At 75.8% G+C, this 56,562-nt stretch carries 53 protein-coding genes and 2 tRNA genes (2 of these 55 running past the window's edge); 30 read left to right on the top strand and 25 right to left on the bottom strand.

The genetic code is table 11. From position 1 onward, the window contains the following. The 7 genes from nadA to ACI8AA_RS02505 all read right to left on the bottom strand — a co-directional run. Positions 1-370, bottom strand: partial view of a quinolinate synthase NadA gene (nadA, locus tag ACI8AA_RS02535; RefSeq protein ID WP_457042940.1) — the 5' end (the start) only. Its footprint begins 662 nt before the window's first position; 370 of the gene's 1,032 nt are visible here — the first part of the coding sequence; it begins with the start codon at positions 368-370; its stop codon lies off the left edge, out of view. Between the two features lie 122 nt (positions 371-492). Beyond that, positions 493-1,083, bottom strand: a complete 591-nt coding sequence (locus ACI8AA_RS02530; protein ID WP_457042939.1) for a dihydrofolate reductase family protein — start codon at positions 1,081-1,083, stop codon at positions 493-495. Positions 1,084-1,235: 152 nt separating this feature from the next. Continuing rightward, on the bottom strand, positions 1,236-2,330 hold the full coding sequence (locus ACI8AA_RS02525; RefSeq protein ID WP_457042938.1) for a bifunctional RNase H/acid phosphatase: 1,095 nt from the start codon (positions 2,328-2,330) through the stop codon (positions 1,236-1,238). Then, on the bottom strand, positions 2,327-3,067 hold the full coding sequence (locus tag ACI8AA_RS02520) for a zinc ribbon domain-containing protein (protein ID WP_457042937.1): 741 nt from the start codon (positions 3,065-3,067) through the stop codon (positions 2,327-2,329). Before ACI8AA_RS02520 ends, ACI8AA_RS02525 begins: the two co-directional genes overlap by 4 nt. An 89-nt stretch (positions 3,068-3,156) precedes the next feature. Continuing rightward, positions 3,157-4,812, bottom strand: a complete 1,656-nt coding sequence (gene mctP, locus ACI8AA_RS02515) for a monocarboxylate uptake permease MctP (protein WP_457042936.1) — start codon at positions 4,810-4,812, stop codon at positions 3,157-3,159. Between the two features lie 3 nt (positions 4,813-4,815). Beyond that, the gene (locus ACI8AA_RS02510) at positions 4,816-5,100 is read right to left on the bottom strand and encodes a DUF3311 domain-containing protein (protein WP_456929568.1); all 285 of its coding nucleotides are present in this window, start codon (positions 5,098-5,100) and stop codon (positions 4,816-4,818) included. 16 nt (positions 5,101-5,116) lie between these two features. Continuing rightward, the gene (locus ACI8AA_RS02505) at positions 5,117-5,965 is read right to left on the bottom strand and encodes a Nif3-like dinuclear metal center hexameric protein (RefSeq protein ID WP_457042935.1); all 849 of its coding nucleotides are present in this window, start codon (positions 5,963-5,965) and stop codon (positions 5,117-5,119) included. 63 nt (positions 5,966-6,028) lie between these two features. Here ACI8AA_RS02505 and ACI8AA_RS02500 point away from each other — a divergent pair, with 63 nt between their 5' ends. The 7 genes from ACI8AA_RS02500 to ACI8AA_RS02470 all read left to right on the top strand — a co-directional run bounded on the left by ACI8AA_RS02500 (position 6,029) and on the right by ACI8AA_RS02470 (position 18,554). Next, positions 6,029-7,981, top strand: a complete 1,953-nt coding sequence (locus ACI8AA_RS02500) for an FUSC family protein (RefSeq protein WP_457042934.1) — start codon at positions 6,029-6,031, stop codon at positions 7,979-7,981. 147 nt (positions 7,982-8,128) lie between these two features. Beyond that, on the top strand, positions 8,129-9,022 hold the full coding sequence (locus ACI8AA_RS02495) for an alpha/beta fold hydrolase (protein WP_457042933.1): 894 nt from the start codon (positions 8,129-8,131) through the stop codon (positions 9,020-9,022). Between the two features lie 105 nt (positions 9,023-9,127). Beyond that, positions 9,128-10,534: a WS/DGAT/MGAT family O-acyltransferase gene (locus ACI8AA_RS02490; RefSeq protein ID WP_457042932.1), complete on the top strand. Its 1,407-nt coding sequence runs from the start codon at positions 9,128-9,130 to the stop codon at positions 10,532-10,534. An 80-nt stretch (positions 10,535-10,614) separates the two neighbouring features. Beyond that, the gene (locus ACI8AA_RS02485; RefSeq protein ID WP_457042931.1) at positions 10,615-11,622 is read left to right on the top strand and encodes an NAD-dependent epimerase/dehydratase family protein; all 1,008 of its coding nucleotides are present in this window, start codon (positions 10,615-10,617) and stop codon (positions 11,620-11,622) included. A gap of 142 nt (positions 11,623-11,764) precedes the next feature. After that, positions 11,765-14,005 carry a glycerol-3-phosphate 1-O-acyltransferase gene (locus ACI8AA_RS02480; RefSeq protein WP_457042930.1) on the top strand — a complete coding sequence of 747 codons (2,241 nt, stop codon included), beginning with the start codon at positions 11,765-11,767 and terminating at the stop codon, positions 14,003-14,005. Beyond that, complete coding sequence (locus ACI8AA_RS02475) at positions 14,002-16,959, top strand: HAD-IB family hydrolase (protein WP_457042929.1); 2,958 nt, start codon at positions 14,002-14,004, stop codon at positions 16,957-16,959. Before ACI8AA_RS02480 ends, ACI8AA_RS02475 begins: the two co-directional genes overlap by 4 nt. A 59-nt stretch (positions 16,960-17,018) precedes the next feature. Continuing rightward, on the top strand, positions 17,019-18,554 hold the full coding sequence (locus ACI8AA_RS02470) for a long-chain-fatty-acid--CoA ligase (protein ID WP_457042928.1): 1,536 nt from the start codon (positions 17,019-17,021) through the stop codon (positions 18,552-18,554). Here ACI8AA_RS02470 and ACI8AA_RS02465 read toward each other — a convergent pair. Next, a complete protein-coding gene (locus ACI8AA_RS02465) occupies positions 18,529-19,437 on the bottom strand; it encodes an alpha/beta fold hydrolase (protein ID WP_457042927.1) in 909 nt (302 codons plus the stop codon). The two genes, ACI8AA_RS02470 and ACI8AA_RS02465, sit on opposite strands and share 26 nt — an antisense overlap. Before the next feature lie 226 nt (positions 19,438-19,663). Here ACI8AA_RS02465 and ACI8AA_RS02460 point away from each other — a divergent pair, with 226 nt between their 5' ends. Then, positions 19,664-20,464 carry an esterase/lipase family protein gene (locus ACI8AA_RS02460; protein WP_457042926.1) on the top strand — a complete coding sequence of 267 codons (801 nt, stop codon included), beginning with the start codon at positions 19,664-19,666 and terminating at the stop codon, positions 20,462-20,464. Between the two features lie 125 nt (positions 20,465-20,589). Here ACI8AA_RS02460 and ACI8AA_RS02455 read toward each other — a convergent pair. The 3 genes from ACI8AA_RS02455 to ACI8AA_RS02445 form a co-directional block, all read right to left on the bottom strand. Continuing rightward, positions 20,590-20,661 (bottom strand) — tRNA-Val (locus ACI8AA_RS02455). A gap of 49 nt (positions 20,662-20,710) precedes the next feature. Then, the gene (locus tag ACI8AA_RS02450) at positions 20,711-21,172 is read right to left on the bottom strand and encodes a peroxiredoxin (protein WP_457042925.1); all 462 of its coding nucleotides are present in this window, start codon (positions 21,170-21,172) and stop codon (positions 20,711-20,713) included. Positions 21,173-21,221: 49 nt separating this feature from the next. Next, a complete protein-coding gene (locus ACI8AA_RS02445; RefSeq protein WP_387984824.1) occupies positions 21,222-21,647 on the bottom strand; it encodes a DUF3052 domain-containing protein in 426 nt (141 codons plus the stop codon). A 316-nt stretch (positions 21,648-21,963) separates the two neighbouring features. On the opposite strand from ACI8AA_RS02445, the gene aceE reads away from it, so the two are divergent. Next, positions 21,964-24,762: a pyruvate dehydrogenase (acetyl-transferring), homodimeric type gene (aceE, locus tag ACI8AA_RS02440; RefSeq protein WP_457042924.1), complete on the top strand. Its 2,799-nt coding sequence runs from the start codon at positions 21,964-21,966 to the stop codon at positions 24,760-24,762. A gap of 12 nt (positions 24,763-24,774) precedes the next feature. Continuing rightward, positions 24,775-25,743, top strand: a complete 969-nt coding sequence (locus ACI8AA_RS02435; protein ID WP_457042923.1) for an FAD-dependent oxidoreductase — start codon at positions 24,775-24,777, stop codon at positions 25,741-25,743. Here ACI8AA_RS02435 and ACI8AA_RS02430 read toward each other — a convergent pair. Both ACI8AA_RS02430 and ACI8AA_RS02425 read right to left on the bottom strand, forming a co-directional pair. After that, positions 25,724-26,170: a hypothetical protein gene (locus ACI8AA_RS02430; protein WP_457042922.1), complete on the bottom strand. Its 447-nt coding sequence runs from the start codon at positions 26,168-26,170 to the stop codon at positions 25,724-25,726. The two genes, ACI8AA_RS02435 and ACI8AA_RS02430, sit on opposite strands and share 20 nt — an antisense overlap. Positions 26,171-26,409: 239 nt before the next feature. Continuing rightward, the gene (locus ACI8AA_RS02425; protein WP_457042921.1) at positions 26,410-27,810 is read right to left on the bottom strand and encodes a GH1 family beta-glucosidase; all 1,401 of its coding nucleotides are present in this window, start codon (positions 27,808-27,810) and stop codon (positions 26,410-26,412) included. 38 nt (positions 27,811-27,848) lie between these two features. Between ACI8AA_RS02425 and ACI8AA_RS02420 the strand changes: the two genes are divergently transcribed. After that, a complete protein-coding gene (locus ACI8AA_RS02420) occupies positions 27,849-28,040 on the top strand; it encodes a hypothetical protein (protein ID WP_457042920.1) in 192 nt (63 codons plus the stop codon). A 358-nt stretch (positions 28,041-28,398) separates the two neighbouring features. Continuing rightward, the gene (locus ACI8AA_RS02415) at positions 28,399-29,691 is read left to right on the top strand and encodes a right-handed parallel beta-helix repeat-containing protein (protein ID WP_457042919.1); all 1,293 of its coding nucleotides are present in this window, start codon (positions 28,399-28,401) and stop codon (positions 29,689-29,691) included. Between the two features lie 45 nt (positions 29,692-29,736). Here ACI8AA_RS02415 and ACI8AA_RS02410 read toward each other — a convergent pair whose 3' ends face one another. Both ACI8AA_RS02410 and ACI8AA_RS02405 read right to left on the bottom strand, forming a co-directional pair. After that, complete coding sequence (locus ACI8AA_RS02410; RefSeq protein WP_457042918.1) at positions 29,737-30,222, bottom strand: pirin family protein; 486 nt, start codon at positions 30,220-30,222, stop codon at positions 29,737-29,739. Then, complete coding sequence (locus ACI8AA_RS02405) at positions 30,219-30,908, bottom strand: phosphatase PAP2 family protein (protein WP_457042917.1); 690 nt, start codon at positions 30,906-30,908, stop codon at positions 30,219-30,221. The genes ACI8AA_RS02410 and ACI8AA_RS02405 overlap by 4 nt, the downstream gene beginning before the upstream one ends. Before the next feature lie 44 nt (positions 30,909-30,952). Here ACI8AA_RS02405 and ACI8AA_RS02400 point away from each other — a divergent pair, with 44 nt between their 5' ends. The 6 genes from ACI8AA_RS02400 (at position 30,953) to ACI8AA_RS02375 (ending at position 37,536) form a co-directional block, all read left to right on the top strand. After that, positions 30,953-32,131 carry a PucR family transcriptional regulator gene (locus tag ACI8AA_RS02400; RefSeq protein WP_457042916.1) on the top strand — a complete coding sequence of 393 codons (1,179 nt, stop codon included), beginning with the start codon at positions 30,953-30,955 and terminating at the stop codon, positions 32,129-32,131. 164 nt (positions 32,132-32,295) lie between these two features. Beyond that, a complete protein-coding gene (locus ACI8AA_RS02395; RefSeq protein ID WP_456902679.1) occupies positions 32,296-33,498 on the top strand; it encodes an acyltransferase domain-containing protein in 1,203 nt (400 codons plus the stop codon). Further along, a complete protein-coding gene (locus ACI8AA_RS02390; protein ID WP_457042915.1) occupies positions 33,495-34,460 on the top strand; it encodes a beta-ketoacyl-ACP synthase III in 966 nt (321 codons plus the stop codon). The genes ACI8AA_RS02395 and ACI8AA_RS02390 overlap by 4 nt, the downstream gene beginning before the upstream one ends. A 77-nt stretch (positions 34,461-34,537) precedes the next feature. Beyond that, entirely contained in the window at positions 34,538-34,777 is a 240-nt protein-coding gene (locus tag ACI8AA_RS02385) for an acyl carrier protein (RefSeq protein WP_387984847.1), read from the top strand. Positions 34,778-34,827: 50 nt separating this feature from the next. Further along, positions 34,828-36,066, top strand: coding sequence for a beta-ketoacyl-[acyl-carrier-protein] synthase family protein (locus ACI8AA_RS02380; RefSeq protein WP_457042914.1), 1,239 nt, complete (start codon positions 34,828-34,830; stop codon positions 36,064-36,066). Positions 36,067-36,123: 57 nt separating this feature from the next. After that, positions 36,124-37,536: an acyl-CoA carboxylase subunit beta gene (locus ACI8AA_RS02375; RefSeq protein ID WP_457042913.1), complete on the top strand. Its 1,413-nt coding sequence runs from the start codon at positions 36,124-36,126 to the stop codon at positions 37,534-37,536. Positions 37,537-37,721: 185 nt separating this feature from the next. Here the strand turns inward: ACI8AA_RS02375 and ACI8AA_RS02370 are convergent, their stop codons facing one another. Beyond that, a complete protein-coding gene (locus ACI8AA_RS02370) occupies positions 37,722-38,222 on the bottom strand; it encodes a DUF3145 domain-containing protein (RefSeq protein WP_456930409.1) in 501 nt (166 codons plus the stop codon). A 355-nt stretch (positions 38,223-38,577) separates the two neighbouring features. After that, positions 38,578-39,699 (bottom strand): diguanylate cyclase domain-containing protein, encoded by a 1,122-nt coding sequence (locus ACI8AA_RS02365; RefSeq protein ID WP_457042912.1) that lies wholly within the window; start codon positions 39,697-39,699, stop codon positions 38,578-38,580. A gap of 82 nt (positions 39,700-39,781) precedes the next feature. On the opposite strand from ACI8AA_RS02365, the gene ACI8AA_RS02360 reads away from it, so the two are divergent. Beyond that, the gene (locus tag ACI8AA_RS02360) at positions 39,782-40,684 is read left to right on the top strand and encodes a maleylpyruvate isomerase N-terminal domain-containing protein (protein WP_457042911.1); all 903 of its coding nucleotides are present in this window, start codon (positions 39,782-39,784) and stop codon (positions 40,682-40,684) included. On the opposite strand, the gene ACI8AA_RS02355 is transcribed toward ACI8AA_RS02360, so the two are convergent. After that, positions 40,681-41,898, bottom strand: a complete 1,218-nt coding sequence (locus ACI8AA_RS02355; protein ID WP_457042910.1) for a M23 family metallopeptidase — start codon at positions 41,896-41,898, stop codon at positions 40,681-40,683. The genes ACI8AA_RS02360 and ACI8AA_RS02355 overlap by 4 nt on opposite strands. A gap of 445 nt (positions 41,899-42,343) precedes the next feature. Between ACI8AA_RS02355 and ACI8AA_RS02350 the strand changes: the two genes are divergently transcribed. Then, positions 42,344-42,919: a DUF1707 SHOCT-like domain-containing protein gene (locus ACI8AA_RS02350; protein WP_457042909.1), complete on the top strand. Its 576-nt coding sequence runs from the start codon at positions 42,344-42,346 to the stop codon at positions 42,917-42,919. A gap of 29 nt (positions 42,920-42,948) precedes the next feature. Here ACI8AA_RS02350 and ACI8AA_RS02345 read toward each other — a convergent pair whose 3' ends face one another. Beyond that, positions 42,949-43,407: a hypothetical protein gene (locus ACI8AA_RS02345; protein WP_457042908.1), complete on the bottom strand. Its 459-nt coding sequence runs from the start codon at positions 43,405-43,407 to the stop codon at positions 42,949-42,951. Positions 43,408-43,528: 121 nt separating this feature from the next. Here ACI8AA_RS02345 and ACI8AA_RS02340 point away from each other — a divergent pair. Next, a tRNA-Ile gene (locus ACI8AA_RS02340) sits at positions 43,529-43,602 on the top strand. A gap of 36 nt (positions 43,603-43,638) precedes the next feature. Here ACI8AA_RS02340 and ACI8AA_RS02335 read toward each other — a convergent pair. Then, positions 43,639-43,848 carry a DUF4177 domain-containing protein gene (locus ACI8AA_RS02335; protein ID WP_457042907.1) on the bottom strand — a complete coding sequence of 70 codons (210 nt, stop codon included), beginning with the start codon at positions 43,846-43,848 and terminating at the stop codon, positions 43,639-43,641. Between the two features lie 171 nt (positions 43,849-44,019). Here ACI8AA_RS02335 and ACI8AA_RS02330 point away from each other — a divergent pair, with 171 nt between their 5' ends. Beyond that, entirely contained in the window at positions 44,020-44,259 is a 240-nt protein-coding gene (locus ACI8AA_RS02330; protein ID WP_456902659.1) for a hypothetical protein, read from the top strand. Between the two features lie 71 nt (positions 44,260-44,330). Here ACI8AA_RS02330 and ACI8AA_RS02325 read toward each other — a convergent pair whose 3' ends face one another. Then, on the bottom strand, positions 44,331-44,852 hold the full coding sequence (locus ACI8AA_RS02325) for a hypothetical protein (protein WP_457042906.1): 522 nt from the start codon (positions 44,850-44,852) through the stop codon (positions 44,331-44,333). 147 nt (positions 44,853-44,999) lie between these two features. After that, positions 45,000-45,575 carry a dihydrofolate reductase family protein gene (locus tag ACI8AA_RS02320; protein ID WP_457042905.1) on the bottom strand — a complete coding sequence of 192 codons (576 nt, stop codon included), beginning with the start codon at positions 45,573-45,575 and terminating at the stop codon, positions 45,000-45,002. 120 nt (positions 45,576-45,695) lie between these two features. Between ACI8AA_RS02320 and ACI8AA_RS02315 the strand changes: the two genes are divergently transcribed. From ACI8AA_RS02315 to helR, 6 genes are all read left to right on the top strand, one after another. After that, a complete protein-coding gene (locus ACI8AA_RS02315) occupies positions 45,696-45,926 on the top strand; it encodes a hypothetical protein (protein WP_457042904.1) in 231 nt (76 codons plus the stop codon). Positions 45,927-46,062: 136 nt separating this feature from the next. Further along, entirely contained in the window at positions 46,063-47,139 is a 1,077-nt protein-coding gene (locus ACI8AA_RS02310; RefSeq protein WP_457042903.1) for an ABC transporter substrate-binding protein, read from the top strand. Positions 47,140-47,146: 7 nt separating this feature from the next. Beyond that, positions 47,147-47,974: an ABC transporter ATP-binding protein gene (locus ACI8AA_RS02305; protein WP_457042902.1), complete on the top strand. Its 828-nt coding sequence runs from the start codon at positions 47,147-47,149 to the stop codon at positions 47,972-47,974. Then, positions 47,971-48,771 (top strand): ABC transporter permease, encoded by an 801-nt coding sequence (locus ACI8AA_RS02300; RefSeq protein ID WP_457042901.1) that lies wholly within the window; start codon positions 47,971-47,973, stop codon positions 48,769-48,771. Before ACI8AA_RS02305 ends, ACI8AA_RS02300 begins: the two co-directional genes overlap by 4 nt. Beyond that, positions 48,771-49,655 (top strand): ABC transporter permease, encoded by an 885-nt coding sequence (locus tag ACI8AA_RS02295; protein ID WP_457042900.1) that lies wholly within the window; start codon positions 48,771-48,773, stop codon positions 49,653-49,655. Before ACI8AA_RS02300 ends, ACI8AA_RS02295 begins: the two co-directional genes overlap by 1 nt. Positions 49,656-49,743: 88 nt before the next feature. Next, the gene (gene helR / locus ACI8AA_RS02290) at positions 49,744-51,894 is read left to right on the top strand and encodes an RNA polymerase recycling motor ATPase HelR (RefSeq protein WP_457042899.1); all 2,151 of its coding nucleotides are present in this window, start codon (positions 49,744-49,746) and stop codon (positions 51,892-51,894) included. Between the two features lie 39 nt (positions 51,895-51,933). On the opposite strand, the gene ACI8AA_RS02285 is transcribed toward helR, so the two are convergent. Then, entirely contained in the window at positions 51,934-52,974 is a 1,041-nt protein-coding gene (locus ACI8AA_RS02285; protein WP_457042898.1) for an NAD(P)-dependent alcohol dehydrogenase, read from the bottom strand. 94 nt (positions 52,975-53,068) lie between these two features. Next, positions 53,069-54,091 carry a zinc-dependent alcohol dehydrogenase family protein gene (locus ACI8AA_RS02280; RefSeq protein WP_457042897.1) on the bottom strand — a complete coding sequence of 341 codons (1,023 nt, stop codon included), beginning with the start codon at positions 54,089-54,091 and terminating at the stop codon, positions 53,069-53,071. Positions 54,092-54,219: 128 nt separating this feature from the next. On the opposite strand from ACI8AA_RS02280, the gene ACI8AA_RS02275 reads away from it, so the two are divergent. Together ACI8AA_RS02275 and ACI8AA_RS02270 are read left to right on the top strand one after the other, a co-directional pair. Continuing rightward, entirely contained in the window at positions 54,220-55,107 is an 888-nt protein-coding gene (locus tag ACI8AA_RS02275) for a helix-turn-helix transcriptional regulator (RefSeq protein WP_457042896.1), read from the top strand. 48 nt (positions 55,108-55,155) lie between these two features. Further along, on the top strand, positions 55,156-56,010 hold the full coding sequence (locus ACI8AA_RS02270) for an SDR family oxidoreductase (protein ID WP_457042895.1): 855 nt from the start codon (positions 55,156-55,158) through the stop codon (positions 56,008-56,010). Between the two features lie 6 nt (positions 56,011-56,016). Here ACI8AA_RS02270 and ACI8AA_RS02265 read toward each other — a convergent pair whose 3' ends face one another. Continuing rightward, positions 56,017-56,562: the 3' portion of a LysR family transcriptional regulator gene (locus ACI8AA_RS02265; RefSeq protein ID WP_457042894.1), read on the bottom strand. The gene runs 360 nt beyond the window's last position; only the last 546 of its 906 coding nucleotides appear in the window; its start codon lies off the right edge, out of view; it ends in the stop codon at positions 56,017-56,019.

The following is a 56,562-nucleotide window of genomic DNA, read 5'->3' as shown; positions in this document are numbered from 1 at the left end:
GCGCCTTCCACTCGCGCAGCTGCTCGGCGGTGATCGAGTCGGCCAGCGAGCAGCCGGCGGCGTGGTCGGGCAGCAGCACGGTCTTGTCCGGCGAGAGGATCTTCGCCGTCTCGGCCATGAAGTGGACGCCGCAGAAGACGATCTCGCGGGCGTCGGTCTGCGCCGCGACCCGCGACAGGTGGAGGGAGTCGCCGGTGAAGTGGGCGACGTCCTGGATCTCGGGCACCTGGTAGTTGTGCGCGAGCACCACCGCACCGCGCTCGTCGGCGAGCCGGCGGACCTCCGCCGCCCAGCTCTCGTACTCGGCGGGAGACAGGGTGCGCTCGTCGCCGGCGACGGTGGGGGTGGCGGGCGCGATGGTCGCGGTCACGGGGCTCCTCGGAGGGCGGGGTAGCTCATCGTCCCCGGGGCGCCGCGGCGGGCGGCGGCGGGGTGTCCCGTACAACACCGGGCCGCCCGGGCCGCTTCCCGTCTGGCGCCGTCCCGACGCCGTCAGCGGCGCACGTCGTAGACCAGGTGGGTCACCCGCCTGCCCTGGACCACCACCGGGTCCTCGAACTGGATCTCGGGCGGGCCGCCGGCCCCGAAGTACGGCCGGCCCGAGCCCAGGACCACCGGGACCAGCGCCAGCACGACCCGGTCGACCAGGCCCGCGCGCAGCGCCTGCCCGCCGACGTCCCCGGCGCTCACCGTGACGTCCCGGTCGTCGGCGAGCTCCCGCGCCCGCTCGATCGCGGTCGGCACGTCGGGCGCGAAGGTGAACGGCGCGGTGCCCCGGTGCGGCCAGTCGTCGGCCGGCCGGTGGGTGACCACGACGACGTGCTCGCCGTTCGGGGGGACGCCGCCCCAGCCGTCGGTGAGGTCGAACAGCCGACGCCCGCACACCATGACGCCCACCCGGGTGGCCAGGTCGGTCAGGAACTCCGCCGTCTCCGCCGTCACGCGGAAGGGCCGGTCCGGGTCGCTGAAGGTCATCTCGACGTCCCCGTTGCCGTACCAGTCGAACAGCGGCCCGGGCATGTCGTCGTCCCGCCCGACGTACCCGTCCAGCGACACCGCCGCGAACAGCAGCACCCGGCCCATGGCGCACCTCCTCGTCCCCGGCTCCCCGGCGGAGCCGTCCGCAGGAGGGACCGGCGGGCGCTAGTCAACTCATCGGTTGAGTACCGCGAGATCGGCGCTCTCGTGGCGATCAGCTCCCGATGGCCACGGGACCGCCGATCTCGCGGGGCGTCCTACCGCAGGTGGGCGGTGTCGTTCACCAGCCGGACCGAGGTGCGGCCGTCGGAGCTCCACGCGACCGTCGACAGCGACGCCGCCTCGAGGAACACCCGGTGCACCACCTCGTCGCCGGCGCCGAGGCCCGCGGCGAGCAGCAGCTTGATCGGCGTCACGTGGCTGACCACGAGCACCGACCTCCCGGCGTACCGCTCGAGCAGCCGCTTCCGGGCGCGGGCGACGCGGCGGCTCACGTCGGCCACCGACTCGCCGCCCGGCGCGGCCACGGTCACGTCGGCCGTGAAGCGGCGGGCGGCCAGCGGGTGCCGCTGCTGCGCCTCGGTGGCCGTGAGCCCCTCGAGGTCGCCGAAGTCGAGCTCGACCAGGTCGTCGTCGAGCTCCACCGGCAGGCCCAGCGCGGCCGCGACGGTCTCGGCGGTCTCTCGCGTGCGGCGCAGCGGCGAGGCGACGACGACCTCGATGCCCAGCTCCTTCGCCCGGACGGCGGCCGCCTCGGCCTCCGCCCGCCCGGTGGCCGACAGCGGCAGGTCGTTGCGGCCGCTGTACCGGCGCTCGGGGGTGTGCTCGGTGCGGCCGTGGCGCAGCAGGTGCGTGACCGTGGTGACGACCGGGGCGGGCTCGGCGGCCGGCTGGACGTCGTCCTCGGCCACCGACGGCTCGGCGGCGGCGTCGCGGTGCACCGGCCGGCCGTCCATCGCGCTGTTGGCCAGCGCGTCGGCGGCGCCGTTCTGCGCGCGCGGCACCCAGGTGTAGCGGACGCTGCCCAGCCGCCGGGCGATGTCGCGGGCCTGGACGGCGAGCTTCTGCATGTCCGGGTGCTTGATCTTCCAGCGCCCGGACATCTGCTCGACGACGAGCTTGGAGTCCATCCGCACCTCGACGTCGGCGCCCGCGTCGAGGTCGAGGGCGGCCTGCAGCCCGGCGACCAGGCCGCCGTACTCGGCGACGTTGTTCGTGGCCCGGCCGACCGAGGCGGCGCGCTCGGCGAGCACCCGCCCGGTGGCGGCGTCGCGGACGAGCGCGCCGTAGCCGGCGGGACCGGGGTTGCCCCGAGAGCCGCCGTCGGCCTCGACGACGAGCTTCCGGCTCACAGGCCCGACTCGGCGGTGCGGACGAGGATGCGGCCGCAGTTCTCGCAGCGGACCACCTCGTGCGGGTCGGCGTTGCGGACGGCGGCGAGTTCCTTGCCGAACAGCTCGATCCGGCAGCCCTGGCACTGGCGGGCCTTGAGCATCGCCGCGCCGGTGGTGCCGGTCTGGGTGCGGATGCGGTCGTAGAGCGCCAGCAGCGGGGCGGAGATCTCGCCGGCGACCTCCGCGCGCTTCGCCTCGTGCCGGGCGGTGGAGTCGGCGATGTCGGCGAGGGCGTCGTCGCGCAGCTGCTCGGCCCGCTCCCGGTCGGCGACGGCGGAGGCGCGGCCGGACTGCGCGTCGGCGAGCGCGGCGTCGGCGGTCTCCCGGCGCTCCATCAGCTCGAGCACCTGGTCCTCGAGGTCGGACTGCCGCCGCCCGAGCGACTGCAGTTCCGACTGCAGCGAGGTGATCTCCTTCGGCGTCGCCGCCCCGGAGTCGATCCGCGACCGGTCCCGGTCGGCCCGCTGCCGGACGGTGTCGACGTCGGCCTCGAGCCGCTTCTGCTCGCGGTCGAGGTCGCGCACCTCGGTCTCCGCCCGCACCTCCGCCTCGGCGAAGGTGCGCTCGGACTCCGCGGCGGCCTCGACCGCGGCGACCTCCGGCAGCGTGCGCTTCCGGTGGGCGAGCTGGGTGAGCGCGACGTCCTCGTCGGCCAGGGCCAGCAGCTTCTGCTGCTCGAAGTGGTCGGCCTTCACCCGCTCAACCTACCGGGGCCCCTCGCCTCGCCCCGGCCCCGTCCGGAGGGTCGTCCCGGGCCTGCGAGGGACGAGAGGGACGGGGTCCCTCACCTGCGACCCGTCGCCTCCCCCGTCGCGCCGCGGGCCGTGCCGGGCGGCGCGGACTCCAGCGGGTCGGGCAGGTCGCGGAAGGTGGGGTCCTCCCGCTCGGCGGTGTAGTCGCTCTCCGCCGTCCCGTCGACGCCGTCGTCCACCTTGGCCGCGCGCAGCGCCATCGTCACCAGCACCGTGACCAGGAGGTTCACCAGCAGCGCGAGGAAGCCCGCGTAGACGCTGGACTGCGAGTCAAGGCCGAGCTTGGACAGCGCGAACGCCGACCCGCCGAAGTGCTCGCGCAGCACCGTGCCGTCCGGCGCCAGCCGCGGGACGTTGTAGAGCATGAGCAGGCCCGCGGCCATGCCCGCGACCCACCCGGCGATGAGCGCGCCGCGGTGCAGCCACCGGGTGTAGAGACCGAGGGCGACCGCCGGCAGCGTCTGCAGGATGATCACGCCGCCGATGAGCTGCAGGTCGATGGAGAACTGCGGGTCGATGAACAGGATCGCCGCGACCGCGCCGACCTTGACCACCAGCGAGGTCACCTTGGCGACCTGCGCCTCCTGCCTCGGCGTGGCGTCCTTCCGCAGGAACTCCTTGTAGATGTTGCGGGTGAACAGGTTCGCCGCGGCGATCGACATGATCGCCGCCGGCACGAGCGCGCCGATGCCGATGGCCGCGAAGGCGATGCCGGCGAACCAGCTCGGGAACATCTCCTGGAACAGCACCGGGACGACCGTGTTGCCGTCCTCGCCGATCGGCGTCACCCCGGCCGCGATCGCCATGAAGCCCAGCAGCGCGATGAAGCCCAGCGCCAGGCTGTAGACCGGCAGCGCGCTCATGTTGCGCTTGAGCACGTCGCGGTTGCTGGCCGCCAGGACGCCGGTGATCGAGTGCGGGTAGAGGAACAGCGCGAGCGCCGACCCCAGCGCCAGCGTCGCGTACTGCCACTGCCCGGTGCCCGGCAGCAGCACGCCCGCGCCGGTGCCGGCGGAGAACTTCTCCTCGGCCGCGCCGAAGATCACGTCCCAGCCGCCGAGCTTCACCGGGATGACGATCACCGCGACGATGATCGTCAGGTAGATGAGGGTGTCCTTGACGAACGCGATGAGCGCCGGCGCGCGCAGCCCCGAGTTGTAGGTGTAGAGCGCCAGGATCACGAACGCGACGATCAGCGGGAGCTCGCCCTCCACGCCCATCGCCTTGAGGATCGCCTCGATGCCGACCAGCTGGAGGGCGATGTACGGCATCGTCGCGACGATGCCGGTGAGGGCCACCAGCAGCGCCATCGTCGGGGAGTCGAACCGGGCGCGCACGAAGTCCGCCGGCGTCACGAACCCGCGCACGTGGCTGACCGACCACAGCCGGATGACGACCAGGAACACCAGCGGGTAGATCACGACCGTGTACGGGACGGCGAAGAACCCGGCCGCGCCGGCGCCGAACATCAGCGCGGGGACGGCGACGAACGTGTAGGCGGTGTAGAGGTCACCGCCGAGCAGGAACCAGGTGATCCAGGTGCCGAAGCTGCGCCCGCCCAGCCCCCACTCGTCCAGGTGCATGAGGCTCTCCGCCCGCCGCCAGCGCGACGCGACGAACCCCATGACCGTGACGACCAGGAACAGGACGATCACGATGGTCAGCTCGACGACGTTGACCCCGTCCACGGCTCAGCGCTCCCGGTCCCGCTCGATGGCGGCGCGGGCGGCGGCCTGCTCCGCGGGGCTGCGCCGGGTGGCCCGGTAGACGACCACGGTGGTCAGCACGCCCAGCCCGACGAACAGCAACTGCACCCAGTAGAAGAACGGCCAGCCGAACAGGGTCGGCTCGACGCGGTTGTAGAACGGCACGATCAGCGGCACCACGATCGGCACCAGCAGCAGCCAGTTCCAGGGGCTGCGGTCGCTCCTCCGGGGGGCCGCACCTCCCGTCGGCGGTCGTTCGGCGGTGGCCACGGCGCCCTCCCCGGTCTCAGCCGGCCGCGCGGGCCGGGTCCCCTCCAGCCGACCGGCCCCGGTGCACCGTCCACGGGTCGGTGCGGCGCCGGGAGGCGACCGCCTCGACCCTGCCGGACAGGTCCGTGGCCAGCACGTCGGCGACCACGGGGACCCAGGGCCACTCGGACGCGAAGTGTGCCACGTCACACGAGGCCGGGCCCGCCCGCTCCCCGGACTCGGACACCGGGTGGTGCCGGAGGTCGCTGGTCAGCAGGACGTCGGCGCCGGCCGCCGTCGCCGCGGGCAGCAGCGAGCCGCCGCTGCCCCCGCAGACGGCGACGGTGCGCACCGGCCGGTCCGGGTCCCCGGCCGCGCGGACCCCGCCCGCGGTCTCCGGCAGGACCTCCGCGGCGAGCGCGGCGAAGCCGGCCAGCGTCGTCGGCCGCGGCAGCTCCCCCACCCGGCCGAGCCCGGCGCGGGAGCCGGGCGCCACCGGCTGCAGCGGGCGGGTGCCGGTCAGCCCGAGGGCGGCGGCCAGCGCGTCGTTGACGCCGGCGTCGGGGGCGCGGTCGGCGTTGGTGTGCGCGACGAACAGCCCGCAGCCGGCGCGGACAAGCCGGTGCACCAGCCGGCCCTTCGGGTCGTCGGCGGGGACGCCGTGCACCGGGGTGAGGAACAGCGGGTGGTGGGTGACCAGCAGCCCGGCGCCGAGCTCGAGCGCCTCGTCGACGACGGTGGCCACCGGGTCGACGGCGACCAGCACGCGCTCCACCGGCTCGGCGGGGTCCCCGCAGACCAGGCCGACGGCGTCCCAGTCCTCGGCGAGCGCCGGGTCGTAGCGGGCCTCCAGCGCGGCGACGACCTCGCCCAGGGTGGCGGTCACGGGCGCCGACGCTAACCGAGCGCCGTCCCGCCCGCCGCGGCCGCGGGTGGCAGGCTCCGGACCGTGGCGGAGAGATCGCTGCGCGCACCCGCGTGGCTCGAGGAGCTGCTCCGCACCACTCCCCCACCCGTGCCGTGGCGCGACGTCGTCCGGTTCGCCGTCGTCGTGCCCGCGCCGCTGGCCGTGGCCCTGGCCGTCGGCGGGCAGCCGGCGCTCGGCGCCGGCGTCTTCGCCACCACCGGCGCGCTCGCGGCCACCCTCGCCCCGCAGGGCGGCCCGCTGCGCGACCGGCTGCGCCGCACCGCCGCCGCGGTGGGCCTCGGCGCGGTCGGCCTGGTCGCCGGGCAGTTCGCCGGCGGCGGCGGCGTGTGGCCGGTCGTCGTCGTGGCGGTGCTGTCGGTGGCCGCGGCGGTGATCAGCGCGGTCAACTCGGCGATGTCGCTGGGCGCGCTGCAGCTGCTGGTCTACACCGCGCTGGCGTCGGGGCTGGTGACGCCGCTGCCCGCGGCGGCCGAGGTGGCGTTCTTCGCCGCCGGTGCGGCCTGGGCGACGCTGGCCACGCTGGTGCAGGCCGCCACCGAGCCCAGCGACCCCGACCGCAGCGCCGTCGCCGCGGTGTTCACACGGATCGCCGGGCTGCTCACCGCCGTGGGCACCGAGGGCACCGAGGACGCCCGCCGCGAGCTCACCACCGCGCTCAACGCCGCCTACGACCGGGTCATCCGCACCCGCAGCCTCGCCGCCGGGCGCAACCGGCAGCTGTCGGAGCTGGCCGGGGTCCTCAACGCCGCCGCCCCGCTGGTGGAGGCCGCGGTCGCCGCCGCCCGCACCGGGGTGCACGCCGACCCGCACGACGTGACCGCGGTGCACGCCCTCGCCGCCGCCGTCTCCGGCACCCGCGAGCTGCCCGCCGAGCGCCCGCCCGCCCTCGACGACGGGCCCGCCGTCCGCCGCGCGGTGCGCCACGGGGTGCGGCTGGCCTGGGCCGTCGTCGGCGACCCCGAGGAGCGCGCCGGAGCCGCGGTCACCCCGCCCCGGCCGTCCCGGCGGGAGCGGCTGCGCGACCTGGCCGACCGCACCCTCGGCAGCACCGACACCCGCGAGTTCGCCGTCCGGTTGACGCTGTGCATGACCCTCGCGGAGGTCGCCCGCCAGCTGCTGCCCATCGAGCGGCCCTACTGGGTGCTGCTCACCGTCGCGATCGTGCTCAAGCCCGACTACGGGTCGGTGTTCACCCGGGCGGTGCAGCGCGGCGCGGGCACGCTGCTCGGCGTCCTCATCGGCTCGCTGCTGCTGTCGGTGCTGCCCCGCGACGGCTGGGTGGTGGTCGCCATGGCCGTCGCCGCCGGGCTGCTGCCGTGGGCGCGCGGCGCCAACTTCGGCCTGTTCTCGGTGTTCCAGACCCCGGTGATCATCCTGCTGCTCGACCTCGCCGTCCCCGGCGGGCCGGAGCTGGTCGGCGCCCGGCTGGTGGACACCCTCATCGGCTGCGCGATCGTGCTGGTCGCGGGCTACCTGCTGTGGCCGCAGACCTGGCGGGCGCCGCTGGAGGACGCCCTCCGCACGGCCACGCTGGCGCTGGACGCCTTCGTCGGCGCCGCGTTCGGCGCGGACCCGGTCGCGCGCCGCCGCGCCCGCCGCGCGACCTACCGGGCGCTCACCGAGCTGCACACGCAGCTGCAGCGCCGGCTGGCCGAGCCGCCGCCGATCAGCACCCGCGCCGCGGCCTGGTGGCCGGTCATCGTGCAGCTGGAGCGGACCGCCGACGCCGTCACCGAGGCGGTCATCGCCGTCAGCGGCGGGGAGCCGGAGCCCGACCCGGCGCAGGTGGCGGTGCTCCGGCGGGCGCTGCGCGAGCTCGAGGACGACGTCCGGGCGCACCGGGTTCCCGACGACGCCGAGATCCACGCCGACGGCGTGCTCGCCCCGGTCGCCCGCGAGGTCGACGCCGCCCGCCGGCTGGTCCGCGACGCCGCCCCCGGCCGCCGTCCCGAGACGGCCGCGCCCGGCGGCTGAGTCGCCGGTCCGCGGCGGCTGCGCTGTCATGGACGGGTGCCGCTCCGCCGCCATCGCCCCGCCCCCGTCCCGCCCCGCCTCCCCGTCGTCCCGGGGATCGACGGACCCCCGCCGCCGGGCTCGCGCACCGTCCGCACCGACGACGGCGTGGACCTGCACGTGGAGTTCGACGGCCGCGAGGACGCCCCGGTCACCGTCGTCTTCTCGCACGGGTTCACCGCCCGGCTCGGCGAGTTCCAGCTGCAGGTCGAGGCGATCCGCGACCGCGCGCGGATCGTGCTGTGGGACCAGCGCGGCCACGGCCGGTCCCGCTGGGTAGACCCCCGGACGGCGACCATCGACCGCACCGCCCGCGACCTCGGCCAGGTGCTCGACGCCGTCGTCCCCGCGGGCCGGCCGGTGGTGCTCGCCGGGCACTCGATGGGCGGCATGACGATCATGGCGCTGGCCCGGCAGCGGCCCGAGCTGTTCGGCACCCGGGTCGTCGGCGCCTTCCTGCTGGCCACCTCGGCCGGCGGCCTGGTCGCCCGCGGGCTCGTCGGCCGGGCGGTCCAGCTGATGCGGAAGCTGCACCTGCTGGGCCTGTACCTGTGGTGGCTGCGGCTGCTGGCCCCCGGGCTGGAGCGGCTGCGGCGGCGCGGCACGTGGCTGGGCCACCGGTTCACCCGCCGCTACCTGTTCGGCCGCGACGACGCCACGCGCGAGGCGGTCCGCGTCGTGCAGGCGATGCTCGAGGAGACGCCGCTCACGGTGACCATGGCCTTCTACGGCACGTTCCTCGACCACGACGAGACCGCGTCGCTGCCGGTGCTGGGGCGGGTCCCGTGCACCGTCGTCGCCGCGGAGTACGACCGGCTCACCCCCGCCGCCCACGGCCGCGAGCTCGCCGCCGGGATCGGCGAGCAGGCCGAGCTGGTCGTCGTCCCGGGCGCCGGGCACAGCGTCAACCTCACCCGCACCGCCGTCGTCGACCGGGCGCTCACCGACCTGCTCGACCGGGTGGCAGCGGCTGGTCCCGGCACCGTCCGGCAGGCAGGCTGACGAGGGACCTGCCTACTGTGTCCGGCACCACACGACCGTGTTCCGACGGCCGGGGCGCCGGATACGGGACCGGCCGACACCGTCTCGACGAGTTGGGGAGCGACCGTGGACCGCCTGAGCGCGACCGATGCCGGCTTCTACTACGCGGAGACCGAGAACGCACCGCTGCACGTGGGCTCGGTGGCCGTCTTCGAGGGACCGGCGCCGTCCTACGGCGACCTGGTACGCCTGCTGCTGAGCAAGCTGCCGCTGGTGCCGCGCTACCGCCAGCGGGTGCGGGAGGTGCCCTTCAACCTGGGCCGCCCGCTGTGGGTCGACGACCCGCACTTCCAGATCCTCTACCACGTGCGGCACACCGCGGTGCCCAAGCCGGGTGGTGAGGAGCAGCTGCGCAACCTCGCCGGGCGGGTGCTCGGCCAGCGCCTGGACATGGCCAAGCCGCTGTGGGAGGTGTGGCTGGTCGAGGGCCTGGAGGACGACCGCTGGGCGATCATCTCCAAGGTCCACCACTGCATGGTCGACGGCATCGCCGGCACCGACCTGATGCAGGTCATGTTCGACCTCGACCCCAACGCCGAGCACAGGGCGCCGCGCGACTGGTCGCCGCAGCGCAGCCCCTCGGGCGTCGAGATGGTCGCCGGCGCGCTCACCGAGACCGTCACCGCCCCCCTGCGCCAGCTCGTGCACGGCCCGGAGGCCGTCAGCACCGGTGCGAGGGGGCTGCTCAACAGCGCGAAGGCGGCGGTGTCCTCGGTCCCGCAGCTGGCCCGCCAGGCGCTGACCCCGATGGCCCGCACGCTCACCGGCCCGATCGGCCCGCACCGGCGCTGGGCGTGGGCCGACGCCGAGTTCGAGGACCTGCGCACCGCCCGCACCGCGCTGGGCGGCACCGTCAACGACGTCGTCCTCACCGCCATCACCCGCGGCTTCCGCGACCTGCTCAAGGGCCGCGGGGCGCTCGGCGGCGACACCGTCGTCCGCACGATGGTGCCGATCTCGGTGCGCAAGGAGGGCGAGCGCGGCTCGCTGGACAACCGGGTCACCGCCGTCTTCGTCGACCTGCCGGTCGGCGAGGCCGACCCGCGGGCCCGGCTGGCCGCGATCAAGCAGCAGATGGACGAGTACAAGCGGACGATGCAGGCGGTCGACGCCCGCTCGATCATCGGCATGGGCGACTACGTCGCGCCGACGCTGCTGGCCCTCGGGGTCCGGTCGGCCATGCAGACCGGCCAGATGTGGTGCCAGGCGGTGACGACGAACGTGCCCGGCCCGCGGGTGCCGCTGTACGTCCTCGGCAAGCGCATGGTCTCCGCGCACCCCTACGTGCCGATCGCCGGCGGCACCCGGATCTCCATCGGGATCTTCAGCTACCTCAACTCGATGACCTTCGGCATCAACGCCGACTTCGACGCCTTCCCCGACGTCGACGTGCTCTCCGAGGGCATCTGCCGCGGCATCGCCGAGCTGGTCGGGCTCGCCGCGGAGCGGCAGCCGGCGGCGGCCACGCCGTGACCCGGCGGTCGCCGGGCGTGACCCGGCGGTCGCCGGGCGTGACCCGGTTCACGCCCGGCGACCCCGGGTAGCGCGCCGTCGTGACCGTTTCCGAGACCGATCTGACCGTCGCCGTCACGGGCCCCACCGGCACCTTCGGGGAGGGCCTCGTCCCCCTGCTGCAGGCCGACGACCGGGTCCGCCGGGTGGTCGGCATCGCCCGCCGGCCCTTCGACCCGGCCGCCCGCGGCTGGACGAAGATGGAGTACCGCCGGGGCGACGTGCGCGACCCCGACGCGCTGGAGGAGGCGTTCGCCGGCGCCGACGTCGTCGTGCACCTGGCGTTCCTCATCACCGGGAACGCCTCGCGGCAGACCACGCGGGCGATCAACGTCGACGGCACGCTCAACGCCTTCCGGGCCGCGGCCGCCGCCGGTGCGCGCCGGTTCGTCTACGCCTCCTCGCTCGCCGCGTACGGCTTCCACCGGGACAACCCGGTGGGCATGACCGAGGACTGGCCGGTGCGCCCGGCGTCCCGGTTGTTCTACGCGCAGGAGAAGGCCGAGCTCGAGCAGCTGCTGCAGCAGGAGGCACAGGGCCACCCCGGGCTCGGCCTGTACCTGCTGCGCCCGCCGGTGGTGCTCGGCCCGCACACCGTCGGCGCCAAGGACCTGCTGCCCGGCCCGCTCGCGCCGCTGGGACGGTGGCTGGCCGAGCAGAGCACCCGGCGGCTGCCGGTCCCGGTCCCGGTGGCGGTGCCGGCCCTGCCGCTGCAGTTCGTCCACGAGGACGACGTCGGCTCCGCGCTGCTGCAGTGCGTCGTCGCTGCGGGCCCGCCCGGGGCCTACAACATCGCCGGCGACGGCGTCCTGACGGCCGCCGACGTCGCCCGCGAGTACGGCGCCCTGCCGCTGCCGCTGCCCGCGGCGCCCGCCCAGCTGGCCGCCCGCGCGGTGTCCCGGCTGCCGTTCCTGCCGCCGGCCGCCGAGTGGGTGGAGGCGGCCAGCCACCCGGCGATCATGGACACCACCAAGGCCAAGCAGGAGCTGGGCTGGCGCCCCAACTACTCCGGCCTGGAGGCGCTGCGCGCCACCCTCGACCGCGGCTGAGACCGGCCCGCGCCGCGCCGGGCGGGGGCAGGATCGGCCCCCGCCCGGGGCGGTGCCCCGTGACCGGCGGGGCGCCCCGCCCGTTGTACCCGGTGAGCCGCTGAACCCGGTGAGCCGCGACGAGCCCGAGGAAGGAGTGCGCATGAGCCCCGCAGCGGACGACGACGTCCCCCGCATCGTGCTGGTCGACGCCGCGAGCGAGGTCGAGCGGCGGATGGTGACCGAGGCGCTGCCCCCGGGCGGGACGGTCCTGCCGCTGAGCGGCTCGGCGCTGGCCGGCCCGCTGGCCGACGCCGACCCCGCCACCGTGGTGACCGCGACCCGGGTGGCGTGGACGCCGCGCGGCGGCGCCGAGGTGACCCGCCGCGGGCCCGGCCGGCCCGGGCGGTGGTCGGCGGCCCGGCCCTCGCTGCTGCGCCGCCCGCCGGCCCCGCTGCAGGCGGCCGCGGTGCGCCGGGACCCGGACCGGGCGCGGGTCGTCGTCGCCGAGCCCGCCACCGTGGGCGAGCTGACCGGCCGGTGGGACGGCACCGGCAGCCTCGCCGCGTTCGTCGCCCACCAGGCCGCGCTGGCGCTGGACCGGGCCGAGCGGCAGGTGGTCGGCGACCGGGCCAAGGTGCCCCGGCACGTCGCCGAGGCGATCCGGCACAGCCCCGAGTGGCGCGCGGAGGTCGCCGCGCTGGCCGGGCGGCTGGAGCAGCCCGAGGAGGAGGTGGCCGCCGAGGCCGCCGCCGACCTCGACGAGCTCGTCGCGGCCATGGACCCGGCCGCCGTCGAGGTGTTCACCGGGCTGCTGCGGCCGGTGCACGCCCGCGCCTGGGACGTGCAGGCCGACACCGCGCGGCTCACCGACCTGCGCGAGCTCAACCGGACCCACCCGCTGGTGTTCCTGCCCAGCCACCGCTCCTACGTCGACCCGCTGGTCCTCGCCGACGTGCTGGCGCAGCACGACTTCCCGCGCAACCACGTGCTCGGCGGGGAGAACCTGCGGTTCTGGCCGGTCGGGTCGATCGCCAAGCGGGCCGGGCTGATCTTCATCCGGCGCAGCTTCGGCGACGACCAGGTCTACAAGACCGCCGTCCGCGAGTACCTGGCGTTCCTGCTGGCCAAGCGGTTCAACCTCGAGTGGTACATGGAGGGCGGCCGCTCGCGCACCGGCAAGCTGCGCCCGCCGCGGCACGGGCTGCTCGGCTTCGTCGCCGACGCCGTCGAGCGCAAGCGGGTGGAGGACGTCTACCTCGTCCCGGTGTCGATCACCTACGACCAGCTGCGCGAGGTGTCGGGGATGGCCGCCGAGCAGGGCGGCGCCGCCAAGCGCGGCGAGGGCCTGTCGTGGATGGCGTCCTACATCCGCGAGCAGGTGCGCACGCCGCTGGGCACGGTGCACGTGGGCTTCGCCGAGCCGCTGTCGCTGGCCGCGGCGCTGCGCGGCGCCGACCCGGCCGACCCCGGCTCCCGCCGGCTCGCCCTGCAGAAGGTGGCCTTCCAGGTCGCCGTCGGCATAAACGACGTCACCCCGGCGACGGCGACGGCGCTGGTCACCCTGGCCCTGCTCGGCGTGCGGGACCGGGCGCTGACGCTGGCGCAGGTGCAGCGGGTGCTCGAGCCGCTGCTGCGCTACCTCACCGAGCGGGACCTGCCGCACTCCGGCGCCGCCCTGCAGACGCCGCGCGGCGTGCGGCGGGTGCTCGGCGCGCTGGCCGGGCAGGGCGTGGTGACCGCCTACGAGGGCGGCGAGGAGCCGGTCTACGCGATCGGGCGCGGCCAGCACCTGGTGGCCGCCTTCTACCGCAACAACGCGATCCACCACTTCGTGGACCGGGCGATCGCCGAGCTGGTGATGCTGCACGACCCGGCCGACCGCTGGGACGAGGCCTACCGGCTGCGCGACCAGCTGAAGTTCGAGTTCTTCTTCCCCGAGCGCGACGCCTACCGCGACCGGCTGGCCGGCGAGCTCGAGCGGCTGGACCCCGGGTGGGAGACCGCCGACGGCCGCGACGTCCTCTGCCGCGCCGACCTGCTGGTGGCCCACCGGGTGCTGCGGTCCTTCGTCGACGCGCAGCTCGTCGTCGCCGAGCGGCTGGCCGCCCGCGACCCGCGGACGCCGGTCACCGAGCCGGAGTTCCTCGCCGAGTGCTCCGGCGTGGGTCAGCAGATGCTGCTGCAGGGCCGGCTGCACGGCCCCGAGTCGCTGTCCCGCGAGCTGTTCGCCGGGGCGCTGCGGCTGGCCGCCAACCTCGACCTGGTCGACCCCGGCCGGGACGACGTGGCCCGCCGGCGGCAGGAGTGGGCCGCTCAAGTCCGGGACGTCGTCGGCCGAGTAGTGGTGATCGACGAGTTGGACGCCGCGGCGCGGCGGGAGAACGTGGGGGTGGAACCGTGACGGCCGAGACGACGACCGGGGGCGGGCTGCGCGACCAGGCGGCCGCGATGGCCCGGACGAACGTCTGGACCGAGGAACAGCTGGTGGCCGACGTCGAGGCGGCGCCGCCCGGCCCGCGGGTCGGGGCGTTCTTCGACTTCGACGGGACGGTGATCGACGGCTACTCGCTGGCCGCCTTCGCCCGCCACCACCTGCGCTCGCTGCACGTCACCCCGACCGACCTCGGCCAGCTGCTGCTCACCGGCCTGCGCGGGGTCACCACCGAGGAGGACTTCGAGCGGTTCACCGTCGCCGGCATGCGCGCCTGGGCCGGCCGCAGCGAGGACGAGCTGGCCGAGCTCGGCGAGCGGCTGTTCGTCCAGGGCATCGCGGGCTCGCTGTACCCCGAGGCGTGGCGCCTGGTCAGCGCCCACCTGCAGGCCGGGCACACCGTGGTCCTGGCCTCGTCGGCGACCCGGTTCCAGGTGGAACCGGCCGCGCGGGCGATGGGCGTGGAGCACGTGCTGGTCTCCCCCGTCGAGATCGTCGACGGCGTCTGCACCGGCCGCCCCGGCGGCCCGCTGCTGTGGCGGGCGGGCAAGGCCGCGGCCGTGCGCGCGTTCGCCGGGGAGCACGGCATCGACCTCCTGCAGAGCTACGCCTACTCCAACGGCGACGAGGACGTCCCCTTCCTGCGCACCGTCGGCCGCGCCCGCGCGCTCAACCCGGGCAAGGGGCTGACCGCCGCGGCCCGGCACTACTCGTGGCCGGTGGCCCGCTTCAAGCGCCGCGGGAGCACCTCCCCGGCCGACGTCGCCCGCACGCTGGCCGGCGTCGGCGGCATGTTCGGCGGCTTCGCCACGGGCCTGGCGGTCGGCGCGCTGGGCGGCTCGCGGCGGGAGGCGGTCGACCTCGGCCTCACCCTCGCGGGTGAACTCGGCAGCGCGCTGGCCGGCGTCCGGCTCGACGTCCAGGGCGCGGAGCACCTGGCCACCCGGCCCGCGGTCTTCCTGTTCAACCACCAGAGCCAGCTCGACGTCCTCATCCTCGCCAAGCTGCTGCGCGGCGGGTTCACCGGCGTGGCCAAGAAGGAGCTGGCGCGGACGCCGGGCTTCGGGCTGGCGTTCCGGCTGGCCGACGTCGCGTTCGTCGACCGCGGCGACCCGGCCCAGGCCCGCAAGGCGCTGGAGCCGGCCGTGCAGCGGCTGAAGGAGGGCATCTCGCTGGTCGTGGCCCCCGAGGGCACGCGCTCGGCCACCCCCACCCTCGGCGCGTTCAGGAAGGGCGCCTTCCACGTCGCGATGCAGGCCGGCGTGCCGATCGTCCCGGTGGTCATCCGCAACGCCGGCGAGCTGATGTGGCGTGGCGCGACGACGGTCTCCCCCGGCACCGTGCAGGTGCGGGTGCTGCCGCCCGTGGACACCGGCGACTGGTCGGTCGAGGACCTCGACCGGCACGTGACCGAGGTGCGCGACTCCTTCCTCGCCACGCTGGCCAACTGGTCCGGGCGCGCGCGGCGGCCGGTGGTCGCCGAGTCCCCCACCGCCGACTCCGACGCCGCCCCCGCCCCCGCCGTCCCGGCCGCGCCGCTGGACTGGGGCACCTCGCCGGAGATGAACCCCATCGAGACGGCGATGTGGCGCGCCGAGGCCGCCGACCCGCGGCTGCGCGCCAACGTCACGCTGCTCGAGGTGCTCGAGACCGCGCCGGACTGGGACCGCTTCCTCGGCGCGCACGAGTGGGCCTCGCGCATGGTGCCGCGGATGCGCCAGAAGGTGGTCGAGCCGGCACTGGGCGTCGGCGCGCCCCGCTGGGCGACCGTGGACGACCTCGACCTCGGCCGGCACGTGCGCCGGGTGCGGCTGGAGGAGCCCGGCTCGACGCGGCAGCTGCTCGACGCCGTCGGGGAGTTCGCCTCGGCGCCGCTGGACCGCGACCGGCCGCTGTGGGAGGTGCTGCTCGTCGAGGGCCTGGCCGAGGGCCGCGCCGGCTACGTCGTGAAGACCCACCACAGCACCACCGACGGGCTGGGCGCCGTCCAGCTCATGGGCCTGCTGCACCGCCGCAGCCCGGACCGCGACCCGGCCCGCCCCGAGCCGCCGGCCCCGGTGCCCGGCGAGGTCTCCCGCGTCGGCGCGCTGACCGAGCAGCTGGTCGGGACGGCGCGGTCGGTGCCGCTGGCCGCGCTGCGCCGCGGCGTGGGGGCGCTGGGCACCCTGCGCCACCCGCGGGAGGTGGCGGCGCAGGCGCTCGACGCCGCCCGCGCGGCGACGAAGACCCTCGCGCCGCCGCGCGGCAGCTCCCCCGCGCTCGCCGCCCGTGGCGGCGACTGGCGGTTCGAGGTGCTCGAGGTGCCGCTGGCCGACCTCAAGCGGGGCGCGAAGGCGGCCGGCGGGAGCCTCAACGACGGCTTCCTCGCCGCGGTGGTCGGCGGCTTCCGCCGCTACCACGAGCGCACCGGCGCCCCGCTGGCCACGATGACCGTCGGGATCCCGATCAGCCTGCGCGCCCGCGACGACGCCCAGGGCGGCAACCGGTTCACCGGCGCCCGGTTCACCGCGTCGCTGGCCGAGGCCGACCCGGCCGCGCGGATCGCCGCCATCCGGCAGTTCGTCCTCTCGGCGCGGGAGACCAGCGCCAGCGGCGTCACCGACGACCTGCTCGGCCCGGCGCTGCACTGGCTCCCCGCACCGGTCGTCGGGGCGGTCTCCGGACGGCTCACCAGCGCCAACGACGTCCAGGTGAGCAACATGCCCGGCGTCGCGCACCCGGTGTACATCGCCGGCTCGCGGATCCTGCGGATGTACCCGTTCGGGCCGCTGCCGGGCTGCGCGGCCATGGTCACGCTGCTCTCGCACGAGGACCAGTGCTGCATCGGCGTCAACCTCGACTCCGCCGCGGTGACCGACCCGGCGGGCCTGGTGGCCGACCTGCAGGCGGGGCTGGACGAGGTGGTGGCGCTCGGTCAGGTGTGAGCCAGGTCTCCTGCGGTACAGCACCGGGCGGAAGCCGGTGTCCCAGCCCAGGAGAGGCCATGACCTTCAACCTCGCCACCATCCTGCGTGAGTCCGCCTCCGCGCAGCCGGACAAGCCGTTGCTGCGGCTCGGCCCGCTCACCCTGACCTACGGCCAGGTCGACCAGCTGTCGGCCCAGGTCGCGGCCGGGCTGCGCGACGCCGGGCTGCGGCGGGGCGACAGCGTGGCCCTGCAGCTGCCCAACGTGCCGCAGTTCGTGCTCGCCTACTTCGGCGTGCTCAGGGCCGGGATGACGGTGGTGCCGCTCAACCCGCTGCTCAAGGCCCCCGAGGTCAGCTACCACCTGTCCGACAGCGGCGCGAGGGTGCTGATCACCTTCGGCACCTTCGCCGAGGAGGCGGTCAAGGGCGCCGCCGGTGCCGGCCACGACGTCCGGGTGTACGTGGTGCCCGCGCCCGGCGGGCCGGAGGCGCCGCCGGACACCACGCCGTTCGACGCGCTGGTCGCCGCCGGTGAGGGCGCGGACCCCTCCGACGTCGAGCAGATGTCCCCCGACGACACCGCGGTGGTCATCTACACCAGCGGCACCACCGGCAAGCCCAAGGGCGCCGAGCTCACCCACTTCGGGACCTACATGGCGGCCAGCGTCGCCGCCGAGACCTTCGCCTACCGCGACGACGACGTCGCCATGGCCGTGCTGCCGCTGTTCCACGTCTTCGGCCTGTCCAGCGTCATGAACTGCGCGATCCGCTCCGGCGCGACGCTGTCCCTGGTCCCCCGCTTCGACGTCGGCGCCGTGCTCGACGCGATGGAGCAGCACCGGGTCACCGTGTTCTGCGGCGTCCCGACGATGTACGTGGCGCTCATGCACGCCGACCTCACCGGCCGCGACGTGTCCCGGCTGCGGGTCTGCGTCTCCGGCGGCGCGTCGATCCCCGGCGAGGTCATCAAGGGCTTCGAAGCGGCCTACGGCGGGGCGACCATCCTCGAGGGCTACGGGCTGTCGGAGACCTGCGCGCTGGCCACCTTCAACCGCAGCGCCGAGGAGCGGCGGGTCACCTCGATCGGCAAGCGCATGTGGGGCTGCGAGGTGCGCGTCGTCGACGGCGAGGACCGGCCGCTGCCGCCCGGGCCGGACAACGTCGGCGAGATCGTGCTGCGCGGGCACAACGTCATGAAGGGCTACCTCGGGCGCCCCGAGGCCACCGCCGAGGCCATGCGCGGCGGCTGGTTCCACACCGGCGACCTCGGCTACGCGGACGAGGACGGGTTCTTCTTCATCGTCGACCGCAAGAAGGACCTGGTCATCCGCGGCGGCTTCAACGTGTACCCGCGCGAGATCGAGGAGGTCCTGCACGCCCACCCGGCGGTGATGGAGGCCGCCGTCGTCGGCCGGCCCGACGAGCGGCTCGGCGAGGAGGTCGTGGCCTTCGTCAGCCTGCGCTCGGGCGCCTCGGCCGAGCCGGACGAGGTCATCGCGTTCTGCAGGGAGCGGCTGGCCGCCTACAAGTACCCGCGGGAGGTCGTCGTCATCGACGAGCTGCCCAAGGGACCGAGCGGCAAGGTCCTCAAGACCGAACTGCGGGGCCGCTGACGGTCTCGCCGATCCAGGACAGCACCAGGCCGGCCAGGCGGTCGGGCACCTGCAGCTGCGGCACGTGCCCGACCCCGGCCAGCTCCTCGTACCGCCAGCCGGGGTGGGCCCGCGCCACCTCGCGGGCGGCGTCGACCGGCACCAGCCGGTCGACGTCGCCGTGCACCAGCAGCACCGGCGCGGCCACCCGCGCCATGACCGACCGGTAGCGGCGCGGGTCGGCCAGGATCCACAGCAGCGAGCGGGCCGCGGTGAGGAAGGCGCGGTCCATCCCGGCGACGTCCTCGCGCTGCTCGAGCTGCCGGACCGCGCGGTCGACGACCGGGGTGGGCAGCGCGTCGGGGTCGACGCCGACCAGCTGCAGCATGGTCCGCACCCGGGTCCGCGGCGTCGAGCGGGCCCGCCGCCGCGCGAGGAACCGCTCCCCCAGGCCGGGCAGGGCGTAGAGGGCGAAGGTGCCCGCCACGAGCGGGTCCAGCCGGCGCCGGCCGCCGGGCAGCGCGGGGTCGAGCAGCACCAGGCCCCGCACCAGGTCCGGGGCGGCCGCCGCGGTGAACAGCGAGACCATCCCGCCCATCGAGTTGCCGACCAGCACCGCCGGCTCGCCGACGACCTCGCGCAGGAAGCGCTGCAGGACCGCGACGTTGGCCGGCACCGTGGCGCGGCGGTCCCCCGGCTCGCTGCGGCCGAAACCGGGCAGGTCCAGCGCCCACACCCGGGCCGACGGCGTCAGCGGCGGCGCGAGCAGGTCCCAGTTGCCGTGTGACCCGCCCAGCCCGTGCACCAGCACCACCGCCGGGCCGTCGTCGGCCCCGCCGTAGTCCACGACGTGCACCGGGCCGCCCAGGTCGACGGTCCTGCTGGTCCCCGGTGCCTCGTCCACCCCGGCGGTCCCCCTCTGATGTGTGTCGCCGACGGCACCCGATGGTCGCCGTCGGCGAGCGATTCCGGCACGGGAAAGTGCCCTGGTGGCGCGTCTGGGACCCCTGCGACAGGTGTGATCAGGGCCACACTGGACACCGCGAGTCGTCGCAGTCAGGTGTGACCGGTCCTCCAGGGTGGGTACCGGCCCGGGCGAGGCGGTGAGTGCCGCCGGCGAGGAGGACGACGTGTCGCGACAGCCCCATGACGGGCCCGGCCTGCCGCTGTACCTGACAGAGGTGAGCCGTGCGATGGCCGACTACGGCCTCTACCTGGCGGCCCGCCCGCTGATGCCGCGACTACCCACCGGTGACGGTCACCCCGTCCTCGTGCTGCCCGGCCTCATGGCCGACGACATGTCGACGGCGACGCTGCGCCGCACCCTGCGGCGGCTGGGCTACCGCGTCCACGGCTGGCGGCTCGGGCGCAACATCGGCCCGACGCAGGAGTGCGTGGAGGGCATGAGCCGCCGCATCGAGGACCTCAGCGACCGCTACGGCCGCCCGGTCAGCCTCATCGGGCAGAGCCTGGGCGGCATCTTCGCCCGCGACCTCGCCCGCAAGACCCCGGACGCGGTGCGCCAGGTGATCACCCTGGGCAGCCCGTTCGGCCTGCAGCGCGACAGCCAGACCCGCGCGCACAAGGTGTTCGAGCGCTACTCGCACCTGCACGTGGAGAAGCGGACGCTGCCGCTGGAGAGCGAGTCGGCGCCGCTGTCGGTGCCGTCGACGTCGATCTACTCGCACCAGGACGGCATCGTCGCCTGGAAGGCGTGCCTGGACCGGCTCTCGCCGCACGCCGAGAACGTCGCCGTGTACGCGAGCCACCTCGGCATGGGCCACAACCCCGCGGTCCTCTACGCCGTCGCCGACCGGCTGGCGCAGCGGGAGGGCACCTGGCGGCCGTTCCGCCCGCCGCTCACCCTGCGCCCGGCCTTCCCGCGCCCCGACGTCCCCGAGGTGACCCACCGCCCGGCCGCTGCGGCCTGAGGAGCCGACCGGCGCGTCTCGCCGCCCGGCGCCGAGATGCGCCGGGCGGCGGTCACGCGGGACGGGGTGACGACCCTGTGCCGCATCTCGACGTCGAGCGCTGATGCACGGCACGGGTGCGGAGGTGGGCGCGGCCGGGATCGAACCGGCGACCGCTCGCTTGTAAGGCGAGAGCTCTCCCGCTGAGCTACGCGCCCCGCCCGCCCAGGGTAGGTGCCCCCGGGCGGTGGGTCCGGGACCCGGGCCTCAGGCCGCGATCTCCGCGACCGCGTCCTTCCAGCCCGACTGCTCGCGCGCGTCGCCGGGCGCGTTCACCTCGGCGAAGGCGATCTTCCCCTCGGCGTCGACGAGGAAGGTGCCGCGCAGGGCCATGCCGGCCTTCTCGTTGAACACGCCGTAGGCCTGCGCGGTGGTGCCGTGCGGCCAGAAGTCCGACAGCAGCGGGAAGTCGAGGCCCTCCTGCGCCTTGAACGCCTTGAGGCTGAACACCGGGTCGGTGCTGATCGCCACGACCCGCACGCCGGCGTCGGTGTAGGTGGTCAGCTCGTCGCGGAGCTGGCACAGCTCGCCGGTGCAGATGCCGGAGAAGGCGAACGGGTAGAAGACGACGAGGACCGGGGTCCCGCGCAGCTCGGCGAGCGAGACGACCTGGCGGTCCTGGTCGGGGAGGCTGAACTCGGGCGCGACGTCACCGACGGAGAGGCTCATGCGCCCGATCGTGCCGCACGGGCGTGGGAGCCCCCGCAGCGGGACGGCGTCAGCGGCGGCTGCGCGCCGCCTTCGGGGTGACCAGCCGGATGCCGGACCAGTCCTTGGCCGCCGAGATGCTGCTGGTCTGCGCGAGCCCGGCGGTGGGCGCCACCTCGGTGACATCGCCCGGCTCGACGTGGCCCGGCCGCCCGGACTTGGGCACCAGCAGCCACACGACGCCCTCGTCGGCGAGCGAGGTGAGCGCGTCGGTGAGGGCGTCGAACAGGTCGCCGTCGTCCTCGCGCCACCACAGCACCACGACGTCGGCGACCTCGTCGGTGTCCTCGTCGACCATCTCGCTGCCGGAGACCTCGACGATGGAGTCGCGCAGGTCCTCGTCGGCGTCCTCGTCCCAGCCGAGCTCCTGCACGACCATGCCCGGCTTGATGCCCAGCCGGGCCGCCATGCCGGCGCTGCCCGAGTCGACGCTCATCCCTGCTGTTCCTCCGAGAGATCACGGACCGCCGGTGTCGCGGCGGCGGGCACGGGGCGCCGGCTGACGGGCGCGTGGGGTGGACGGGGGCCGACGGCGGACACGACCGGCGGGGAGGACACCCGCTGCCTGGTCATGTCACCCCTCTCGTGCCCGGACGCGCGGGTGCCGACGGCGTCGGTCCGCGTGGGCAGGAGCGTAGGGCATGCCTGGTCACGCGCAAGCCGTCGACGACGACGCGCCCGGGGCACACCGCGCACCGCTGGCCGGGAGCTCCTGCGTGACGCGGACCATCCCGGCGCGCGACGATGGGGGCATGAGCGCACCGCAGCAGGGTGGAGACCCCACCCGCGACGCCGGACAGCCCCGCGCGGTCATCACCGACGGGCTCCCGAGCCAGCTGGTCGACACCGACCCCGACGAGACCCAGGAGTGGGTCGAGTCGCTCGACAGCGTCGTCGAGCACGCAGGCCGCGGGCGAGCCCGCTACCTCATGCTCAAGTTGTTGCAGCGCAGCCGTGAGCAGCAGGTGGGCGTGCCGTCCCTCCGCAGCACCGACTACATCAACACGATCCCGCCCGAGCGGGAGCCCTACTTCCCCGGCGACGAGCACGTCGAGCGGCGCATCCGCGCCTACATCCGGTGGAACGCCGCGATCATGGTGCACCGCGCGCAGCGGCCGGGCATCGGCGTCGGCGGGCACATCTCCTCCTACGCGTCGTCGGCGTCGCTGTACGAGGTGGGCTTCAACCACTTCTTCCGCGGCAAGGACCACCCCGGCGGCGGCGACCAGATCTGGTTCCAGGGCCACGCCTCCCCCGGCATCTACGCCCGTGCCTTCCTCGAGGGCCGGCTCAGCGAGCAGCAGCTCGACGGGTTCCGGCAGGAGGTCAGCCACCCCGGCGGCGGGCTGTCGAGCTACCCGCACCCCCGGCTGATGCCGGACTTCTGGGAGTTCCCCAGCGTCTCCATGGGCCTGGGCCCGATGAACGCGATCTACCAGGCCCGGTTCAACCGGTACCTGCACGCCCGCGGCATCAAGGACACCTCCGACCAGCACGTGTGGGCGTTCCTCGGCGACGGCGAGATGGACGAGCCGGAGTCGCTGGGCCTGATCGGCCTGGCCGCCCGCGAGGAGCTGGACAACCTCACCTTCGTCGTCAACTGCAACCTGCAGCGGCTCGACGGCCCGGTGCGCGGCAACGGCAAGGTCATCCAGGAGCTGGAGTCCTTCTTCCGCGGCGCCGGCTGGAACGTGATCAAGGTGATCTGGGGCCGGGAGTGGGACCCGCTGCTGGCCGCCGACCGCGACGGCGCGCTGGTCAACCTCATGAACCAGACGCCCGACGGCGACTACCAGACCTACAAGGCCGAGGACGGCGCCTTCGTCCGCGAGCACTTCTTCGGGCGGGACCCGCGCACCCGCAGGCTCGTCGAGGACATGAGCGACAAGGAGGTCTGGGACCTCTCCCGCGGCGGGCACGACTACCGCAAGGTCTACGCGGCGTTCAAGGCGGCGGTGGAGCACAAGGGCCAGCCGACGGTCATCCTCGCCAAGACGATCAAGGGCTGGACGCTGGGCAGCCACTTCGAGGGCCGCAACTCCACCCACCAGATGAAGAAGCTGACCGCCGAGGACCTCGCCGCCTTCCGCGACCGGCTCTACCTGCCCATCCCCGACGAGGCGCTCGACAAGACGCTGCCGCCCTACTACAAGCCCGAGCCGGACTCCGACGAGATGCAGTACATGCTCGAGCGGCGCCGGGCCCTGGGCGGGGCGGTCCCGCGGCGGCGCTCGGAGTTCAAGCCGCTCAAGGCGCCCGACGACAAGGCGCTCGACGTGCTGCGCCGCGGCTCGGGCAAGCAGGAGGTGGCGACGACGATGGCGTTCGTCCGCCTGCTCAAGGAGCTGCTCAAGGACAAGGAGCTCGGCCCGCGGTTCGTGCCGATCATCCCGGACGAGGCCCGCACCTTCGGGATGGACAGCCTCTTCCCGTCGCAGAAGATCTACAACCCGGGCGGGCAGCGCTACACCTCGGTCGACCGCGAGCTGATGCTGGCCTACAAGGAGTCCGAGCAGGGCCAGATCCTGCACGAGGGCATCAACGAGGCCGGCTCCACGGCGTCGTTCACCGCCGTCGGCACCTCGTACGCCACGCACGGCGAGCCGATGATCCCGATCTACATCTTCTACTCGATGTTCGGGTTCCAGCGGACCGGCGACTCGTTCTGGGCCGCCGCCGACCAGATGACCCGCGGCTTCGTCCTCGGCGCCACCGCCGGCCGGACGACGCTCAACGGCGAGGGCCTGCAGCACGAGGACGGCCACTCGCTGCTGCTGGCGCACACCAACCCGGCGGTCGTCTCCTACGACCCGGCGTTCTCCTACGAGGTCGGGCACATCACCCGGGACGCGCTGCTGCGCATGTACGGCGAGGACCCGGGCGCGCCGCTGGGCGGGCACCGCAGCCCCGACGTCATGTACTACCTGACCGTCTACAACGAGCCCTACAACCAGCCGGCCGAGCCCGAGGGCCTCGACGTGCAGGGCCTGCTCGCGGGCATGTACCTGTACGCGCCGGGTGAGGGCGAGGGGCCGCGGGCCCAGGTGCTGGCCTCCGGCGTCGCGGTGCCGTGGGCGCTGCGGGCGCAGGAGCTGCTGCGCGAGGACTGGGGCGTGGCGGCCGACGTGTGGTCGGTGACCTCGTGGACCGAGTTGCGCCGGCAGGCCGACGCGTGCAGCGAGCACAACCTGCTGCACCCCGAGGACGAGCCGCAGGTGCCGTACGTGACGCAGCGGCTGCAGGAGACCAGCGGCCCGGTCGTGGCGGTGTCGGACTGGATGCGGGCGGTCCCCGACCTGGTCGCGCCCTACGTCCCGGGCGGCATGGCGACGCTGGGCACCGACGGGTTCGGCCTGTCCGACACCCGCCCGGCGCTGCGCCGGCACTTCCACGTCGACGCCGAGTCGATCGTCGTCCGCACGCTGGCGTCGCTGGCCGACCAGGGCCAGGTGGACCGGTCGAGGGTCCGCGAGGCGGTCGAGAAGTACCGCATCCGCGACGTCCAGGCCGCGCCCGCCGAGGAGCGGACCGACCCGAGCCCGGCGACCTGAGGTAGGGCGCCCGTGCCCCCTGCTGCCGACGGCGGCCCGCGCGACGTGGCCGTCGTCGGCGGCGGGGTGGTCGGGCTGACCTGCGCGCTCGAGCTCGCGCGGGCCGGGCACCGGGTCCGGCTGCTCACCGCCGACCCGTGGGAGGCGACCACCTCCGCGGTGGCCGCCGCCATCTGGTCCCCCTACCGGGTGGCGCCCGCCGACGCCGTCCTGCGGTGGGGCGCCACCTCGCTCGGGGTCCTCACCCGGCTCGCCGCCGACCCCACGACGGGGGTGGCGCTCCGCCCGGGCACGTACGTGCACCGCACCCCCGACCCCGACCCGTGGTGGGCGCCGGGGGTGCCCGGGGTGCGCCCGGCGACCCCGGAGGAGCTGCCGCCCGGCGCCCGCGCCGGCACCCGCTGCACGCTGCCGGTGGTCGACACCGGCCGGTACCTGCCCTGGCTGGCCGCCGCGTGCGCCGCGGCAGGGGTGGAGACCGCGCCGGGCCGGGTCCGGTCGCTCGCCGAGGTGCCCGGCGACGTCGTCGTGGTGGCCGCGGGGCTGGGGTCGGGACCCCTCCTCGACGACGGCACCTGCGTGCCCGTGCAGGGCCAGGTGGTCCGCCTCGCCGACCCGGGCCTGTCCGAGTGGGTGCTCGACGAGGACGGCCCGGCCGGGCTGACCTACGTCGTCCCCCGCGGTCGGGACGTCGTCGTCGGCGGGACGGCGGTGGAGGGCGCCACGGGCCTCGACCCCGACCCGCGGGTGGAGGCCGCGATCCTGGAGCGGGCGTGCGCGCTGGTGCCCGCGCTGCGCGGGCAGCCGGTGCTGTCGCGGGCGGTCGGGCTGCGGCCGGGCCGGTCCGCCGTCCGGCTGGAGCGGCTGGCGGTCGGCGGCCGGCCGGTCGTCGCCTGCTACGGCCACGGCGGCGCCGGGGTCACCCTCTCCTGGGGCTGCGCCGCCGACGTCGCCTCCCTGGTCACCGCCGCCCCGGCCTGAGCGTCGCCAGCAGCAGCCAGGCCTGCGCCTCGGGTGAGTGCCCGGGGCGGTCGAACCGGGGCGCGGCCGCGGCGCCGGTGACCCGCCCCGGCCCGTCCACGCGCGCGACGGCCGTGGCGAGCAGCGACCGCCCGGCCGCGGCGTACGACCCGGGCAGACGGCCCACCGTGCGGGCGAGGGCGGCGGCCACCCAGCCGTTGCCGGTGCCCCAGGCGCGGTCGTCGGAGGGCCGCCCGGCGTCCTCGTCCCACCGCGCCCGCCACAGCCCGTCGGGCCGGCGCAGCCGGGCCCGGTGCCCGTCCGGCTGGGCCAGCGCGACGTCGGCGAACCCGGCCGCGGCGAGCGGCGGCACCACCGTGAACACCGTGTCCGCCCAGATCTCGCGGGCGCCCACCGGGTGGAACAGCGGCCGCCGTTGACGCTGCACGCCGGGTCGAGCTCGGCCAGCCGGCCGTCGGGCAGCTGCCGGGCCACGGCGTCGTCGACCAGGGCGCGCAGCGCCGCCGCCTCGCCCGCGTCGTCGAGGACCGCCGCCGTCAGGCCCTGGTCCCAGGAGTGCCGCTGGCAGACCAGCAGCGCGGCCAGCACCCGGCGGCGGTCGTCGTCGCTCAGCACGGGTGCCGCGAGGGGCCCGTGCGCAACCCCCTCGCACGGGCCCCTCCGTCCTCAGGCCCCGTCGCGGTGCCGGCGCAGCAGCTCGGCGTAGGCCCGGCCGCTGTCCTTCACCGTGCGCCGCTGGGTGGCGTAGTCGACGTGCACCAGCCCGAACCGCTGCGCGTAGCCGCGGGCCCACTCGAAGTTGTCCAGCAGCGACCAGGCGAAGTAGCCGCGGACGTCGGCGCCGCGCTCCATCGCCGCCGCCATCGCGGCGAGGTGGCGGGCCAGGAAGTCCACCCGCTCGGGGTCGTGCACCGCGCCCTCGGCGTCGACCTCGTCGTCCCAGGCCGAGCCGTTCTCGGTGACCACCAGCGGCAGGCCCGGCGCGCGCTCGGTGAGCCACAGCAGCAGGTCGGTGAACGCCTGCGGGCTGATCCCCCACCCCATCGTCGTCGTCGGGCCCTCGGGGTCGAGCTCGACGACGTCCCCGCCGCCGATGAACGACGTCGGCGGCTCGCCCGCGGGGCGGGTCCCGGCCCGCACCGTCTGCTCGAAGTAGTAGTTGACGCCGAGCCAGTCCAGCGGCGCCGCGATGGTCTCCAGGTCGCCGTCGCGGACCGGCAGCGGGGCGCCGGCGGCCTCGAGGTCGGCGACGACGTCGGCCGGGTAGGCGCCGTGCACGGCCGGCTCGAGGAACATCCGGTTCTGCTGGCCGTCGAGGCGGCGGGCGGCGTCGACGTCGGCGGGGTCCTGGGTCGCCGGGTGCATCGGCGTGAAGTTCAGCGTGACGCCGAGGGAGGTCACGCCGGCCGCGCGGAGCCGGGCCGCGGCCAGGCCGTGCCCGAGCAGCAGGTGGTGGGTGGCGCGGGCGCCGGCGACCGGGTCCTGCAGGCCGGGGGCGTGCGCGCCGGACACGTGGCCGAGCAGCGCGCTGCACATCGGCTCGTTGAGCGTCGACCAGTGCCGCACCCGGTCGCCCAGGGCGTCGACGACGACCGCGGCGTAGTCGGCGAAGCGCTCGGCGGTGTCCCGGTCGGCCCAGCCGCCGCGGTCCTGCAGCGCCTGCGGCAGGTCCCAGTGGTAGAGGGTCAGCCACGGCTGCACCCCGACGGCGAGCAGCTCGTCGACCAGCCGCCGGTAGAAGTCCAGCCCGCGCTGCTCGACCCGGCCGCCGCCCTCGGGCAGCACCCGCGGCCAGGCCACCGAGAACCGGTAAGCCGACAGCCCCAGGCCCGCCATCAGCGCGACGTCGTCGCGGTACCGGTGGTAGTGGTCGACGGCGACGTCGCCGGTGTGGCCCTGGAACGTGCGGCCGGGCGTGTGGCTGTAGGTGTCCCAGATCGACGGTCCCCGCCCGTCCTCGGTCACGGCGCCCTCGATCTGGTACGAGGCGGTCGCGGCGCCGAGGACGAAGCCGGGCGGGAACGTCAGGCCGGCGAGGGCGTCGTCGGGGGTGGCGGTGGGGGTCACGGCAGGGTGCTCCTCAGGGCAGGGGTGAGCAGGCAGGGGTGAGCAGGCAGAGGCCAGGCGGCAGGGGGCAGGCGGGCGTCGACGCCGACGACGCCGGCGGTGACTGCACCACCACCGAGCACCTGCTCGCCGCCGGCCGCCGGCGGGTGGCCACCGTGGCTGGCCCGCGGGACCCTATCGCCGGTATCGACCGCCACGCCGGGGACCGCCGGCCGCCCGGTGCCCGGTGACGTCGCCGTCGTCGGGTCAGACCACGCCGCGGGACCGCGACCACCGAGCCGCCTGCTGCGCAGGGTCGAGGGCGACCCCGGGGTGGAGCCGCGGGTCCGCCCGACCCGGCCGTGCGGCGCGCCTCGGCCCGCCGAGAGCCCCCATCCCCCGCTCGTACGCTCGCAGCGGGTCTGAGGGGAAGGTCACGGGACTACCGGAGTCGTACCTCCGGACCGCGTCGCGGGTCGGAGACCGCCCCCCGTCGCTGGTATGAGGTCCCAGGTTCCTCTGTCGTGTCGCCGGACCCTTCCGTCACACCGTCCCCAGAGTTGCGGCACGCGCCGGGTTCCCGAGCGCGAGTCGCGACCAGGAGGACACATGCAGCACTCCAGACCAGCGGGGCGTCCCCGACCCTCGCGCCCGGCCCGCGGGCTCACCGTCACCGCGTCGGCCGTCCTCGTCCTCGCCGCCCTGCCGGCCGGCGCGGCGGCGGCCGACGGCGGCGGCTCGTCGGGAGGGGGCGACACCTGGGTGGTGCACCCGGGCGAGTCCATCCAGGCCGCCGTCGACGAGGCCGCGTCGGGCGACACCATCCGGATCGAGGCGGGGACCTACGAGGAGGCCGTCTGCGTCGACGGCAAGGGCCTGACGATCGTCGGGGCCGGCCGCGGCGACGACGGCACCCGGATCGTCTGGCCGGAGTGGACCACCCCGGACCAGCTGCCCGAGGTCGCGTCCACCCCCTGCTGGGAGGCGCAGAACTCCGCGGACCCCGAGAGCGACCCCGCCACGCTGCGGGACGACGTCTCCGGGCTGTTCTTCCTCGACCCCGACGGCCCGGTCCGGGTCAGCCACCTGTCCACCTCCGACCACCCGGCCAACGGCATCGCCGCCTGGGGCGCCGACGGCTTCCGGGTGGCCAAGACCCGGGCGCACGGGCACGAGCGCTACGGCATCCTCGCCGCGGACTCGACCCACACCCGGATCACCCGGAACATCCTGGAGGGCGTCGACCGCGGGACGCCCGCGGCGCCCAACAGCGGCACCGCCGGGATCGGGGTCACCGACTCCGACGAGTCCTACGCCGACGTCGTCGCCAACGACGTGCAGGGCTACAACATCGGCGTCTTCGCCCGGGAGTCGCGCGGCGGGGCCATCCGGCACAACTACGTGTCCGGCAACTGCGTCGGCGTGCTGGTGTTCGACGACGCGGCCACCGAGATCCCCGAGGCCGGCCGCCAGGTCGAGGGCGGGGACTGGCAGCTGCGGTGGAACGAGGTGACCGGCAACGACCGGTTCTGCCTCGCCGGCGTGGGCGAGGTGCAGGCGTCGCTGCGCGTGTCCGGCACCGGGATCGGGATCGTCAACGCCGACTCGGTGGGCGTGCGCCACAACCAGGTGCACGACAACGCGCCGTCGGTCGACCCCGCGTCGCTGCAGTTCCCCGCGGGCGGACTCGTGCTCGTGACGCTGCCGCCGTTCAACAACGCGGCCGGCGTCGACCCCGGCCCCGCGGAGCGGATCGTCGTCGAGGACAACGCCCTCACCGGCAACGTCCCCGTCGACGTGCTGCTGAGCTCCCCGGAGGTCAGCCCGTTCCTGCTCGACGTCGGGTCGGTCGACTTCGCGGGCAACACCTGCGGGTCCAGCCTCCCGCCGGGGATCTGCTAGCCACCCCGCAGCCGGGGGCCCTCTCCGCGCGGGGAGGGTCCCCGGTCAGGTCGCCCAGGCGGGGCGGGCCGGATCGACCCGCCACACGACGGCGACCCCGCCGCCGGGGCGCAGCACGACGCCGTCGGGGACGTCCCGGCCGTCGGTCCCCAGCCACAGCCGGGCGTCGGGGCGGCCGAGGTCGACCCAGCCCGCGGGGGCGCGCACGACCTCGTGCGCGGGGGCCGCGCCCGGGTCGGCCGCGCGCAGGTAGGCCTGCAGCACCCGGGCGCCGTCCGGGCCGGCGACCTCGTCGTGGTCCAGCCCGGTGCCCGCCCGCAGCACGCCGACGTCGCCGGCGGCCAGCGGGGCGTCCCCGCCCCACCGGTGGGTGAGCGAGCCGGCCAGCACCACCGCGACGACGTCGACGGCGCGGTGCGCGTGCACGCCGTAGCCGGCGCCGGGCGGCAGCCGGTCGTCGGTCACCCGCAGCAGCGGGCCGAGCGAGCCGTCGCCCGGCTCGAGCAGCGCGGCGCCCTCGACGCCGGTCACCGCGCGGCGTCCCGCCCGGGCAGCGCCGCCGGACCGCCGGGCAGCCCACCGGCGACCAGGGCGACCAGCAGCGACCACGCCGTCCCCAGGCACAGCCCGCCGACGACGTCGGACGGGTAGTGCACGCCCAGCCACACGCGGGTCAGCCCGACCAGCACCGCGAGCGCGACCCCCGCGGTGACGGCGGCGCGGCGGCCGGGCGCGGTCAGCCGCGGCCAGGCGAGCACCAGCGCGACGGTGACCAGCGTGGCGATGCCCGAGGAGTGCCCGCTCGGGTAGCTCAGCCCCTCGTACACCAGGCCGCCGTTCTCGAACGCCGGCCGGGCCCGGCCGACCAGCTCCTTCAGGCCGGTGGTGAGCGGCCCGACCGCGGTGACCGCGACGACGACCCACAGAACGGTGCGCCACGCGCGGCGGCGGACCAGCCAGACCAGCACCGGCAGGAACACCAGCACGCGGAACCAGGTGACGCCCGGGGTGGTGAGCGTCTCCAGCAGCGCGCTCACCGGCGCCGAGCGGTCGTCGCCGGCGTACAGCTCGCGGCTCACCGCGGCGTCGAGGCGCACCTGCGGGCCGAAGCGGGCCGCCACCCCGGTCCCGAGCAGGGCGAGGACGGCGAGGCCGCCCCCGATCGCGCGGAGCACCCGGCGGCGGGCCCGCGCGGGCGCGGTGGTCGGGGCGGTCACTCCCCCACTCTCCCCGACGCGACCGGCCGTGACACGCTGGCCGCGTGGCCCACCGGGTGATCGACCGCCCGCCGACGGCGGCGACGCTGCGGCGGCTGGAGCGCGCCTCCGGGGCCATCGCCACCCGCGCCGTCGCGCGCATGGACGAGGACCTGCCCTGGTTCCGCACCATGCCGGCCGACCAGCGCTCCTGGGTCATGCTCGTCGCACAGGCCGGCATCGCCTCGCTGGTCGAGTGGTGCCGCTCCCCCGACCGGCCGCCCCGGCTCACCGGCGAGGTGTTCGGCGCCGCGCCGCGCGACCTGGTCCGCGCCGTGCCGCTCAAGCAGACCGTCGACCTGGTGGAGCTCACCGTCCAGGTGATGGACGACCACGTCGAGTCGGTGGCCGAGCCCGGCGACGCCGACGCGCTGCGCATGGCCGTGCTGCTGTTCAGCCGCGAGGTCGCCTTCGCCACCGCGCACGTCTACGCGAGCTTCGCCGAGAACCGCGGCGCCTGGGACGCGCGGCTGGAGGCGCTGGTCGTCGACGCGCTGGTCCGCGGCGAGCGCTCCGAGGAGCTGCCCGGCCGCGCCTCCGCGCTCGGCTGGGACGGCACCGGCCCGGTGGCCGTGCTGGTCGGGGCCGCCCCCGCCGACGGCGACACGCACGCCGACGTCCGCCGCGCCGCCCGCTCGCACCGCTGCGAGGTGCTCGTCGGCGTGCACGCCGAGCAGCTGGTCGTGGTGCTGGGCGGCGCCGACGACCTGCGGTCGGCGGCCGAGCGGGTCGCCGAGGAGTTCGGGCCGGGCCCGGTGGTCCTCGGCCCGGTCGTCGACCGGCTCAGCGCGGCCGGCGGGTCGGCCGCGGCGGCGCTGGCCGGGCTCCGGGCCGCGCGGGCGTGGCCCGGGGCCCCGCGGCCGGTGACCGCCGACGCGCTGCTGCCCGAGCGGGCCCTCGACGGCGACCCGCTGGCCCGCGCGGCGCTCACCGAGCGGGTGGTGCTGCCGCTGCGCACCGCCGGCGGCGACCTGCTCGAGACGGTGCGCGCGGTGCTGGCCGGCGGCGGCAACCTGGAGGCCACCGCGCGGGCGCTGTTCGTGCACCCGAACACCGTCCGGTACCGGCTCAAGCGGGCCGCCGAGGTGAGCGGGCAGGTGGCCACCGACCCGCGCGGCGCCTGGACGCTGCAGGTCGCGCTGGCGCTGGCCGACCTGGCCGGCGAGCGCTCCCTCTGGCACTAGCGGGACCCGGGGCCGCAAGGGGGCCCTGCAGTGTTGTCCACCACGGATCGAGGTCGCGACGGCCCGTCCGCACTCTCCGGTTGTGGGAACCCTCCAAAGCGCAGCGGTGTCCTTTCGTGCCGGACGAGCGCGCGGGAGACCGTGACCAATGAGACGGTGAAGGAGTGCTGGCCGTCCTCGCACCCGGGCAGGGTGCGCAGAAGCCCGGGATGCTCACCCCCTGGTTGGAGCTCCCCGGCGCCGAGTCCTTCTTCCGCTGGGCCGGGGCGATCGCCGACGCCGACCTGCTGACGCTGGGCACCACCGGCGACGCCGAGGCGATCCGCGACACCGCGGTCACCCAGCCGCTCGTCGTCGCGATGAGCCTGTTCGTCGCCCGCGAGCTCGGCGGCCTGCCCGGCCCGGTCGCGCACTCGCCGCAGACCGGCCGCGACGTCGTCATCGCCGGGCACAGCGTCGGCGAGCTCACCGCGGCCGCTCTGGCCGGCGTGCTGTCGGTCGAGGCGGCGATCGCGCTCACCGCCGTCCGCGGCCGCGCGATGGCCCGCGCCTGCGGGCTCACCCCGACCGGCATGTCCGCCGTCCTCGGCGCCGACCCCGACGAGCTGGAGAAGGCGCTCGAGCGGCACGGGCTGGTCGCGGCCAACCTCAACGGCGGCGGCCAGGTCGTCGTCGCCGGGCCGCTGGACGGGCTGGCCGCGCTCAAGGCCGAGCCGCCGGCGAAGGCGCGGGTCGTGCCGCTGTCGGTGGCCGGCGCGTTCCACACCTCCTACATGGGCCCGGCCCGCGAGGAGCTCGAGGGCCTGGTCGGCGGCCTGCGCCCGGCCGACCCGAGCCGGCTGCTGCTGTCCAACGCCGACGGCGCCGCCGTCGACTCCGGCGCCGAGGCGCTGTCCCGCCTGGTCAGCCAGGTCACCAGCCCCGTGCGCTTCGACGCGTGCCTGGCCACCCTGCGCGAGCTCGGCGTCACCGCGGCCATCGAGCTGCCGCCGGCGGGCGCGCTGGCCGGCCTGGCCAAGCGCGAGTGGAAGGGCGCCGACGTCGAGGTGCTGGCGCTGGCCGGCCCCGGCGACCTGGACCGCGCCCGCGCCCTCATCGACGCCGCCCGCGGCCGGCCCGAGGCCGAGCACCAGCCCGACTGGCGGGTCGTCGTCTCCCCCGTCCGCGGCACGGTCAGCCCCGCCGACGTCCCCGAGGGCACCCACCTGCCCGCCGGCACCCCGCTCGGCTGCGTGCGCAGCCGCCGCGAGGAGGTCAAGGTCTCGGCCGGGTACGACGGCGTCCTCGCCGAGTGGCTCGTCCAGGACGGCGACCTCGTCGACGCCGGCGACCCGCTCGCCCGTCTCTACCCGGAGGTCCCCGCGTGAGCATCCGACTGCCGAAGGGCGCCCCGGGGGCGCGCATCCTGGGCCTCGGCGGCTACCGGCCCCGCCGGCGCGTCACCAACGACGAGCTCGCCCAGGTGATGGACACCAACGACGAGTGGATCCAGACCCGCGTCGGCATCGCCGAGCGCCGCTGGGCCTCGGAGGACGAGACCCTGCAGGAGATGGCCGTCGCCGCCGGCGGCAAGGCGCTGGCCGCCAGCGGCCTGGCGCCCGACGAGGTCGACCTGGTGATCCTCGCCAGCGCCAGCCTCAAGGAGCCGATCCCCGGCATCGGCCCGCAGGTCGCCCACCGCCTCGGCATCCCCCGCCCCGGCGCGTTCGACCTCAACGCCGGGTGCGCCGGCTTCTGCTACGCGCTCGAGATGGCCTCCGCGGCCATCCGCGCCGGCTCGGCGCGCAACGCGCTGGTGGTCGGCGTCGAGCGGCTCACCGACGTCGTCGACCAGACCGACCGCTCGACCGCGGTGATCTTCGCCGACGGCGCCGGCGCGGCCGTGGTCGGCGCCTCCGACGAGCCGGGCATCGGCCCGGTGGCGTGGGGCAGCGACGGCGACCAGTTCTCCGCGATCGAGATCGTCGCGGGCTCCAAGGGCATCTCCATGGCCGGCCAGGCGGTCTACCGCTGGGCCACCACCCGGCTCACCGACACCCTCATCCAGGCGATGGAGTCCGCCGGCGTCGGCCCCGAGGACATCGACGTGTTCGCCCCGCACCAGGCCAACCTGCGCATCGTCGAGTCGATGACCCGCAGGCTCGGGTTCGGCAAGGAGACCGTGGTCGCCCGCGACATCGTCCAGGCCGGCAACACCTCCGCGGCGTCGATCCCGCTGGCCCTCACCGCGCTGATGGAGTCCGGCGAGGCCAAGAGCGGTGACCTCGCGCTCGTCCTCGGGTACGGCGCCGGTCTCACCTTCGCCGGCCAGGTGCTCGTCCTGCCCTGAGCGGCATCCCAGACACCCGGGACGTCCGGGCCCGACGGCGGGCAGCGCCCGCCCCCACCGAGAGAGAGGACCCCCGCGTGAGCGAGGACATCCAGGCAGGTCTGGCCGAGATCCTGGAGGAGGTCGCCGGGGTCGCCCCCGCCGACGCCACCCCGGAGAAGTCGTTCACCGAGGACCTCGACGTCGACTCCCTGTCGATGGTCGAGATCGCCACCGCCGTCGAGGACAAGTTCGGCGTGGCCATCCCCGACGACGAGCTCGGCAACATCAAGACCGTCGGCGACGCCATCAGCTACATCCAGAAGAACCAGGGCTGAGCCGGGTCCCCGGCCGCCCGCGCCCGCACGCCCCCAGGAGAGGACCCGTCATGAGCACGCACGACGACGTCGTCGTCACCGGCCTCGGAGCCACCACGCCGCTCGGTGGCGACGTCGCCAGCACCTGGGACGCGCTGCTGGCCGGACGGTCGGGGGTCCGCCGCCTCGACGACGACTGGGTCAAGGAGTTCCCCGCCCAGCTCGCCGCGACCCTGGCCGCCGACCCCGTCTCGCAGCTCGACCGGGTCCGCGCGCGCCGGCTGGACCGCAGCCAGCAGGTCGCGGTCATCGCCGCCGAGGAGGCCTGGGCCGAGTCCGGCGCCGCCGACGCCGGGGTAGCCCCCGAGCGCATCGCGGTCGTCTTCGGCACCGGCATCGGCGGGGCGCTGACCCTGCTCGGCCAGGACGACGTCCTGGAGGAGAAGGGCCCCAAGCGGGTCTCACCCTTCACCATCCCGATGCTCATGCCCAACGGCCCGGCCGCGGCCGTCGGGCTGGCCGTCGGCGCCCGCGGCGGCGTGCACGCCCCGGTCAGCGCCTGCGCCTCCGGCGCCGAGGCGATCCGCTGGGGCCTGGACCTGCTGCGCTTCGACCGCGCCGACGTCGTCCTGGTCGGCGGCGCCGAGGCCGTGGTCCACCCGCTGCCGATGGCCGGCTTCGCCGCCATGCGGGCGATGAGCACCCGCAACGACGAGCCCGAGCGCGCCTCGCGGCCGTTCGACAAGGGCCGCGACGGGTTCGTGCTCGGCGAGGGCGCGGCCGCGCTGGTCCTCGAGCGCGCGGGCTCGGCGAAGGCGCGCGGCGCCCGGGTGCACGCCCGGCTGGCCGGCGCCGGCGCCACCGCCGACGGCTACGACCTGGTCGCCCCGCACCCGGAGGGCGAGGGCGCCGCCCGGGCGATCGGCGCCGCGCTGCGCGACGCCGGCATCGACCCCGCCGACGTCGGCCACGTCAACGCGCACGCCACCTCCACCCCGGTCGGCGACACGGCCGAGGCCGCCGCGATCCGCAGCGCCGTCGGTGACCACGCGCTGGTCACCGCGACCAAGAGCCAGACCGGCCACCTGCTCGGCGCCGCCGGCGCCCTGGAGTCGGTGTTCACCGTCCTCGCCCTGCGCGAGCAGGTCGTCCCCGCGACGGCGAACCTCGACGACCCCGACGACGACGCCGCCGTGCAGGCCCTCGACATCGTCCGCCGCGAGCCGCGCCAGGCGTCCCTCACCGCCGCGGTCAACGACTCGTTCGGCTTCGGCGGCCACAACATCGCGCTGGTCTTCACGACCGCGTAACCCTCCCCGCCCGGCCCCCGGGCCGGCCCCCCGCACAGGCCCGCCCCTGGAGGTCCGGTGACCACCGTCCACGCCGTCCCGACGCTGCCCAGCCCCGACCCGCGCGACCCCGAGGACCGCCTCGCCCGCTTCTTCGACGCCGGGTCGGTGGCCCTGCTCGCCCCCCGCGACACCTCGGGCGTCATGGCCGCACGCGGGACGGTGGCCGGCAGCCCCGCCGTCGCCTTCTGCACCGACGCCACGGTGATGGGCGGCGCGATGGGGATCGACGGCTGCCGGCACATCGTCGACGCCATCGACACGGCCCTGCGCGAGCGCGTGCCGGTGGTCGGCATCTGGCACTCCGGCGGCGCCCGGCTGGCCGAGGGCGTGACCGCGCTGCACGCCGTCGGCGAGGTGTTCGCCGCGATGGTGCGCGCCTCGGGCCGGGTGCCGCAGGTCTCGGTGGTGCTCGGCCCGGCCGCCGGCGGCGCCGCGTACGGGCCGGCGCTGACCGACCTGGTGATCATGGGGCCGGCAGGGCGGGTGTTCGTCACCGGTCCCGACGTCGTCCGCTCGGTGACCGGCGAGGACGTCGACATGGAGCGCCTCGGCGGCCCGGACACCCACGGCCGGCGCAGCGGCGTCGTGCACGTGGTCACCGAGTCCGAGGCGGCAGCGCTGGAGACCGCCCGGCAGGCGGTGGACCTGTTCGCCGCGCAGGGCTCCTTCGCGCCGGCGGCGGACGCCCCCGACGTCGACCTGCGCTCCCTGCTGCCCGAGCAGCCGCAGCGGGCCTACGACGTCAAGCCGCTCGTGGCCGCCGTGCTCGACGGGCCGGGCCTGGAGCTGCACCCGCGCTGGGCGCCGAACATCGTCACCACTCTCGGCCGGCTCAACGGGCGGACGGTCGGCGTGATCGCCAACAACCCGCTGCGCCTGGGCGGCTGCCTGGACTCGGCGTCGGCGGAGAAGGCCGCCCGCTTCGTGCGGATGTGCGACGCCTTCGGCGTGCCGCTGGTGGTGCTGGTCGACGTCCCCGGCTACCTGCCCGGCGTGGGCCAGGAGTGGGACGGCGTGGTGCGGCGCGGCGCGAAGCTGCTGCACGCCTTCGCCGAGGCGGTCGTGCCGCGGGTGACGCTGGTGACCCGCAAGTCCTACGGCGGGGCCTACATCGCGATGAACTCCCGCTCGCTGGGCGCCACCGCCGTCTTCGCCTGGCCCGGCGCCGAGGTGGCGGTCATGGGCGCCAAGGCCGCGGTCGGCATCCTGCACCGCAAGAAGCTGGCCGCGGTGCCGCCGGCGGAGCGGGAGGCGCTGCACGCCCAGCTGGCCGCCGAGCACGAGCGGATCGCCGGCGGGGTGAACCGGGCGCTGGAGATCGGCGTCGTCGACGAGGTGGTGGAGCCCGCCCGCACCCGCCGCCGCCTGGTGGAGGCCCTCGCCTCGGCCCCGGCCGGCCGCGGGGCGCACGGCAACATCCCGCTCTAGAGACCGGCACGGACGAGGGGCCCGTCACCGCTGCCGCGGTGGCGGGCCCCTTCGTGCGGATGAAGGTCGCCCGGACGCCGCTTCCCCGACGGCGTCCGGACGACCTGGTCTGCAGCCTACGACGAGGGAGCGGGGTGCCTCACGTCGTGTGCCCTGATCGTGACCTGCGACTTCGCCCGGGACCGTCAGACGACCTGGTGCAGCCAGGTGGTCTGGCTGCCGTCGCCGGCGTAGCGGTAGACCTCGAGGTCGGCGTCCCAGGCCGCGCCGAGGAGCTGGTCGACGCCGTGGCGGAACGCCTCCGCCGAGGTGGCGGTCGCCGCGAGCGTGCGCAACTGCTGCTCGGTCACCACGATGTCACCGTTGGCGCTGGTGGGGGCACGGAAGACGCCGTGCCCGGGCACGTAGGACATCCGCTCGCCGTCGTTGCCGTGGCTGGCCTCCTCGGTCACCTCGAAGCGCAGCATCGGCCACGCGCGCAGCGCGGCGACCAGCTTGGCGCCCGTCCCGGGAGAACCGGTCCAGGCGACCTCGGCACGGTAGGCACCGTGCGCCGCGGGCTGGTCGGCCCACGACAGGGAGACCGGCGCGCCGATGACGCGTTCGAGCGCCCACTCGACGTGCTGGCAGAGCGCCTTCGGGCAGGAGTGCACGAAGACGACACCCTGGGTAGACCGTCGCTGCACGAGGCACCTCCATCGACTCGATCGGTCTCGTCTTCCCCAACGGACGATCGATTCGGTGACAGGCTGTGGTCAACGGCGGCGGACCAGGGCTTCCGGTGACAGTGTGCACGATGAGGTGCCGGTCGCGCCAGTGCGGATGCAGCGACTGTTCCGGATGTGACCACACCCGCCCCGCGCGTCACGGAAGTGCAGGTCAGCGCCATACCACGACCACCGGCGCGGCGTCCAACCCGGGGCCGGACCGCCCTGACGGTACACCGTGGCTCCTGTCACGCGCCGCTGCGGGGCCCCGTGTCGCATACGGAACTCCGTCGACCGTCGGTCACGCTCGGTGAGTAGCCCGCGGGAGTGTCGGTCACCCAGCGAGATCGGCGACCCGGTCCCCGCCGGCCGCCTTGGCCCGGTACATGGCCTCGTCGGCGCGGTGCAGCACCCCCGCGACGTCGTCGTCGGGGTGGACGAGGGCGCAGCCCACGCTGGCGGTCACCGCGCAGCCGGCCCCGACCTCCGCGACGGCGGCCCGCAGGCGGTCGGCGAGCAGGACGTCGTCGGCGGGCAGGAGGGACCCGGCGAGGACGGCGAACTCGTCGCCGCCGAGCCGGGCGACGGTGTCGGTCTCGCGGACCGCCCGGCCCAGCGCGGCGGCGACCGAGCGGAGGACCTCGTCGCCGGCGGCGTGGCCGCGCAGGTCGTTGACCGCCTTGAAGCCGTCGAGGTCGACGATGCAGACCACCGCCCGCTCACCCCGCCCGGCGAGGCGCAGGGCGCGGCCGACGCGGTCGAGGAAGACCCGGCGGTTGGGGACGCCGGTGAGCGGGTCGGTGGTGGCCAGCGCCTCCTGGGTGCGCAGCAGCAGCACCTGCCGGTCGTGGGCGGCCCACTGGTTGGCCGAGGACAGCGTGCAGATCAGCGTGACCGTGCCGAGCACGGTGGCCACCAGCAGCGAGTGGGCGTCCGGCGGGCCGGCGACCAGGCTCGCGTACGCGGCGGTCATGAGCGCGCCGGTGAGCACCACGCCGGCCGGCGGGTAGGCCACCGCCATGTAGACGAGGACCAGGAAGAAGATGGCCGACAGGGGGCTGTCGGTGCCGCCGTCCAGGCGCGCGGCGGTGGCGACGATGGCCGTCACCGCCGCCGTCCAGGCGTAGAACAGCAGCGGGCCGCGCAGGTCGCGGACGATCCGGTGCAGCGGCAGCAGGAGCAGCAGCGGCGTCAGGACGACGACCGAGCCGGCCAGCGCCAGCAGCACGGGGTGCCGGTGACCGGGCGTCGGCGTGGTCCAGGTGTAGACGAGGCAGGCCCAGCCGGCGATCTCGCTGAGCAGCACGCCGGTGTGCACGTGCCGGACCCAGAAGCGGGCGCGCTCGGCGTCCTCGGCCAGCGGCCGGTAGAGCCCCGCGCCGAGCCAGGCGGGCGCGGCACGCCGCGGCCGGCGCGGGGTCCCCGCCCCGGCGCGTCGCACTCCTGCCCCGTCCACGGTCGGGTTCTCGGCCGTTCCCGTTCCGTCCTCCACCCGGACGCACGTGCCGCTCCCCCGACGGGGTGGGTAGGGCCGGGGCATGGGACGGGACGACGCGACGCACGGGATGGCCGACGCCGGCCGGGACGTGGTGGGGCCGATGGTGCTCGGCGCCTGGGACGCCTTCCTCGAGCAGGCGGCCGCGGTGGACCTGGAGCGGCCGACGCGGCTGCCGGGCTGGCGGGCGCACGAGGTGTGCGTGCACCTGGGCTGCTGGCCCGACCACGCCGCCCTGGCCGACCTGGTGGCCTCCGCCCGGGCCGGCGGCGCCGGGACGCCGGCCGACGTCGACGCGACGAACGCCCGGGTGACGGCCGCCCACCGCGACGCCTCGCGGGAGGAGGTCCTCGCCGCGCTGCGCCGCAACCGGGAGGCGACCGAGCGCTACCTGACCGAGGAGCCCGCCGGGCTGGACGCCGCGCCCGCCGTCTCCACCGTCGGGCGGCTGCCGATGCTGTCGGTGGTCCTCGGCCAGGCCTACGAGCTCGCCGTGCACGGGCTGGACCTGGTGCCGCTGGGCGCTCCCCCGGTCCCGGCACCGGTCCTGGACGCCGGGCTGGCCGCGCTGGCCGACGTCACCGGCGCGCTGGCCGCCTCCTCGGGCATCACCGGCGGCGCCGCCCTGGTCACCCCCGGCGGCGGGTGGGTCTTCGCCGCCGACCCGCCGGGCTGGACGGTGCGGCGGGTCGGCGGCACGCGCCCGCGCGGCGCCGTCGTCGAGGCCGCGGGCGACGTGCTGCTGGAGGCGGCGTCGGGGCGGACCAACCCGGCCGCGGCGCTGGTGCGGCGCCGGCTGCGGGTGCGGGACCTGCCGGAGCTGATGCGGCTGGCCCCGATCGTCGAGTCGGCGCCGGGCATCCCCGGCGGGCCGATCCTGGCGCTGGCCGCGCGGACCGTCGGGGGCGCCGGCGACCTGCTCGGCCGGTTCCGGGGGCGCCGCTAGCAGGCGCCGCCCAGCGAGATGCCGTGCGCCCGCAGCCACGGCATCGGGTCGACCCGGCTGGCGTAGAGCCCGCCCTCGTGCACCTCGAAGTGCAGGTGCGGCCCGGTGGACTGGCCCTTGTTGCCGACCTCGGCGATCTGCTGGCCGGCGCTCACGACCTGACCGGCCGAGACGAAGAACCGGTTGACGTGGCCGTAGAGGGTGATCGAGCCGTCGTCGTGCTGGACGTAGACGGCCTGGCCGAAGCCGCTGGCGGGACCGGCCTGCAGGACGACGCCGCCCTCCGGGGCGAACACCGGGGTGCCGATCGGGGCGGCGATGTCCACGCCCTGGTGCATGGTCCCCCAGCGGGGGCCGTAGCAGGAGGTCACGCGGCCGGTGGTCGGGGCGATGCCGCCACCGGCGGTGGACTGCACGTTCACGGCGGCCTGCTGCTCGGCGGCCTGCTGGGCCTCCCAGGCGGCCTCGGCCTCGGCGATGCCGCGCAGCCGCAGCAGCTCGACCTCGGCCGCGCGCAGCTGCTCGTCCAGGCGGGCCTTCTCGCCGGCCAGGGCGTCGTAGTCGCCCTGGGCCTGGGCCAGCCGGGCGTCGGCGGCGGCCTGGGCCTCCGCGGCGGCCGCGGCGGCGGCGTCGCGCTCCTGGACGGCGGCGCGTGCGGCGGCGTCGGCCTCCTCCTCCTGGGTCTCGAGCAGCTCGTACTGCTGGAGGGTCTCGGCGCGCTGGGCGCCGAGCAGGTCGAGGGTGGCGGCGCGCTCGAGGACCTCGCGGGGGCCCTGGCTGTCCAGCAGCACCGAGGCGGTGCCGCCGAGGTCTCCCCCGCTGCCCATGTAGGCCTCGCGGCCGAGCTCGACGACCTCGTCCTGGGCCTGGGCGACGGCGTCGCGCGCGGCCTGCAGCTCGGCGGCGGCCACGGCGGCGGCCTCCTGGGCGGCGGCGAGCTCGGCCTGGGCGACCAGTGCGGCGTCCGCGGCGGCCTCGGCCTCGACGGTCATCCGCTGGAGCTGCTCCTCGGCGGCGGTGACCGCGCCCTGGATCCGGCTCACCTCGGCGACGAGGGCGGCCTCGGCGGCCTCGGCCGCGGCGACGTCGTCGTCGGGGTCCGCCATCGCCGGGACGGGCGCCGCCAGGAGGAGCGCAGCGGCGCCGGCGGCGAGCACGGCGCGGCGCAGCCGTCGGGAGGCGGGGCGGGCGGTCCGGTGGTGCAGGGTCGCCAAGAGGGCGGGTCTCCCATTCTCGCGGCCGCCTGCCGGTCGAGGCCCGTCCGGGACGGGTGACCTGCCCGCGCATGGCGTCCGCGGGCGCGACCGAGCCGGGGACCTCCGTGCGGTCCCCGCTCCCGGCGCGTGCCGGGACGGTCAGGCGGAGTCCGGCCGGGGTCCCCGTCGGTCCGAGGCGCAGCGGCCCGGCAGGACCGCGGGCGAAGGTACTACGGATGGGACGGGTGAGGTCACGGGGACGTAACGGTCCTCGCGTGTCCGCTTGCGCTCTCAACCGTTTCCCCACCCCGGTGACCTGCGGGTCTCACGGTCCGCGTCCCGTCTGGCACGAGACGTCACTCCCGCCTCCGAGGCATGTCCGGCGGTGCCCGGGCTCACAGGTCCGTCACAGGAACCGCGGGCACGCTGGCCGGCCGGACCGGCTCTCGTGGGGAGGAACGACATGGACGGGACCCCGATCCCAGGACCGACGACGCCGTTCGACGGCCGGGCGCGGTACGCGGCCGCCGCGAACGGCACCGCGCGGCCGGGGGCGGCGCCGCAGGCGCCGCCGGTGCGCGCCACCGACGCCGACCGGCTCGCCATGGTGCACCGGCTGCAGGACGGCGTCGCCCGCGGGGCGCTCACGCCCGACGAGGGCGGGGACCGGATGGCGGCCGCCTGGGCCGCCGTCCACCTGCGCGACCTCGCGCCCCTGACCGCCGACCTCCCGCCGGTGGCAGCTCCACCGCGGGTGACGGCGCCGGGCTGGCGGCCGCTGGGACTCATGGCCTGGGAGCAGGTGCGGACCACCGTGGCCGGGGCGCGCGCCGGCCGTCCCGCGGCGGTGCGGATCGCGCTCGTGGGCCTGGTGACCCTGCTGGTGCTCGTGGCGCTCGGCTCGCTGGTGCTGCACGGGCTGGCCGAGGGCCTCGGCGGCGGCCCGGACGGGTTCGGCGGCGGGCCCGGGGGGTTCGACGGCTTCGGCGACGCGCCCGGCGGGTTCGACGGCTTCGGCGACGAGCCCGGCCGGGACTGACTCCCCCGGCCGGGCCCCCGCGCGCGGGGTCAGGCGCTGTCGCCGGTGGTGCCGTCGCCGGTGGTGCCGTCGTCGAGGCCGGGCGGGGTGCCGGGGAGGCCACCGGTGCCGCCCGGGAGGCCCTGCCCGCCGCCGGGCAGGGTGCCGGGGACGCCGCCCTGGACGCCGTCGGCGGTGCCGGGCTGGAGGACCGACGTCGTCGCGGTGCCGTCCCCCACGGCCGCCGAGCCGAGGGCGTAGCCGCCGGCGCCGCCGATGGCGAGCAGGGCCGTGGCGGCCGCACCGGCCGCGACCCGCTGCCGGACCCTCGCGGGCAGAGCGCGGCGCGGCGGCGCGGAGGCGGCCGGCGGCGACGCCGTGAGCGGCCCGGCCGCGGTCGTGGTGGACGGCGCGCCGGGGGCCGCACCCACCAGGGTGTGTTCGGGGTGCCAGGCCGGGACGGCCGGGGGCTCCCAGTGGGTGCCGTTCGGGGTCTGCTGGTCGTTCACGGTGCTCCTCGTGGTCCGGGGAGCACCCACGGTGGCGACCGTCGCTGGGACCCGGCGGCACGACCGCTGCGGGTTCGCTGAGGGGCGGTCCGGCGTCTGGCAGGCTGGGGAGCGTCGTTCCGGGGCGGTAGCTCAGCCGGTCAGAGCATGGGACTCATAATCCCTGGGTCGTGGGTTCGAGCCCCACCCGCCCCACGTACGGACCCGCAGCTCGGCGCGTCGTCGGCGTGCTCAGGCGACGGGGCGCTCGAAGGTCACCAACAGGCCCTCCACGCTGCCCGGCCCGATGCGGCCCTTCACGTCGACGGACGTGATCGCCTTGAGCTGCCAGCCCTCGCGGGCGTGCTCGTTGAGCACCCTCTCGAGCTTGTCGCCGGACATCTTGCCGCCGATCATGCCCTCGCGAAGCTCCTCGACCTTGTACTCGTAGCGTCCGGCCATCGCCTGCTCCCCTCGTCGGCGCCCGCGAGGTCAGTCTGTCGGGCCGGACGTCCGGGCGTCCACGACCGCGCCGCCGCCCGCGCGGACGGGGAACACCGAGGACGCACCCCGTGGACGCGACGGTGGCCGGCGAGTAGACCGGACCCCTCACCCGAGTGGAGGGAGCAGGACATGACCACCACCAGCGGCCAGGAGGCCGGGCAGGTCACCGGCACCCAGGACAAGGACTACAACCTCATCTGGTTCACCGAGCAGTGCCTGAGCAACGCGCTGCGGCTGGAGACCTACATCCAGGACGCCGACCGCGACGGCGACGGCGAGCTCGCCGAGCTCTTCCGCAAGGCGCAGGCGGACAGCCGCAAGGGCGCTGAACAGGGCAAGCAGCTGCTCCGGTCCCGGCTCGGCGGCTGAGCGAGGCGGGCGCAGGGGCGGGGACGTCGTGCCGGTCGCCGTCCGGGACGGCGACCGGCACGGGATCCCCCTCAGCCGTCGAGGACGATCCGGAACGTCCCGCGGGAGCGGAAGTCCAGCCCCGCGCCCTCGAACTCCTCGATGTGGATCTCCCCCGACGCGGAGGCGAACTCGCCGGTGCCGCCGGTCACGGCCCAGCTGCTCGGCTCCCGCAGCACCGGGGCCGTGATGCCGGTGCGGCTCACGCCCTGCACGGTGAGCGAGCCACGCGGCCCGACGTTGGTCGCGGTGCAGTGCAGCACCGTGCTGTCGGCGGCGAGGTCCACCTGGTGGAACACGCAGTGGCCCCAGTCGGTGGCGTCCCCGAGGCCGCCCGTGCTGGTGTTGGTGTAGACGAGCTCGTCACCGAGCGAGGGCACGCCGTTGGCGTCGTGGTCGAGGAAGGCCTCCTCCACCCGGTCGCCCTCGAAGGTCCCCTCGAGGACCTCCCCCTCCGGGGCGGCTGCCGCGCCCGCCGGCCACACGACCACCCCCGCGACGAGGGCGGCGGAACCGGCGAGGGCGAGGGCGGTGCGCTTCTTCGGGGTGTGCATGGCGTCCACCTCCGTGGTGAGCGGGGGATGGAGGGACACCGGCCGCGTCTGACCGGACACCTGGGTCAGCTCGCCCCGACGCTAGGACCGCACCGTGCCACGGAGAAGACACCAAGGTCCCCGCCGGGAACGGGTCCGCGGGCCTGCTCAGGTCGCCCCGGGCGGGCCGGCGAGCACCGTGGGGACGTACTCGAGCAGCTGGAGCCGGCCGTCGAACAGGCGGCTGTCGACCAGGTCGAGAGCGACATCGGGATAGCCGTCGAAGACGCGGTCGGTCCCGGTGGCGCCGGTGATGACCGGGAAGACGACGACCCGGTAGCGGTCCACCAGACCGGCGGCCAGCAGTGACCGGCACAGGCCGACGCTGCCGACGGTGCGCAGCGGTCGCGTGCCGCGCACCTTCATCTCCCGCACGGCGGCCACGGCGTCGCCGCCGACCAGCTCGGTGTTCGCCCACGACAGCGGCGCCCGGAGCGTGGAGGAGAACACCACCTTCGGCATGGCCGTCAGGCCCGCGAGACCGGGGTCGTCGGGGATCTCGGCGGCGAAGCCGGACATCAGCCGGTACGTCGTCGCCCCCATGAGGACGGTCTGCTCCAGGGCGCCGTCCCGCTCCAGCCAGCCGAGGTACTCGGGGCCCTCCATGCCCCAGTAGCCGGGCCAGCCCTCGGCGGCCCCGTAGCCGTCGAGCGAGACGATGAAGTCGACCATCAGGTCGGGCATCGGACCCTCCTCCCGTCGGCGGGACGGCTGCCCGCGTCCCTTCCCCAGGGCCGACCGCCCGCGGGAGGGGAACTCATCGGCGGGTGCATCCGGGACGCGGCCGGCGCACGAAGACGGTCCGTGAGCACGATGCCGGCGGACCCGTGGTGGGTCCTGCAGCCGTTGACCGACGCGGGCCTCGCGAGCGACCAGATCAGCGACCTCGTCTTCCGCCTCGCCTTCGACACCGTCGTCGCCCCCGGCCGGCTCACCCCGGCGCACCTGGGCTCCCTGGTCGACGGCCAGCCCGTGCACGTCCGGCGGGCGTGGCTGGAGGTGCTGGACCGGATGACGACGGAGTCGGTCGGCTGACGGGAGCGGCGTGGGGTACCTCACGGGCGTGGGACCGGCGGTAACCCGGCGGGAACACGACGCGCGTCGGGCGGAAACGAACGTCGGCGAGGGTCGGGCGCCGCTGACCGCGCAGCCGACCCGAGCGAGGACCCCGATGACCTTCCCGTCCCCCACCCGCTCCCCCCTCCGGCGGGCCGCCGCGGCGACGTCCGCCGTGGGCCTGGCCCTCGCCCTGGGCGCATGCGGCGGGTCCGACGACCCCGGCGGACCGGGGGGTTCCGGCGAGGACGGTCTCGGCGAGCTGTCCGTCCAGCTGTCCTGGATCAAGAACGCCGAGTTCCTCGGTGAGTACGTGGCCGACACCAACGGCTACTACGACGACGCCGGCTTCTCCTCGGTCAACCTCGTCGCCGGCCCCTCCACCGGCGTCGCCGAGCTGGTGCAGGGCTCGGTCGACGTCGCGCTCAGCGATGCCGTCTCGGTCGGCACCGCCGTCGCCAACGAGGACGCCCCGGTCCGGATCATCGGGACGACGTACCAGAAGAACCCGTTCACGATCCTGTCGCTGGCCGACGGCGGGGACATCGCGACGCCGCAGGACATGGTCGGCAAGCGGATCGGCGTCCAGGACTCCAACACCAGCCTCTTCCAGGCGCTGCTGGCCGCCAACGGCATCGACCCTAGGCAGGTCACCGTCGTCCCGGTGCAGTACGACCCCTCGGTCCTGGTCAACGGCGAGGTCGACGGCTTCGTCGCCTACCTGACCAACGAGTCGATCACCGTGGCGAGCCAGGGCCTGGCCGTCACCAACCTGCCCTTCGCCGACAACGGGCTGCCCTTCGTCGCCGAGACGTTCACCGCCACGGAGCAGGCGATCGCCGAGGACCGCGAGCGGCTCAAGGCGTTCCTCGTCGCCGAGATCCAGGGCTGGACCGACGTCCTGGCCGACCCCGAGGCCGCCGTCGACGTCTGCCTGGAGAGCTACGGCGCCGACCTCGGCCTGGTCCGCGAGAACGAGGTGCAGTCGGCGCACACCGCCAACGACGAGCTCATCACCACCGAGGACACCGAGGCCAACGGCCTGTTCACGATCACCGACGAGCTCCAGCAGGAGACCGTCGGGTCGCTGGCCGGGGCCGGCGTCGAGATCGAGGCCGACGAGCTGTTCGACCTGTCCCTCCTCGAGGAGGTCTACGAGGAGAACCCGGAGCTGAAGGACTACCAGCCCTGATGCGCCGGTGACCGGGACGACCACCACGCCCGGTGCCCGGGGCGCCGCCCTGGGCACCGGCGTGCAGATCACCGGCCTGTCGAAGACCTTCGCGATGGGCCGGCGCCGGGTCGAGGCCCTGTCCGCGGTGGACCTGCACACCGACCGCGGCAGCTTCCTGTCCCTGCTCGGGCCGTCGGGCTGCGGCAAGTCCACGATCCTGCGGGTGCTGGCCGGCCTGGAGCAGCCGACCGGCGGCTCGATCCGGGTCGACGGGCGGAGCCCGCAGGAGCTGCGCCGCGGGCACGAGCTCGGCATCGCCTTCCAGGACGCCGCGCTGCTGCCCTGGCGCAGCGTGCTGGCCAACATCCGGCTGCCGTTCGAGGTGGCCGGGGTGCGGGTCGACGACGCGTACGTGCGCGAGCTCGTCGCGCTCGTCGGACTCGAGGGCTTCGAGAAGGCGAGGCCCGCCCAGCTGTCCGGCGGCATGCGCCAGCGCGTGTCGATCGCGCGGGCGCTGGTCCTCAGGCCGTCGGTGCTGCTGCTCGACGAGCCGTTCGGCGCCCTGGACGACATGACCCGCCAGCGGCTCAACCTCGAGCTGCTGCGGATCTGGACCGAGAAGCCGGCGACCACGCTGATGGTCACCCACGGCATCACGGAGGCGGTGTTCCTCTCCGACCAGGTGGCGGTCATGAGCCCGCGGCCCGGCCGCGTGCGGGAAATCATCGACGTCGACCTCCCCCGCCCGCGGACGCCGGAGATGCAGCGGACGCCGGAGTTCCACGCCTACGTCGACCGGGCGTCGGAGCTGCTGTTCGGCGCCGGCGCGGGCACGGACGGGGACGGCGGGTGAGCGGCGTCCGGCTGCCGTCCTGGGCGGTCGGCGCGCTCGGGTCGGCGCTGGTCGTCGCGCTGTGGTGGCTGGCCGCCGTCACGGTGCTGTCCGACGTCGGCGCGGGCTCGGTCGACGCGGTCCCCACCCCGCCCGAGGTGGTGGCCCAGTGGGCCGCCGACGGCTGGTCGTTCTACGGCCGCAACCTCGGGGTGACACTGGAGGAGGGGGCGCAGGGCTTCCTGTGGGGCAACGGGCTGGCGCTGCTGCTGGCCGCCGTCGTCCTGGTGGTGCCGCGGACCGAGGGCGTCGTCACGCAGCTGGCCACCATCACCTACTGCGTGCCGATCGTCGCCATCGGCCCGCTGGTGCTGATCATCGCCGGCGCCCCGGACGTCGGCGAGGCGTCCGGGACGGCGGTGTTCCTCGCGGCGCTGAGCTGCTTCTTCACCACCGTCGTCGGCACGCTGCTGGGCCTGCGGGCCGCCGACCGGGCCGCGCTCGACGTGGTCGCGGTGTACGGCGGCGGGGCGCTCACCCAGCTGCGCAAGGTCCGGCTGGTCGCCGCGCTGCCGGGCGTCCTCACCGCGCTGCAGATCGCGGTGCCGGCCTGCTTCCTCGGGGCGGTCCTCGGCGAGTACTTCGGCAAGGTCGACGTGGGCATCGGGCCGGCGATGACCGCCGCGCAGCAGGGGCTGAACGCGGCGCGGGTGTGGGGCATCGCGCTGGCCTCCGGCGCGGTGGCGATCGTCGGCTTCGGCCTGCTCGGGCTCGTCGCCCGGTTCGTGACCCCGTGGTCGAGAGGACGGCGGGCCTGATGGCGCAGGAGCTCGACCCGCCGCGGCAGGCGACCGCACCGTCCGCCGCCGCGGCCCGCCGCCGGGAGGTCCGGCGGCAGGCCACCCGGGCGGTGCTGCGCGCGCTGGGGCGCTCGGTGCTCACCTTCCTGGGGACGCTGGTCGCCGTGGGGGTGCTGTGGGTCGGCGTGATCGAGCTGTTCGGCATCTCGTCCTACGTCGCCAAGGGCCCGCTGGACGTGTGGGCGTACCTGGTCACCGACGACGACGCCGGCGAGCACCGGGCGTTGCTGCTCGACCGGCTGGGCACGAGCCTGGGGCACGCCCTGGTCGGCTTCGTCGCCGGCCTGGTGGTGGCGCTGCTCGGCGCCACGGCGTTCCGGCTGTCGCGGGGCGTGGAGCACGCGCTCATGCCGATCGCGATGCTGCTGCGCTCGGTGCCGCTGGTCGCCATGGCGCCGCTGATCATCCTGGTGTTCGGCCGCGACGTCGCCACGGTCGCGGTGGTCGCCGGGATCGTCGTGCTGTTCCCGGCGCTGGTGACGATCGCGTTCGGGCTGCGGTCGGCGTCCCCGCAGGTGCTCGACGTCGTGCACGTCCACGGCGGCGGCCCGCTGACCGCGCTGCGGAAGGTGGCGCTGCCCGCGTCGCTGCCGGCGTTCTTCGCCGCCGTGCGCGTCTCCGTGCCCGGCGCGCTCACCGGGGCGCTGCTGGTGGAGTGGCTGGCCACCGGCGACGGCATCGGCTCGGCGATCCAGACCGCGTACGCCCAGGTGCAGTTCTCGCTGGTCTGGTCGGCGGTCGTCGTGGTGACCGCGGTGTCGCTGGTGCTCTACAACCTCGTGCAGATCGCGGAGACGATCGTGCTGGCCCGGATGGGGATGACACCGCGCGAGGGCACCTGAGACGGGAGCCGTACGTCCTCCCACCTCAACGTATAGCGCCCCCCGGGGCTTGCGGCAAGGCCCGGGGCGGGGCCCACACTCGCCCGCCGTGAGCCCCGTGAGCACCACCGTGTTCGCCCTCCCGGACGACCTCGCCGCCAAGGCGGACCCGGCGCTGGTCGCCGACGACGTCGCGCACCTCGCCGCCGTCGCGGCGAGCCTCGAGCGGACCGTCGCCGAGCTGACCGACCGCCTCGACGCCGAGCGCCGCTCCCCCGGCGGCCACGGTCAGGCGGCGCTGGACCGGGACCTGGAGGTGCACCGGCTCACCGCGCGGCTGCGCACCCTGCGCCGCTTCGGCCTGGACCTGTGCCTCGGGCGCATGGTGCCCGCGGACGGCGGCGAGCCGGTGTACGTCGGGCGGCTCGGCCTCACCGACGACGTCGGCCGCCGGCTGCTGGTCGACTGGCGCTCGCCGGCCGCCGAGCCGTTCTTCGGCGCCACCCACGCCGACCCGATGGGGCTGGCCAGCCGCCGGCGGTACCGCTGGACCCGCGGCCGGATCACCGACTACTGGGACGAGGTGTTCACCCGCGACGGCCTCCGGGGGCACGCCGCGCTCGACGACCAGTCGGCGTTCGTCGCCAGCCTCGGCAGCGACCGGTCGGACCGGATGCGGGACGTGCTCGGCACCATCCAGGCCGACCAGGACGTGATCGTCCGCGCGGGCTCCCGCGGCGCGCTGGTCGTCGACGGCGGCCCGGGGACGGGCAAGACCGTCGTCGCCCTGCACCGGACCGCGTACCTCCTCTACTCCGACCCGCGCCTCGGACACCACCGGGGCGGGGTGCTGTTCGTCGGCCCGCACGAGCCCTACCTGGCCTACGTCTCCGACGTCCTGCCCAGCCTGGGCGAGGAGGGCGTGCGGACCTGCACGCTGCGGGACCTGGTGCCCGAGGGCGCGACGGCCGGGGTCGAGGCCGACCCGCGCGTGGCCGGGCTCAAGGCGTCCGCGCGGATGGCCGAGGCGGTCGAGGCGGCGGTGCGCTTCCACGAGGAGCCACCCCGCCGGGGGACGACGGTCACGACCCCGTGGGCCGACGTGTGGCTGGGCCCCGACGACTGGGCCGAGGCGTTCGAGGCGCCCGACCCCGGCACCCCGCACAACGAGGCGCGCGGGCAGGCGTGGGAGGCGCTGCTCGACGTCGTGGTGGACGCGCACGATGGCGAGGACGCCGAGCCGGACGAGGTGCGGCGGGCGGTGCGGCGCGACGGCGACCTGCGCGCGGCGTTCGACCGCGCGTGGCCGCTGCTGGAGGCCGCCGACGTCGTCGGGGACCTGTGGTCGGTGCCGGCCTACCTGCGCCGGTGCGCGCCCTGGCTCGGCGCCGACGACGTCCGGGCGCTGCAGCGCGCGGACCCCAAGGCGTGGACGGTGTCGGACCTGCCGCTGCTCGACGCCGCGCGGCTGCGGATCGGCGACCCGGAGGTGGAGCGGCGGCGGCGCCGGCACGACGCCGTCGTCGCGGCCGAGCGCGAGCGGATGGCCGGCGTCATCGACGAGCTGATCGCGGCCGACGACTCCGAGCTGCTGCTGATGACCAGCCTGCGCCACCAGGACCTCCGCGACGCCCTGGTCGACCGGGCCGCGCTCCCCCAGGCCGACCCGGACGTGCTCGCCGGCCCCTTCGCGCACGTCGTCGTCGACGAGGCGCAGGAGCTGACCGACGCGGAGTGGCAGGTGCTGCTGCGCCGCTGCCCGTCCCGGAGCCTCACCGTCGTCGGGGACCGCGCGCAGGCCCGGCACGGCTTCCCGGAGTCGTGGGAGGAGCGACTGGGGCGGGTCGGCCTGACCGACGTGCGCCTGACCTCGCTGACGATCAACTACCGCACGCCCGAGGAGGTCATGGCCGAGGCCGCGCCGGTCATCCGGGCCGCGATCCCCGACGCCAACGTGCCGACGTCGATCCGCAGCACCGGCGTCCCCGTCACGCACGGGTCCACCGCGGACCTGCGGGCGGTCGTGGACGGCTGGCTGGCCGCGCACGCCGAGGGGACCGCCTGCGTCATCGGCGACCCGGCGTTCCCGGCGACGCCCCGCGTGCGGTCGCTGACGCCGGTGCTGGCGAAGGGGCTCGAGTTCGACCTGGTGGTCCTCGTCGACCCCGACCGGTTCGGCGAGGGCGTCGAGGGGGCGGTGGACCGGTACGTCGCGATGACCCGGGCGACGCAGCGGCTCGTCGTCCTCACCGGCCGCTGACGGCGGCGCGGGCCCCGGCGGCGGGGCCCGCGCCGGCGGTCAGCGGAGGGTGGCGGTGTCGATGACGAACCGGTAGCGCACGTCGGAGGCGAGCACCCGCTCGTAGGCCTCGTTGACCCGGTCGGCGGGGATGACCTCGACCTCGGCGCCGATCCCGTGCTCGCCGCAGAAGTCGAGCATCTCCTGGGTCTCGGCGATGCCGCCGATCATCGAGCCGGCGTAGGTGCGCCGGCCGCCGATCAGCGACATGGCGTGCAGGCTCAGCGGCTCGGCGGGCGCCCCGACGTTGACCAGCGCGCCGTCCACGGCCAGCAGCGACAGGTACGCGTCGACGTCGATCGGCGCGCTGACCGTGTTCACGACCAGGTCGAACCGGCCGGCCAGCTGCGTGAACGTCTCCGGGTCGCTGGTGGCGGCGTAGTGGGTGGCGCCGAGCCGGAGGCCGTCCTCCTGCTTCTTCAGCGACTGGGACAGCACCGTGACCTCGGCGCCCATCGCGGCGGCGAGCTTGACGGCCATGTGGCCCAGCCCGCCGAGGCCGACGACGGCGACCCGCCGGCCCGGCCCGGCGCCCCAGCGGCGCAGCGGCGAGTACGTGGTGATGCCGGCGCACAGCAGCGGCGCGGCCGACGCGGGGTCGATGCCGTCGGGCACCCGAAGGACGAAGCCGGCGTCCACGACGACGTGGGTGGAGTAGCCGCCCTGGGTGGTGGTGCCGTCGCGGTCGGTGCCGGCGTAGGTGGCGACCATGCCGGCCAGGCAGTACTGCTCGTCGCCGTTGCGGCAGTTGGCGCACTCGCCGCAGCTGTTCACCATGCAGCCGACGCCGACGAGGTCGCCGACCCGGTGCCGGGGGACGTCGGCGCCGACCGCGGCGACGACGCCGACGATCTCGTGGCCGGGGACGACGGGGAACGGCTGGGGACCCCAGTCGCCGTTGACGGTGTGGATGTCGGAGTGGCAGATGCCGGCGTACCGGATCTCGATGAGGACGTCGCCCGGGCCGACGTCGCGGCGGTCGATCGTGGTGGGGACCAGCGGCCGGCCGGCGGCCGGGGCGGCGTAGGCGGTGACGCGCATGAGGGTGGTGCTCTCCGTTCTCAGGGGGTCGGTCAGTCGACGGTGGGGGCGGCGGCGATCGAGCCGCGGGTGGCCTGCACGGTGTCCTCCTCCCTCAGGGCCGCAGCAGCGCCTTGATCGCGCGGCGCTCGTCCATGGCGCGGTAGCCCTCGGCGGCCTGCTCCAGCGGGAGCTCGAGGTCGAAGACCCTGCCGGGGTCGATGGCCCGGGTGCAGATCAGGTCGATCAGCTCGGGCAGGAAGCGGCGCACCGGGGCGGGGCCGCCGTGCAGGTGGACGCCGGAGAAGAACAGCTCCTCGCCGGGCAGCGAGACGTCGTGCGAGACGCCGACGTACCCGACGTGGCCGCCGGCGCGGGTGGCCCGGACGGCCTGCATCATCGACTCCTGGGTGCCCACGGCCTCGATGACCGAGTGCGCGCCCAGCCCGCCGGTGAGCTCCCTGAGCTCGGCGACGCCCTCGTCACCGCGGGTGGTGAGGACGTCGGTGGCGCCGAACTCCCGGGCCAGCCGCTGCCGGTCCTCGTGCCGGCTGAAGACGACGACCCGCTCGGCCCCGAGCTGCCGGGCGGCCAGGACGCCGAGCAGGCCGACCGCGCCGTCGCCGACGACGGCCACCGTCTTCCCCGGACCGGCCTCCGCCGCGACGGCGGCGAACCAGCCGGTGCCCAGCACGTCGGAGGCGGCGAGCAGGCCGGGCACCAGGTCGTCCTCGGGCGCGCCGGGGATGGCGACGAGCGTGCCGTCGGCCAGCGGGATCCGGGCGTACTGCGCCTGCGCACCGGTCGGGGCGCCGGGCTGCCGGTCCACGCAGTGCGTCTGGTAGCCGGCCCGGCAGATCTCGCAGGTGTTGTCGGAGGCGAAGAACGAGCCGACGACGAACTGGCCGGGCCGCACGGTGCGGACCTCGCTGCCGACCTCCTCGACGACGCCGACGTACTCGTGCCCCATCGGCGACGGGCCGTCCACCGCCTCGACGCCGCGGTAGGGCCACAGGTCCGAGCCGCACACGCAGGCGGCGGTGAGCCGGATGACGGCGTCGGTGGGCTGCTCGATCCTCGGGTCCGGGCGGTCCTCGACGCGGACGTCGCCGGGGGCGTGGAGGACGACTCCTCGCATGGCGGTGCTCCTCTGCAGGTGGGGTGTCGACTCCACGGAACGCCTCCGCGGGCGGGCGCGGGGGGTCGGCCTTGTGGGGGGACTGGCACGACCCCTCTGGCCCGGCGGGCCGCCGTACCGTCGGACGGGTGGACAACCGCGCCGACATCCGCGACTTCCTGGTCAGCCGGCGGGCCCGGATCAGCCCGGAGCGGGCCGGGCTGCTGCCGGGCGGCGGGCGGCGGCGGGTGCCCGGCCTGCGCCGGGAGGAGGTCGCCGTCCTCGCCGGGGTGAGCACCGACTGGTACACGCGGCTGGAGAAGGGCCACATCGCCGGGGTGTCGGAGGACGTGCTGGAGGCCGTCGCCCGCGCGCTGCAGCTGACCGAGGCCGAGCGGGCCCACCTGTTCAACCTGGCCCGCGCCGCCGCCCGGCCGGCCCGCGCGCCGCAGCGCCGCGCCCGGGCCGCCATCCCCCCGCGGGTGCAGTGGATGCTGGACTCGGTGACGGGTTCGGCCGCCCTCGTCGCCGACGGCCGCCTGGACGTCCTGGCGACCAACGCCCTGGGCTGGGCGCTGCACTCGCCGCTGTTCGACGGCCCGCGGCGGCCCGCGAACTTCGCCCGGTTCCAGTTCCTCGACCCGCGGGCGCGCGCCTACTACACCGACTGGGAGCTCGCCGCCAACACCACCGTCGCGCTGCTGCGCGGGGAGGCCGGCCGCCGCCCGCACGACGCGCAGCTGCGCGAGCTCGTCGGGGAGCTGTCCACGGTCAGCGAGGAGTTCCGGGTCCGCTGGGCGGCGCACGACGTCCGCATCCACCACAACGGCACCAAGCAGTTCCGCCACCCCGTCGTCGGTACGCTCGAGCTGGGCTACCACACGTTCGAGCTGCCGGCCGAGGACTCCGCGGACCTGCGCATGACCATCTACACCGCCGAGCCCGGCACGCGGTCGGAGGACGCCCTCAAGCTGCTCGCCAGCTGGGCCGCGACCGCGGGTCAGGAGCAGCCCGGCCCGGCGGCCGACCGCGTCTGAGCCGCGGGCGTCGTCCGGTCGGCGGGCCGGACTGCCGATGCGGTTGCCGTGGACAACGAGCAGCGCACCGTCCTGGTCACCGGGTGCTCCTCCGGGCTCGGCCTGGAGATCGCCGTCGAGCTGGCCCGCCGCGGCCGGCACGTCGTCGCCTCGATGCGCGACCCCGGCCGGCGGGCCGCGCTCGACGCCCGCACCCGCGAGGCGGGGCTGGAGCCGCTCGACGTCGTCCAGCTGGACGTGACCGACGCGGAGTCCTCCCGGCGGGCGGTGGAGGAGACCCTCGCGCTCACCGGGGGCCGGCTCGACGCGCTGGTGAACAACGCCGGCACCGCCAGCGGCGGCGCGTTCGAGGACACCGACGAGGACGAGTGGCGCCGGGTCCTCGACACCAACCTGCTCGGCGCCCTGCGGCTCACCCAGCTGGTGCTGCCGGTGATGCGGCGGCAGCGGGCCGGGCGGCTGGTGCTGGTCTCCAGCGACTCCGCCCGCTACGGCAACCCCGGCCTGTCGCTGTACTGCGCCTCCAAGTGGGCGCTCGAGGGCTGGGCCGAGTCGCTGGCCTACGAGGTCGAGCCGTTCGGCGTCCGGGTGGTGCTGGTCGAGCCGGGCAACTACGACACCGCGATCTGGGCGACGACGCCCCGCGTCACCCCGCCCGGCAGCCCCTACACCGGCCTGCTGAAGACCGTGGAGCGGTTCGTCGAGGAGGAGCACCTCCCCCGCTCGCGCGACCCCCGCGAGGTGGCGCGCGCCGTCGCCCGGGCCCTGGACTCCGACCGCCCGCGGTTCCGGGTGACCGTGGGGCCCGACGCGAAGCTGGCCGCGTTGCTGGACAAGGTGCCGTACCGGGTGGCGGCCGCCGCCGTCCGGCGCGTCACCGGCCTGCACCGCTGGAAGCCCTGACGGCGGTCAGCGCGGCGCCGCGGCGGCCTCGGCGGCGACGTCCACGAGGGCGCCGAGCACGCGGCGCACCACCAGCCGCTCGGCGGTGTCCGGCCGCAGCAGCGCGTCGACCTGCCGCCCGGCCAGCACCCCCGCCAGCGGCAGCAGCCGCACGCCGGGGTGGCCACCGCGGGTGAACCGCGGCAGCAGCGAGATCCCGTGGCCGGCGGCCACCAGCGCCTCGACGACGGAGAAGTCGTTGATCCGGTGGGTGATCCGCGGCGCGGTGCCCGACCCCGCGGCGACGGCGGCCAGCACGGTGGCGACCGGGAAGCCCTCGCGGACGGCGATCCAGTCCTCGTCCACCAGGTCCCCGGGCCGCACCTGCGACCGGCCGGCCAGCGGGTGGTCCCGGGGCACGGCGACGTCGAGCGGCTCGCGCAGCAGCGGGACGACGCGCAGCCCCGTCGCCGGCCACTGCGCGCCGTCGGGCCGGTGCGCGACGACGACGTCGACCCGGTCGGTGAGGGCGGGGAACTCGTCGAGCGCGACGTCCTCGTCCGAGCACTCGAC

This window comes from Geodermatophilus sp. SYSU D01180 (genome assembly GCF_054050415.1).
Note: the sequence above shows the minus strand (reverse complement) of the source record. Positions and strands in the feature narration are given on the sequence as shown.

Coding starts and splice junctions, on each gene's coding strand:
- ACI8AA_RS02380 (WP_457042914.1), top strand. CDS start 34,828: ATGAGCACGCACGACGACGTCGTCGTCACCGGCCTCGGAGCCACCACG.
- ACI8AA_RS02470 (WP_457042928.1), top strand. CDS start 17,019: ATGACCTTCAACCTCGCCACCATCCTGCGTGAGTCCGCCTCCGCGCAG.
- ACI8AA_RS02320 (WP_457042905.1), bottom strand. CDS start 45,575: ATGCCCGACCTGATGGTCGACTTCATCGTCTCGCTCGACGGCTACGGG.
- ACI8AA_RS02350 (WP_457042909.1), top strand. CDS start 42,344: ATGGACGGGACCCCGATCCCAGGACCGACGACGCCGTTCGACGGCCGG.
- ACI8AA_RS02280 (WP_457042897.1), bottom strand. CDS start 54,091: ATGCGAGGAGTCGTCCTCCACGCCCCCGGCGACGTCCGCGTCGAGGAC.
- ACI8AA_RS02330 (WP_456902659.1), top strand. CDS start 44,020: ATGACCACCACCAGCGGCCAGGAGGCCGGGCAGGTCACCGGCACCCAG.
- ACI8AA_RS02360 (WP_457042911.1), top strand. CDS start 39,782: ATGGGACGGGACGACGCGACGCACGGGATGGCCGACGCCGGCCGGGAC.
- ACI8AA_RS02325 (WP_457042906.1), bottom strand. CDS start 44,852: ATGCACACCCCGAAGAAGCGCACCGCCCTCGCCCTCGCCGGTTCCGCC.
- ACI8AA_RS02530 (WP_457042939.1), bottom strand. CDS start 1,083: ATGGGCCGGGTGCTGCTGTTCGCGGCGGTGTCGCTGGACGGGTACGTC.
- ACI8AA_RS02450 (WP_457042925.1), bottom strand. CDS start 21,172: ATGAGCCTCTCCGTCGGTGACGTCGCGCCCGAGTTCAGCCTCCCCGAC.
- ACI8AA_RS02415 (WP_457042919.1), top strand. CDS start 28,399: ATGCAGCACTCCAGACCAGCGGGGCGTCCCCGACCCTCGCGCCCGGCC.
- ACI8AA_RS02445 (WP_387984824.1), bottom strand. CDS start 21,647: ATGAGCGTCGACTCGGGCAGCGCCGGCATGGCGGCCCGGCTGGGCATC.
- ACI8AA_RS02335 (WP_457042907.1), bottom strand. CDS start 43,848: ATGGCCGGACGCTACGAGTACAAGGTCGAGGAGCTTCGCGAGGGCATG.
- ACI8AA_RS02285 (WP_457042898.1), bottom strand. CDS start 52,974: ATGCGCGTCACCGCCTACGCCGCCCCGGCCGCCGGCCGGCCGCTGGTC.
- ACI8AA_RS02295 (WP_457042900.1), top strand. CDS start 48,771: ATGGCGCAGGAGCTCGACCCGCCGCGGCAGGCGACCGCACCGTCCGCC.
- ACI8AA_RS02480 (WP_457042930.1), top strand. CDS start 11,765: ATGAGCCCCGCAGCGGACGACGACGTCCCCCGCATCGTGCTGGTCGAC.
- ACI8AA_RS02310 (WP_457042903.1), top strand. CDS start 46,063: ATGACCTTCCCGTCCCCCACCCGCTCCCCCCTCCGGCGGGCCGCCGCG.
- aceE (WP_457042924.1), top strand. CDS start 21,964: ATGAGCGCACCGCAGCAGGGTGGAGACCCCACCCGCGACGCCGGACAG.